Origin of the sequence: Kitasatospora sp. NPDC056651, from assembly GCF_042792155.1 — a bacterium.
GTDB lineage: Bacteria > Actinomycetota > Actinomycetes > Streptomycetales > Streptomycetaceae > Kitasatospora.
Window position 1 is genome coordinate 1 of sequence record NZ_JBHTWX010000030.1, and the last position, 56,771, is coordinate 56,771.

General features: G+C 73.0%; 50 protein-coding genes and 2 pseudogenes (1 of these 52 running past the window's edge). 33 read left to right on the forward strand and 19 right to left on the reverse strand.

Annotation, left to right across the window (positions count from 1 at the left end; translation table 11 throughout):
• Positions 1-64: 64 nt before the first annotated feature.
• Complete coding sequence (locus ACFRAR_RS14490; RefSeq protein ID WP_380698339.1) at positions 65-1,348, reverse strand: serine hydrolase domain-containing protein; 1,284 nt, start codon at positions 1,346-1,348, stop codon at positions 65-67.
• Positions 1,349-1,731: 383 nt separating this feature from the next.
• Here ACFRAR_RS14490 and ACFRAR_RS14495 point away from each other — a divergent pair, with 383 nt between their 5' ends.
• Positions 1,732-2,754 carry a hypothetical protein gene (locus ACFRAR_RS14495; RefSeq protein WP_380698341.1) on the forward strand — a complete coding sequence of 341 codons (1,023 nt, stop codon included), beginning with the start codon at positions 1,732-1,734 and terminating at the stop codon, positions 2,752-2,754.
• An 82-nt stretch (positions 2,755-2,836) separates the two neighbouring features.
• Positions 2,837-3,274: a hypothetical protein gene (locus ACFRAR_RS14500; protein WP_380698343.1), complete on the forward strand. Its 438-nt coding sequence runs from the start codon at positions 2,837-2,839 to the stop codon at positions 3,272-3,274.
• Between the two features lie 120 nt (positions 3,275-3,394).
• On the opposite strand, the gene ACFRAR_RS14505 is transcribed toward ACFRAR_RS14500, so the two are convergent.
• Entirely contained in the window at positions 3,395-4,114 is a 720-nt protein-coding gene (locus tag ACFRAR_RS14505) for a MarR family transcriptional regulator (protein WP_380698344.1), read from the reverse strand.
• A gap of 295 nt (positions 4,115-4,409) precedes the next feature.
• Between ACFRAR_RS14505 and ACFRAR_RS14510 the strand changes: the two genes are divergently transcribed.
• A complete protein-coding gene (locus tag ACFRAR_RS14510) occupies positions 4,410-5,642 on the forward strand; it encodes a serine hydrolase domain-containing protein (RefSeq protein ID WP_380698346.1) in 1,233 nt (410 codons plus the stop codon).
• A 59-nt stretch (positions 5,643-5,701) separates the two neighbouring features.
• Here ACFRAR_RS14510 and ACFRAR_RS14515 read toward each other — a convergent pair whose 3' ends face one another.
• The 4 genes from ACFRAR_RS14515 to ACFRAR_RS14530 all read right to left on the reverse strand — a co-directional run bounded on the left by ACFRAR_RS14515 (position 5,702) and on the right by ACFRAR_RS14530 (position 8,931).
• A complete protein-coding gene (locus tag ACFRAR_RS14515; protein WP_380698348.1) occupies positions 5,702-6,193 on the reverse strand; it encodes a YfbM family protein in 492 nt (163 codons plus the stop codon).
• A 92-nt stretch (positions 6,194-6,285) separates the two neighbouring features.
• Complete coding sequence (locus tag ACFRAR_RS14520; RefSeq protein WP_380698350.1) at positions 6,286-6,669, reverse strand: hypothetical protein; 384 nt, start codon at positions 6,667-6,669, stop codon at positions 6,286-6,288.
• A 205-nt stretch (positions 6,670-6,874) separates the two neighbouring features.
• Complete coding sequence (locus ACFRAR_RS14525; RefSeq protein ID WP_380698352.1) at positions 6,875-7,750, reverse strand: DUF3592 domain-containing protein; 876 nt, start codon at positions 7,748-7,750, stop codon at positions 6,875-6,877.
• Between the two features lie 86 nt (positions 7,751-7,836).
• Positions 7,837-8,931 carry a DUF3592 domain-containing protein gene (locus tag ACFRAR_RS14530; RefSeq protein WP_380698354.1) on the reverse strand — a complete coding sequence of 365 codons (1,095 nt, stop codon included), beginning with the start codon at positions 8,929-8,931 and terminating at the stop codon, positions 7,837-7,839.
• A gap of 460 nt (positions 8,932-9,391) precedes the next feature.
• Between ACFRAR_RS14530 and ACFRAR_RS14535 the strand changes: the two genes are divergently transcribed.
• From ACFRAR_RS14535 to ACFRAR_RS14545, 3 genes are all read left to right on the forward strand, one after another.
• Positions 9,392-10,354, forward strand: coding sequence for a helix-turn-helix domain-containing protein (locus ACFRAR_RS14535; RefSeq protein ID WP_380698356.1), 963 nt, complete (start codon positions 9,392-9,394; stop codon positions 10,352-10,354).
• A gap of 705 nt (positions 10,355-11,059) precedes the next feature.
• Positions 11,060-11,758 (forward strand): ATP-binding cassette domain-containing protein, encoded by a 699-nt coding sequence (locus tag ACFRAR_RS14540; protein ID WP_380698358.1) that lies wholly within the window; start codon positions 11,060-11,062, stop codon positions 11,756-11,758.
• 242 nt (positions 11,759-12,000) lie between these two features.
• On the forward strand, positions 12,001-13,458 hold the full coding sequence (locus ACFRAR_RS14545; RefSeq protein WP_380698360.1) for a hypothetical protein: 1,458 nt from the start codon (positions 12,001-12,003) through the stop codon (positions 13,456-13,458).
• A 54-nt stretch (positions 13,459-13,512) separates the two neighbouring features.
• Here the strand turns inward: ACFRAR_RS14545 and ACFRAR_RS14550 are convergent, their stop codons facing one another.
• The 4 genes from ACFRAR_RS14550 to ACFRAR_RS14565 form a co-directional block, all read right to left on the reverse strand.
• Positions 13,513-14,388, reverse strand: coding sequence for a PhzF family phenazine biosynthesis protein (locus ACFRAR_RS14550; RefSeq protein ID WP_380698362.1), 876 nt, complete (start codon positions 14,386-14,388; stop codon positions 13,513-13,515).
• A 140-nt stretch (positions 14,389-14,528) separates the two neighbouring features.
• The gene (locus ACFRAR_RS14555) at positions 14,529-15,479 is read right to left on the reverse strand and encodes an ornithine cyclodeaminase family protein (RefSeq protein ID WP_380698364.1); all 951 of its coding nucleotides are present in this window, start codon (positions 15,477-15,479) and stop codon (positions 14,529-14,531) included.
• Positions 15,476-15,814 carry a hypothetical protein gene (locus tag ACFRAR_RS14560; RefSeq protein ID WP_380698365.1) on the reverse strand — a complete coding sequence of 113 codons (339 nt, stop codon included), beginning with the start codon at positions 15,812-15,814 and terminating at the stop codon, positions 15,476-15,478. Before ACFRAR_RS14560 ends, ACFRAR_RS14555 begins: the two co-directional genes overlap by 4 nt.
• 197 nt (positions 15,815-16,011) lie before the next feature.
• The gene (locus ACFRAR_RS14565; RefSeq protein ID WP_380698367.1) at positions 16,012-17,613 is read right to left on the reverse strand and encodes an alpha/beta hydrolase; all 1,602 of its coding nucleotides are present in this window, start codon (positions 17,611-17,613) and stop codon (positions 16,012-16,014) included.
• A 441-nt stretch (positions 17,614-18,054) separates the two neighbouring features.
• On the opposite strand from ACFRAR_RS14565, the gene ACFRAR_RS14570 reads away from it, so the two are divergent.
• Positions 18,055-18,426 carry a hypothetical protein gene (locus ACFRAR_RS14570; RefSeq protein ID WP_380698369.1) on the forward strand — a complete coding sequence of 124 codons (372 nt, stop codon included), beginning with the start codon at positions 18,055-18,057 and terminating at the stop codon, positions 18,424-18,426.
• Positions 18,427-18,538: 112 nt separating this feature from the next.
• Entirely contained in the window at positions 18,539-19,081 is a 543-nt protein-coding gene (locus ACFRAR_RS14575; protein ID WP_380698370.1) for a GNAT family N-acetyltransferase, read from the forward strand.
• Between the two features lie 202 nt (positions 19,082-19,283).
• On the opposite strand, the gene ACFRAR_RS14580 is transcribed toward ACFRAR_RS14575, so the two are convergent.
• On the reverse strand, positions 19,284-19,634 hold the full coding sequence (locus tag ACFRAR_RS14580) for a hypothetical protein (protein ID WP_380698372.1): 351 nt from the start codon (positions 19,632-19,634) through the stop codon (positions 19,284-19,286).
• A 79-nt stretch (positions 19,635-19,713) separates the two neighbouring features.
• Positions 19,714-20,340: a hypothetical protein gene (locus ACFRAR_RS14585; RefSeq protein ID WP_380698373.1), complete on the reverse strand. Its 627-nt coding sequence runs from the start codon at positions 20,338-20,340 to the stop codon at positions 19,714-19,716.
• A 451-nt stretch (positions 20,341-20,791) separates the two neighbouring features.
• Between ACFRAR_RS14585 and ACFRAR_RS14590 the strand changes: the two genes are divergently transcribed.
• Positions 20,792-21,085 carry a hypothetical protein gene (locus ACFRAR_RS14590; protein ID WP_380698375.1) on the forward strand — a complete coding sequence of 98 codons (294 nt, stop codon included), beginning with the start codon at positions 20,792-20,794 and terminating at the stop codon, positions 21,083-21,085.
• Between the two features lie 124 nt (positions 21,086-21,209).
• Here ACFRAR_RS14590 and ACFRAR_RS14595 read toward each other — a convergent pair whose 3' ends face one another.
• The 3 genes and pseudogenes from ACFRAR_RS14595 to ACFRAR_RS14605 all read right to left on the reverse strand — a co-directional run bounded on the left by ACFRAR_RS14595 (position 21,210) and on the right by ACFRAR_RS14605 (position 22,984).
• On the reverse strand, positions 21,210-21,731 hold the full coding sequence (locus ACFRAR_RS14595; protein ID WP_380698376.1) for a hypothetical protein: 522 nt from the start codon (positions 21,729-21,731) through the stop codon (positions 21,210-21,212).
• 68 nt (positions 21,732-21,799) lie between these two features.
• Positions 21,800-22,150: pseudogene (locus ACFRAR_RS14600) on the reverse strand (zinc ribbon domain-containing protein); the annotation flags it as partial.
• Between the two features lie 633 nt (positions 22,151-22,783).
• A complete protein-coding gene (locus ACFRAR_RS14605; RefSeq protein WP_380698378.1) occupies positions 22,784-22,984 on the reverse strand; it encodes a hypothetical protein in 201 nt (66 codons plus the stop codon).
• 257 nt (positions 22,985-23,241) lie between these two features.
• On the opposite strand from ACFRAR_RS14605, the gene ACFRAR_RS14610 reads away from it, so the two are divergent.
• The 9 genes from ACFRAR_RS14610 to ACFRAR_RS14650 all read left to right on the forward strand — a co-directional run bounded on the left by ACFRAR_RS14610 (position 23,242) and on the right by ACFRAR_RS14650 (position 37,790).
• On the forward strand, positions 23,242-25,503 hold the full coding sequence (locus ACFRAR_RS14610) for a tetratricopeptide repeat protein (RefSeq protein WP_380698380.1): 2,262 nt from the start codon (positions 23,242-23,244) through the stop codon (positions 25,501-25,503).
• Between the two features lie 699 nt (positions 25,504-26,202).
• Entirely contained in the window at positions 26,203-26,745 is a 543-nt protein-coding gene (locus tag ACFRAR_RS14615) for a hypothetical protein (protein WP_380698382.1), read from the forward strand.
• Between the two features lie 336 nt (positions 26,746-27,081).
• Entirely contained in the window at positions 27,082-30,282 is a 3,201-nt protein-coding gene (locus ACFRAR_RS14620) for an amidohydrolase family protein (protein ID WP_380698384.1), read from the forward strand.
• A gap of 841 nt (positions 30,283-31,123) precedes the next feature.
• Entirely contained in the window at positions 31,124-32,557 is a 1,434-nt protein-coding gene (gene amrS / locus ACFRAR_RS14625; protein WP_380698386.1) for an AmmeMemoRadiSam system radical SAM enzyme, read from the forward strand.
• A 35-nt stretch (positions 32,558-32,592) separates the two neighbouring features.
• Positions 32,593-34,098: a radical SAM protein gene (locus ACFRAR_RS14630; RefSeq protein WP_380698388.1), complete on the forward strand. Its 1,506-nt coding sequence runs from the start codon at positions 32,593-32,595 to the stop codon at positions 34,096-34,098.
• A 65-nt stretch (positions 34,099-34,163) separates the two neighbouring features.
• The gene (locus tag ACFRAR_RS14635) at positions 34,164-35,462 is read left to right on the forward strand and encodes a coproporphyrinogen-III oxidase family protein (RefSeq protein WP_380698390.1); all 1,299 of its coding nucleotides are present in this window, start codon (positions 34,164-34,166) and stop codon (positions 35,460-35,462) included.
• Between the two features lie 109 nt (positions 35,463-35,571).
• Positions 35,572-36,204, forward strand: coding sequence for a LysE family translocator (locus tag ACFRAR_RS14640; protein ID WP_380698392.1), 633 nt, complete (start codon positions 35,572-35,574; stop codon positions 36,202-36,204).
• A 59-nt stretch (positions 36,205-36,263) separates the two neighbouring features.
• Positions 36,264-36,944, forward strand: a complete 681-nt coding sequence (locus tag ACFRAR_RS14645) for a YitT family protein (RefSeq protein WP_380698394.1) — start codon at positions 36,264-36,266, stop codon at positions 36,942-36,944.
• A 102-nt stretch (positions 36,945-37,046) separates the two neighbouring features.
• Entirely contained in the window at positions 37,047-37,790 is a 744-nt protein-coding gene (locus ACFRAR_RS14650) for a hypothetical protein (protein WP_380698395.1), read from the forward strand.
• Positions 37,791-37,947: 157 nt separating this feature from the next.
• Here the strand turns inward: ACFRAR_RS14650 and ACFRAR_RS14655 are convergent, their stop codons facing one another.
• The gene (locus ACFRAR_RS14655) at positions 37,948-38,985 is read right to left on the reverse strand and encodes a helix-turn-helix transcriptional regulator (RefSeq protein WP_380698397.1); all 1,038 of its coding nucleotides are present in this window, start codon (positions 38,983-38,985) and stop codon (positions 37,948-37,950) included.
• Between the two features lie 227 nt (positions 38,986-39,212).
• On the opposite strand from ACFRAR_RS14655, the pseudogene ACFRAR_RS14660 reads away from it, so the two are divergent.
• Positions 39,213-39,338 (forward strand): annotated as a pseudogene (locus ACFRAR_RS14660) (AraC family transcriptional regulator); the annotation flags it as partial.
• A gap of 106 nt (positions 39,339-39,444) precedes the next feature.
• Positions 39,445-40,173 (forward strand): carbon-nitrogen hydrolase family protein, encoded by a 729-nt coding sequence (locus ACFRAR_RS14665; protein WP_380698443.1) that lies wholly within the window; start codon positions 39,445-39,447, stop codon positions 40,171-40,173.
• Between the two features lie 388 nt (positions 40,174-40,561).
• Here the strand turns inward: ACFRAR_RS14665 and ACFRAR_RS14670 are convergent, their stop codons facing one another.
• Positions 40,562-40,891 (reverse strand): hypothetical protein, encoded by a 330-nt coding sequence (locus ACFRAR_RS14670; protein ID WP_380698399.1) that lies wholly within the window; start codon positions 40,889-40,891, stop codon positions 40,562-40,564.
• 207 nt (positions 40,892-41,098) lie between these two features.
• Between ACFRAR_RS14670 and ACFRAR_RS14675 the strand changes: the two genes are divergently transcribed.
• Genes ACFRAR_RS14675 through ACFRAR_RS14685 form a run of 3 tightly spaced genes read left to right on the forward strand, consistent with a single transcriptional unit; the run spans position 41,099 to position 44,392 of the window.
• Positions 41,099-41,479 (forward strand): hypothetical protein, encoded by a 381-nt coding sequence (locus tag ACFRAR_RS14675; protein ID WP_380698401.1) that lies wholly within the window; start codon positions 41,099-41,101, stop codon positions 41,477-41,479.
• On the forward strand, positions 41,476-43,221 hold the full coding sequence (locus ACFRAR_RS14680; RefSeq protein ID WP_380698403.1) for a relaxase/mobilization nuclease domain-containing protein: 1,746 nt from the start codon (positions 41,476-41,478) through the stop codon (positions 43,219-43,221). Before ACFRAR_RS14675 ends, ACFRAR_RS14680 begins: the two co-directional genes overlap by 4 nt.
• 16 nt (positions 43,222-43,237) lie before the next feature.
• Complete coding sequence (locus ACFRAR_RS14685) at positions 43,238-44,392, forward strand: hypothetical protein (protein ID WP_380698405.1); 1,155 nt, start codon at positions 43,238-43,240, stop codon at positions 44,390-44,392.
• 93 nt (positions 44,393-44,485) lie between these two features.
• On the opposite strand, the gene ACFRAR_RS14690 is transcribed toward ACFRAR_RS14685, so the two are convergent.
• A complete protein-coding gene (locus ACFRAR_RS14690; RefSeq protein WP_380698407.1) occupies positions 44,486-45,532 on the reverse strand; it encodes an NlpC/P60 family protein in 1,047 nt (348 codons plus the stop codon).
• Between the two features lie 276 nt (positions 45,533-45,808).
• Here ACFRAR_RS14690 and ACFRAR_RS14695 point away from each other — a divergent pair, with 276 nt between their 5' ends.
• The 8 genes from ACFRAR_RS14695 to ACFRAR_RS14730 all read left to right on the forward strand — a co-directional run bounded on the left by ACFRAR_RS14695 (position 45,809) and on the right by ACFRAR_RS14730 (position 54,114).
• The gene (locus ACFRAR_RS14695) at positions 45,809-46,225 is read left to right on the forward strand and encodes a hypothetical protein (RefSeq protein ID WP_380698409.1); all 417 of its coding nucleotides are present in this window, start codon (positions 45,809-45,811) and stop codon (positions 46,223-46,225) included.
• 3 nt (positions 46,226-46,228) lie between these two features.
• Complete coding sequence (locus tag ACFRAR_RS14700; RefSeq protein WP_380698411.1) at positions 46,229-46,513, forward strand: hypothetical protein; 285 nt, start codon at positions 46,229-46,231, stop codon at positions 46,511-46,513.
• A 29-nt stretch (positions 46,514-46,542) separates the two neighbouring features.
• Entirely contained in the window at positions 46,543-47,316 is a 774-nt protein-coding gene (locus ACFRAR_RS14705; RefSeq protein ID WP_380698413.1) for a hypothetical protein, read from the forward strand.
• A complete protein-coding gene (locus tag ACFRAR_RS14710) occupies positions 47,313-48,761 on the forward strand; it encodes a hypothetical protein (RefSeq protein WP_380698415.1) in 1,449 nt (482 codons plus the stop codon). The genes ACFRAR_RS14705 and ACFRAR_RS14710 overlap by 4 nt, the downstream gene beginning before the upstream one ends.
• Positions 48,758-50,206, forward strand: a complete 1,449-nt coding sequence (locus ACFRAR_RS14715) for an SCO6880 family protein (RefSeq protein WP_380698416.1) — start codon at positions 48,758-48,760, stop codon at positions 50,204-50,206. Before ACFRAR_RS14710 ends, ACFRAR_RS14715 begins: the two co-directional genes overlap by 4 nt.
• 152 nt (positions 50,207-50,358) lie before the next feature.
• On the forward strand, positions 50,359-51,732 hold the full coding sequence (locus ACFRAR_RS14720; protein WP_380698418.1) for an ATP-binding protein: 1,374 nt from the start codon (positions 50,359-50,361) through the stop codon (positions 51,730-51,732).
• On the forward strand, positions 51,729-53,465 hold the full coding sequence (locus ACFRAR_RS14725) for a type IV secretory system conjugative DNA transfer family protein (protein ID WP_380698420.1): 1,737 nt from the start codon (positions 51,729-51,731) through the stop codon (positions 53,463-53,465). Before ACFRAR_RS14720 ends, ACFRAR_RS14725 begins: the two co-directional genes overlap by 4 nt.
• A complete protein-coding gene (locus tag ACFRAR_RS14730) occupies positions 53,458-54,114 on the forward strand; it encodes a DUF4913 domain-containing protein (protein WP_380698422.1) in 657 nt (218 codons plus the stop codon). The genes ACFRAR_RS14725 and ACFRAR_RS14730 overlap by 8 nt, the downstream gene beginning before the upstream one ends.
• A gap of 263 nt (positions 54,115-54,377) precedes the next feature.
• Here ACFRAR_RS14730 and ACFRAR_RS14735 read toward each other — a convergent pair whose 3' ends face one another.
• Complete coding sequence (locus ACFRAR_RS14735) at positions 54,378-55,571, reverse strand: hypothetical protein (protein ID WP_380698423.1); 1,194 nt, start codon at positions 55,569-55,571, stop codon at positions 54,378-54,380.
• A gap of 200 nt (positions 55,572-55,771) precedes the next feature.
• Between ACFRAR_RS14735 and ACFRAR_RS14740 the strand changes: the two genes are divergently transcribed.
• Both ACFRAR_RS14740 and ACFRAR_RS14745 read left to right on the forward strand, forming a co-directional pair.
• Positions 55,772-56,311: an NUDIX hydrolase gene (locus ACFRAR_RS14740; protein WP_380698424.1), complete on the forward strand. Its 540-nt coding sequence runs from the start codon at positions 55,772-55,774 to the stop codon at positions 56,309-56,311.
• Positions 56,312-56,376: 65 nt separating this feature from the next.
• On the forward strand, positions 56,377-56,771 hold the 5' portion of the coding sequence (locus ACFRAR_RS14745; RefSeq protein WP_380698425.1) for an NDP-sugar synthase. It continues 475 nt past the right edge of the window; 395 of the gene's 870 nt are visible here — the first part of the coding sequence; it begins with the start codon at positions 56,377-56,379; its stop codon lies off the right edge, out of view.

Here is a 56,771-nt window from a genome sequence, read left to right on the forward strand (position 1 = left end):
CCCCCGGTTCCGGGGGCACTCCGGGGTGGACCTCGGCTCCGGGACCGGTACCGGCCGAGCGGGGTCAGCCGGTGCAGGTCGCCGCGTCGAGCAGCTTCTCGAAGGCCTTCCGGGTGGGCAGCGGGGTCGAGATGCCGTTGCCGTTCATCGAGACGGAGAGCTGACGGCGCAGGTCGGAGCTGCCGTACAGGAAGGTGCTGAAGCCCGGGATGCCGCCCGTGTGGCCCCAGAGCTCACCGCAGTCGGTAGTGGCCCGCTCCAGGCCCAGACCGTACCTGCCCTGGCTCTGCGGGGTGACCGTCATCATCTCGGCGAGCTGCGGCCGCGGCAGCAGCCGTCCGCCGAGCAGGGCGGTGATGAAGGTGTCGAGGTCGGCGGTGGTGGAGATCCCGGCGCCGGACGCGCCCGCCATGCTCGGGTCCAGGTCGGTGACGTCCACGCGGCCGGTGGGCAGGTCGAAGTAGCCGTGCGCGTGCGGGCCGGGAACGGCTGTCTCGTGGTCGGGCATGGAGGTACCGCTCAGGCCCAGCGGGCGGATGATCCGGCGCTCCACCTCCTGCTGCCAGGTGCGGCCGGTGGTCCGCTCGATGATCTGTCCGGCCAGGATGTAGTCGGTGTTGGAGTAGCGGTAGCCCTGGCCCGGCGGGAAGTACACCGGGTGGTTGTTGGCCAGGGCGATCAGCTGCCACGGTGTCCAGCGGGTGTAGCGGCCGGACTCCAGCCATCGTTCGAGGGAGCCGGGCGCCGAGGGGTCGAAGGCCTGGTCCCCGGTGAAGTCGAACAGCCCGCTGGTGTGGTTGAGCAGCTGGCGCAGGGTGATGTTCGCGCCGTTCGGCACCGCGCCCGGCAGCAGCCGCTCCACCGGGTCGTCCAGGCCCAGCCGCCCCTCGGCGACCAGCTGGAGGACGACGGTGGAGACGAAGGACTTGGTCACGCTGCCGATCCGGAACCGGCCGGTGGCCGAGGCGGGGGCGCCGGTCGCGTAGTCGGCGCTACCGGCGGCGCCCTTCCAGAGGGTACGGCCGTACCCGCCGACCCGGGCGAGTGAGGCCGAGGCGCCACCGGAGTCGACGATGGCCTGCACCGCGGCGTCCAGGGCCCCGGGATCGACGCCCTTGCGCGGCCCCCGGCCGGCGGTGTCCTGCACCTGGTCCCGGGCCACGGTCACCGCGACCGGGCCCGCCGCGACCGGCCCCGCGGCACCGAGCGCACCGGCCGCCGGGGCGCTCACCCCCACCAGGCCCGCGCCCGCCAGCACGAGCGCCACCAGGCGCGCGGCCGGGCGGCCGCGCCGGCGCCCCGCGCGCCCACGACCGCCCGGACCCGCTGCGCCCCTGTGTTCCGCCATGTCCGTCCACCTTTCCCTGTCCGCGCCGAGCGATGAATTCAACACTCCTGTGAATTCCGGCAATTGACACACTGACAGGCGACGGCGGACCCGGTCGTCAGCCCACGGTCCACACCGGCTCCGACCCTGGACCTACTTTCGCGCGGTGGACCGCTCCCCCTCAGGGATGGGCCACCCCTGAGGCCGGTCAGGGGTGGCCTGTCCGCGGCCAACCGGGATTGTCCGCCGCTCCCCTGGGCGTTCCGGATTTCTTGTTGATGGACAATCAAAAAAGCCCGCACGGTGGAGTCGCCACCGGATCTCCGGACGGCCCGGCAGCAGCGCGACGGCACGAGCGGGCACGACCCGCTGTCCCCCGCCGAGCGAACGAAGGAGGAAAGACCATGCCCGAAGCGCAGGACGCCGACCGACCGGCAGGGGCGAAGCGTCGCAGCAGCCCGCACCACGGGCGGCGCCGTCGGGTCCTGACCGCCGTCACCCTGCTCACCGCGGTGGTGGGCGCCACCACAGCGGTGGCCTGCGGAGTCCTCCGACCGGCCGGAGGCCCGGACGACCCGGACGACCCGGCCGGCCCGGCACCACTGACCGCACCGGCCACCCCGGGCGACTCCGACCCGCGCGACCTGACCCCCGCCGAGGAGGACCTGCTCCACTCCGCCGAACAGCTCCTGCTACGCGACTGCATGCGGGCCAAGGGCTTCGTCTACCAGCCGGTCGCACGTCAACCGGTACCGGAGGCCAGGGAGTTCCCGTACGTCATCGACGACGTCGAATGGGCCCGCCGGCACGGCTACGGCCGGGACATCGAGCGCAGGCTGGAGGAGGTCCGGACGAACGACCCCAACCAGCGCTATTTCGAAGGCCTCCCCGCCGACCGGAAGGCCCCCGCGATCGCCGCCGCCAACGGCCCGCGGGCCGAGGGACTCACCGCGCGCACCCCGGAGGGGATGCCGGTCACCCGCAGTCCCGAAGGATGCACCTCACAGGGCCAGCGCACGCTGTACCTGGACCTGGCGGCCTGGTTCCAGGCCCGGGTGACGATGGACTCCCTGCCGTCGCTGCGCGGCGAGAAGGTGACCGCCGACCAGGAACTCGTCGGCCCCACCCACGCCTGGGCGGCCTGCATGCGCTCGGCGGGCCACGACTACGCGGACCCGGCCGCGCTGCGCGCGGCGCAGCCGCCCCGGGACCGGACCTGGCCGCGCGAGCAGGAGAGCGCCCTGGCGGTCGCCGAGGCCCAGTGCGCGCAGGACTCCGGCTTCGCCGCGACCGCCCGGCGCCTGGACCGGAAGTACGACGCGGAGCTGCGGCAGCAGTACCGGTCGGACGCCCTGGCGTGGCAGCGCCTGCGGCTCGCGGCACTGCCCCGGGCCCGCTCGGTCGTCGCGGCCGACCCGGGTCACTGACCCGCCCACAAGACCGGTCGGCCACCGTCGATGTTCGGAGGCCGGCCACCACCCGCACCACACCATCAGAGAGGAAACCGTCATGAAGTCCCTGCGGACCCTGCTCGCCGGCGCGGCCGTCGCCGCGGCCCTGGCCGTGACCGCCGCTCCGCACACCGCCCAGGCCGTCGAGGCCGCACCGCACGGAGCGTCCGGCTCGGCCCCCGCCCTGGCGGCGGACGGCAGGCTGCACGCCTACTACAGCACCTGGTACCAGAACGAGTGCCAGTCCTGGTCGACCGACGCCAACTGGGGCGAGTGCAAGAACAACGCGGAATCCCTGTGGAACATGCGCTACCCCGGGAACCTGGACGACGTCTGGGTGTACTACAACAGCAACTTCAGCGGGGCCGGCCGGGGCGTCTACAACGGGGCGGGCCTGCCGGACCTGAGCCAGTGGCAGTTCGGGTCCGGTGGGGCCGGCGCGGGTAAAGCGCTCTGGCACAACATCGCCTCCCACCGGTTCGTCAACCTGCCCTGATCACGGCGGCACCTTCGGCGGTACGGGGCGTGCGTCCGGCCACGGTCGGGTGCACGCCCCTCCGCCCTGGAACCGGGCCTGGCCGCCCGGCAACCAGGAGGGGCCCGGGTCGCCGGGCGATCAGGACGGGACCGGGCCGCGCTCCTCGGACCACTGCCGGACGGACCGCACGATGTCCTGGCCGATCCGCTCCAGCAGCGCGGACGCGTCGTCCATCCGGGCGCCCGCGGGGGTGGCGGGTCCGAGCAGCTCGGCGCCGTGGCGGGTGATCCCGGCGAGCATCGCGTTGCGTTCGGCGCTGGCCAGCAGCGCGCGGTACCAGATGTCGCCGTCGATGACGTAGCGCTCTCGGCGCTGCCGGTCGTCGCGTTCACGGCGGACCAGCGCCTGCCCCTCCAGGTAGCCGATCGCTTTGGAGACGGCGGCCGGGCTGACCCGCAGCCGCCGCACCAGGTCACCGGAGGTGAGACTGCCCTCGTCGGTGACGTAGAGACAGCCGAGCACCCGGGCCGCCATCCGGGGCATGCCGATGTGCACCAACAACTCGGCCAGCCGGTCGGCGAATTCGCCGACGGCGGCCGGGTCCCGGTCGACGCCGCCGGGGGCCGGGGCGGTCGGGCGCGGGGCAGGCACGGTACGGCTGCGGCGCGAGCGCTGGACGGTCGCACGCTGGGCGCGCTCGGCCTGGTAGCCGGACGGGCCGCCGTTGCGGGCGATCTCGCGGGTGACGGTCGAGGTCGGCCGGCCGAGGCCGCGGGCGATCTCGCCGTAGCCGAGCCCCTCGGCCAGGCCGGTGGCGATCCGGCGGCGGTCCTGCTGGGTCAGTCGGCCTCCGGGCATCCGTCCCCGTCTCCTCGTTCTCTCGGGTTCCCCGCGCGGGGTTCCTCGCTCAGGGGTCCTCGCGCGGGCTCCTCGCGCGGGCTCCTCGCGATGTCAGGAGAGTATCCGCCCGATACTCACGTTGTTGCAATGGGTACGCAGGGGTGTTGCATTCACAGGCAGTCCCATTGCAAGGAAATCCGTCAACTGAGCTGTGGTGATGCGAAAGCGGCCGAGGATTTGATGTTGACGACCTCGTGAATTCACGGGAGCGTTCTCTCCGCCGACGGGAAACACCACCGAGGGGGAACACATCATGAGGACCACCACCCGCGCCGCTGTCACCGCCCTGCTCGCCGGGGCCGTGCTCGCGGCCACCGTCGCCACCGCCGCGCCGGTGTTCGCCGACCAGACCGCGGGGCAGGCCGGACAGGCCGGGCAGGCCGGGCAGGCCTGGCAGCGGGAGCGCCACCCGGGTGTGCAGGCCGTGCTCGACCAGGGCGTGACGACCGGTGGGCTCCCCGGCGCCGTCGCCGAGGTGCGGGACGGGCGCCACCGCTGGTTCGGCGGCGCGGGCGTCGCCGACCTCACCACCGGGCGGCCCCGCCAGGAACAGGACCGGTTCCGGATCGGCAGCACCACCAAGACCTTCGTCTCCACCGTCGTGCTCCAGCTCGCCGCCGAGGGCCGGCTGAGCCTGGACGACAGCGTGGAGCACTGGCTGCCCGGCGTCCTCGACGCCCCCGGCTACCAGCCCGACCGGATCACCGTCCGGCAGCTGCTCAACCACACCAGCGGGGTCCCCAACTTCGCCATGGACGACGAGATCGGGAAGGAGTTCTGGCACGAGCCCTTCCTGCAGCACCGCTTCGACGACTTCACCCCCGAGCGGCTCGTCGGCATCGCCCGCGCCCACCGGCCCGACTTCGCCCCCGGCACCGGCTGGACGTACTCCGACACCAACTACGTCCTCGCCGGGATGATCGTCGAACGGGCCTCCGGCAGCGCCCTGGCCCAGCAGATCCGCCGGCGCATCACGACCCCGCTCGGCCTCACCGACACCTACGAGCCCGCCTCCGACGACATCACCATCCACGGGCCCCACGGGCGGGAATACTCCCACCTCGGATACACCGACCCGAACACCGCGGACTACGACGTGACCGAGCTGAGCCCGTCCTGGGGCTGGGCTTCCGGCGACATGATCTCCACCACCCGCGACCTCGACACCTTCTTCGCCGCCCTGCTGGGCGGACGCCTGCTGCCGCCGGCCCAGCAACGGGAGATGTTCACGATGGTCCGGACACCGGCGGACAAGTGGATCAAGGACACCGCCTACGGCCTGGGCGTCAGCTCCGTCGACCTGCCCTGCACCACCGTCTGGGGCATGGGCGGCGCCATCAACGGCTCGTGGACCTACACCTACGGCAGCCGGGACGGCCGCCACCTGCTCTCCACCAACGTCAACGGGGACTGGCTGAACGGCGGCAGCGGGCCGATCGACCTGTTCACCGCCGAGCTGAAGGCGGAGTTCTGCCCGGGCTCCTGATCCATCGGCCGGCTGGAAGACCACCGAAAGCCTTCTCGGGTTCCGGCACGCCCCGACCGCTACTGGTCGACGGTGAAGACCACCGCCAGGCCCTCCGCCGCCGCCATCCGGTAGAACTCCCGCAGGTCGGGGAAGAACGCCTGGGTGTAGTCGAGGTCCTGCTCGCCGCGCTCGCCGTCGTAGTCCTCGAACTCCAGCTCCGCGTACCGCCGCCGCAGCCACGCCCCGTCCAGCGGGGCGAGCGCCTCGGCCACCGCCCGGACCTGTCCCGGGTCCAGGTAGCAGACCACGTAGTCCTCGCCCTCGTGCAGCGGCTGTCCGCCGAGGATCGCGTGCGACAGCGGGACGTGCCCGTTGTCGTCGTGCAGCCGGCCGTCCGTCAGGCACCGGTGCAGCGCGTCCCACGCCTTGTCCAGCTCACACACCCACGGCAGGTCCCAGGCCTCCTCGATCTCCCCCACCACCTCCCGCACCCGCTCGTCTCCCCCGCCCGCCAGCAACCGCGCCGACTGCTCCGGCGTCAACGCGAACAGCACTCCCAGACACGCCATCACGGCACCTCCTCTCCGCCTCACATCCAACCGCACGCCACTGACAACCGCCCTCCGGACGTCGCGTGGGCGGGCCTGGTGGTCGTCGTCGGTCAGTGCGTGGAGGCCGAGGCGTCCCAGGGCGGTGCGGAGTGGCCGGGTGGTGAGGTGGCCGGCGAGGCCTGCCCGAGCAGGCAGGCTCGGGCGTCGTCCAGAGCCGAAGCGGCATGGCGCAGGTGGTGGTTGACCACCGGAAGGAGGGTGCCGCGCAGGCCGTCGGCGGCGTGCAGGGCGCCGGCGGCCAGGTCCAGGAAGTCACCGGCGCGGTGTACCGCCGGGCCCAGGTCACTGGCGCGGTACTCCCCGGCCAAATCCCCGGCCACACGGGAGAGTTCGCCGACACCGGGGTCCTCCACCGGTTCGGCGCCGAAGAACTCCAACCCGTACGCCAGTCCCGCCAACCTGACCGTACGGCGCGCTTCCCACCATGTACTCACACCGCGATCATCCACCACAACACGGCCCGACAGGTCCGAAACGAACCAACTCCCCTACTCCGACGGAAGTCCGGGCCCGCCCGAAGGGGGAAGAGCAGCAGGCCGAACGGTGCGGAAGGGCGGCGGATCCGCGGACGCGGGCGCGGGCGCGGCGCGCCTCGGAGCGGACCACCGCGGCCGGCGCCGGTCGGGGCGTCCGCCGTCCTCAGACCGGGAGCCAGAGCAGGGCCGCGCCCGTGAGCGCCGCCGCCGCGGTGAGGACGAGGACCGCGACCGTGCAGCCCGTGTTCTCCCGCCAGGACTTCCGTGTGGCGTCCAGGTCCGGCGTGAACACGGCGGGATCCTCGGGCGAGTAGTGGACCGTGAGCTCCTGTCCGCGCCCGACGGCGGAGTCGGCGAGCCCCGGCGGGTAGTAGGCGGTGACGTCCACGCCCTGATGGGTGGTGAAGGCGACGACGGGCGTCCGGCTGGTTTGGAGGTCGCCGTCCGCGTCGCGCGAGACGGTCGTCAGGACGGCGACGACCCGGCCCGCCACGGGCTGCACGGCGGTGAGCCCGGCGAGCCGCTCCCGGCCGCGGTCCCGTTCCCCGGGCAGGGCGAACGCGGCGGCGACGGCGACCGGCCCGCCCACCGCGACCAGGGCCCACGGCCAGCCCCAGTGGACCGAGGCGAGGGCCACCAGGCCGGCGTAGACCATGAACAGCGCGCTGTTCGGCAGAGTGAGCCCCCGCCGACCCGCCTGGAGGTCGCCGGTGAACCGGAACGCATGTGCCCGCCCGGGCGGGTAGCGCACCCCGACCTCCCGGCCCACCCAGGCCGCGGTGATCCGGTCACCGCAGTCACCGTCGTTGGTGACGGTGAACTCCTCGCCGGTGGACGGGTCCCGGAAGCCGACGACCACATCTATCCCGTCCGCCGCGGAACCGCCGTCCCGGGGTCGGCGAACCCGTTCGATCCGCCCCGTCGTCCGGACCGTCCGCTGCGCCGTGGTCACTCCGGCCAGCGACCGGCCGTACCCGGCCAGCGCGAGGAAGCCGAACACCCCGCACCACAGCGCCAGGACCCCGTCCCAAACACCCATCTGCCGTCCGCTCCTGTCCGTCGCCCGTGGTCCGTTGCCCATGGTCCGTCGCCCGTGCTCCGTTGCCCGCGCGCCGTCGCCCGTGGTCAGTGCGGCGAGGTGCGCCGCAGTTCCCTGCCGTGGTCGTCCGTCTCCAGCACGGCGGTGCCCTCGGGACCGGTGACGCTGACCGCGATGGTGACGGTCCCGGTGAGCCGGGTGACGGTGACGCCCCAGGTCTGCGGGGTGTGCACGCCGAGGGTCGTCCTGGCCTCCTCGACCAGGGCGGGGAACCGTTCGAAGGGCAGCGCCGTCGCGTCGAACCCGTGGTCCGCCGTGCCGGCGGTGGCGTACGCCACCGTCAGCATCCCCTCCCGCACGTGCAGGACCATCACCGGCCCGGCCTCACCGTCCTTCGTCAACGAGGCGACGGAGCGCCGCAGTTCGTCGCCCTGGAGGAAGGACCTGCCGGGGCCGAGCAGGATGGTGCCGGACCCGTTGGCCACCACCGTGGTCGACCCCGAGGAGGTCGACCAGGAGGTGGGCGACGGCACCGGGCCCTGCGGGCGGGCAGCCTGCGGCCCGAACAGGTCCGCGCGGAACGCGAGGACGACGGCCGCGGCGGCGAGCAGCAGACCGAGGAACCCGAGGAACCCGGCGCCGGCGCCCTTGGGGGGCTCGGTCACGTCGGCGGCGCCGGGCACGGAGTCGATCCGCGCGCCCCGGGCCCGTTCCTCCCACACCGGGGTGGGCCGCTTCACGATCCGCGCCCGCCACGGCCGGCCCGGCGGGTACCGGACGACCAGGACGCCGCCCGGGCGGTAGTCGGGGAGGTCGACGACGTTGATCTCCTGGGTGAACGCGACCCGGAACGCGGGCTGTCCGTCCGGTACGACGGTGAGCTCGAACCGCACCGGCACATCACTCGTCGGAACCTGCGCGGGATCCAGGGCCTCCACCAGCGCCAGTGCCGTCCACGGGGCGTCGGCCCCCTCCCGCTCCCGTCGCCACCGGGCGGCGAGGAGGAGCAGCAGGCCGTAGGCGGGGAGCGCGATCAGAGCGGCGGCGATCAGCGGCCGGTCGGCGACAATGCCGACGACCAGTGCGGCAAGCGATCCTCCCGACACGACGCCCGTCAGGAAACCGCGGGCGAGGGCGACCGGCGGGTTGCGCCTGGGCGGCACACCGGGGGTGATCGTCATACCGGTGATTGTGCCGGGTCGAGGTGGCGGCCGACAGACCGAACGCCGACTTGTCACCGGTGACCCCTTGTCCGTCGCGGCCATGACCGCGCGGGCGGCGGGAACCTCCGCCGGCCTCCCCCGCGCACCGACCGGTCGGCGCTCCTCGCCCCGGCCGCGCCGCCCCGGCCTCGCCCGGGCCTCGGCAATCACGACTCCGGAGCGCCGGCGAAACGCCCACCGCGCCTTCCCTGCACGGGATTTGGTTTCTCGCACGGCCCGCCGCAACCGGCTGGGCAGGGGCTCCGCAGCCCGTTGCGCACCGCGGCGCACCCCTGCCATCCTGAGGAAGGAACCGGCCTTCGGGAGGGCAGAGCACAGCGATGGGCGACCAGCGCGCAGACGACCGACCCGGGCCGCGGCGCCCCTGCCCCGCGGCCCGGGGCCCCGAGGTGGCCCGGCCGTCTCACGGACGTGTCCGGTGAGCGCGATCCTGGACACGGCGGACTTCCCGTCCACCGCCCGCCAGGAGGCGGTCCGGCACGCGATCTGGGAGTCCGTCGTACGGATCGAGATCGACCACCGCCCGCCGCCGCAGGACATCTCGGTCAGGGTCAGGCTCGACACGGCCGGCTGCATCACCGTCTGCTCGGGACGGGCGACCGGCATGACGATCCGGCGCACCCGGCGGCTGGCGAGGGAGGACGGCGAGCCGCACGTCTTCCTGGGCCTCCAGCTGACGGGCACCAGCACGGTGGCGCAGAACGGCCGCCAAGCCGTCCTGAAACGGGGGGAGTTCGCGCTCTACGACACCTCCCTCCCGTACACCCTCGGCTTCGACGCCGGCGTCGACCACCACTTCCTGCGCTTCCCCCGGGCCGCGCTCGCGCTGCCCGAGCGGTCGCTGCGGGAGCTGACAGCCGTCACGTTCGGCGCCGAGAGCCCCGTCTCGGCGCTCGCCTTCGCCTACTTCTCCCAACTGGCCGTCACCGACGGACTCCACCAGGACCGCTACGCCCTGGCCGTGGCGGGGCCCAGCCTCGACCTGCTGCGCGCCGCCGTCGCCTCCCGGCTCGGCGACGCGCCCTGGGCGAGGGAGTCACTGGAGGCGACACTCGGCCTGCGGATCCTGCGGTACATGCGCTCACACCTGCGCGACCACGACCTGTCAGCCGCGCGGATCGCCGCCGAGCACGGCATCTCGGTGCGCCATCTCTACGCCGTGCTCGCCCGCTCGGGAATCACCCCGGGCAGCTGGATCCGCTCGAACCGCCTGGAGGAATGCCGACGGGAACTGGCCGACCCGGGCACGCGGCACCGGACGGTCGCCGCGATCGGACGCGGCTGGGGCTTCGTGGACGCCACCCACTTCAGCAAAGCCTTCAAACGGGCGTACGGCCTCTCCCCACGCGCCTGGCGCGACCTCCACCGCGAGCGGGGGTAGGACGCTGCCCCCGGAGCGGGTGGCGACGGCCACCCGAGAGGGGCGCGGGGGCGGCCACCCGGCGCGAGGAAGGGCGGGAGCGGCCACGGGTGCGTCCGGAGACCGGAACCGCACCACCGGCCCCGGCCGGGGGGGTGCGAGGCGCTGTCGTCGAGGGTGACCCGGCCCGCGTCGACGAGGTCCACGAGCGCTGCCGGCTGCGCAACGTCGTTGCGGGCCGCCATGGTGACGTCGACGTAGACCCGGGCGCCGTCGGGGCCGACGGCGAGCCCGTACGGGGCGGTGCCGGCCCCCGGACCGAGCCCAGGTCGACGGCGGGGCCGGTACGGGACGGGTCGACGAAGGCCCACCTCCACATCACCACGACCGGGGCGTGGATCGAACGTGCCGGTCTCCGGTGTGACACTGCCGACGGGCGACCCGAAATCGCATGCGGTCCCCGCCCGATCGTGCTGGGATCGACCACCATGAGCGATCACCTTCCCGATGAAGCCGACCTGATGGACAGGATGGAAAGGAACCTGGCGGAGCACGCCTGTCACCTGCACCGGAGCATGACCGGTGCGACTGTTCGACAGGACTGTGGGAGACCCGGGACCTCTCACGACTGACACGTCACGACAACAGGTCACGTCGACGGCCCTTCGCCGGGCCGCCGAAACGCCCCACGGGGTTCCTGACCGCTCACAGAGAACGGCTCGTCGAATGAAGAAGGACACCAGCACGCCGGCGGACGGCCCTCTGCTGCAACTCGCCGATGTCACACAGGTGTACGGCGATCGCACCGTGCTCGACCGGGTGTCACTCCGGATCCACCGGGGCGAGTGCGTCTCCCTGGTCGGAGAGAACGGATCCGGCAAGAGCACCCTGCTCCGCATAGCCGTCGGCCGGGAGAGGCCCTCCCGGGGATCGGTGTCCTTCGACGGACACCGCATCCACGAGGATTCCATGGCCGTGCGCAGGGGTGTGGCGTCGGTGATGGATCCGGGCGCCTTCTATCCGGACCTCACGGTGCGGGAACACCTGCGCCTCGTGGCGCTGTCGCACGGCATGGGCGCCGGCGCGGACGCCGCGGTCGACCGGGTTCTGGAAACGCTCCGGCTGACGGCGCAGTCCGAGCAGTTCCCCTCCGCGCTGTCCTCCGGCCAGACGCAGGCGCTGCTCCTGGCCACCGCGTTCATCAGGCCGCACGACCTCCTCGTCCTCGACGAGCCCGAACAGCGGCTCGACGCCCACGCGCGAACCGCCCTCGCCCGGATGATCGCGGACCATCGCGACAGCGGGGTGGCAGTCCTCATGGCGACCCATCACCGGGCGCTGAACGAGGTCGCCGACCAGGTCGTCGACCTCGACTCGCGAGCGGCGCGCCCGGACCTTCCCGGCCCGGCGCGGGGGGAGCGATGAGCAGGTCGGGTGGCGACTTGACGTCCATGACGGGAACGAGGGGAACCAGGGGCACGAGGGGACGACAGCCGGCCGACGTGTCCGGGGACAGCACCGCGGACACGCTGGCGTTCCTGCGTGCAGCCCGAAGGGGATCGCGGGAGAAGCGGCGCACGAGCGCGTGGTTCATCGGCTACACGGTCCTCCTGCTGGGCGGATGCTGGGGCATACCCGCTCTGATCACCTGGTCGCGTTCGACCGGGATGAACCAGCCCTCCGTACGGATCGGGGCGCAGACGTCCGCGACGCTCCTGGCGCTGCTACCGGCGTTGGCGATCCTCGCCCTGCTGCTCACCGCCCGGGGGGCCATGTGGCGGGGACCGGTCCTCCTGGACCGGGCCACCGCGAACCTCCTGCTGCCGTCGGCCGTCGATCGGCGAGCCCTGCTCATGCCCAGGCTGCGGTCCTCGGCGGCTCTGACCGCCGTGGTGAGCGGCCTCGCGGGCATCGTCGCGGGCTTCCTGCTGCAGGACCTCACCCCACGGCCATGGGGGCTGCCGGCCGTGGCCGGCGCGTGGACGGCCGTCTCGGTGGCTCTGACATCGAGCGCGATCGGCGTGCTGGTCGAGCGTCATGACCGGTGGCTGTCCCGGTACGGCCGCAGGGTCTTCTCCGCGGGATGGCTCCTCGCCGCGGTCGCGGCCGTCGGCGTCTGGACGGCGTACACGCAGGGCAGGACGGGCCGGCTGCAAGACCTCCTCCTCTGGTCGGGCCCGTGGGGGTGGGCGTCCCAGCCGCTCCTGTGGGCGCTGGGCGTCATGGGCCCGGCGGGCTCCGTCGGCACGGCGCTCTCGGTGGGCACACCGGTGGTCGCCCTCGCCCTCGCGCGGCGGGAGCTGCCGATGATCCCGCAGTCCGCGCTCCGGCTCCGCGCGACCGTGGCGGCGCGGATCAACGACTCCGTCCTCATGCTCGACCTGCGCCGGGCCCGTTCCGGAGTGCCGCGGCTGGGGGAACGACGGGCCACGCCCCTGCTCCGCCTCCCCACCCCGCGCCACAGGCTGCTGATGGTGCCGTGGCGGGACCTCACCTGTCTGCTACGCGATCCTCGCCGCCTGGGATGGGCAGTGGTCTGGAGCGCGCTCGCGGTGCTGCTGACCGCGGCGGCCCCCACCCTCACCTCGACCGAGCAGCAGGTCGCCATCGTGCTCTCCATGGCCGCCGAGTACCTGGCGGCCGCCCAACTCACCGAGTCCGCACGGCTGGAGAGCGACGACCCGGGTCGCTCGACGAACCTGCCCTGGACGTTCACGTCGCTGGCCGTCCAGCACTCGATCGTGGCAGGGGGCCTCCTGCTCGCGATCACCGGGGGCGGCGCGGCGGTGTGCGCGCTCGTCGGCGGCGAGACGGCGGGCCTCCTGCCGCTCCTGGCGTCCGTGCCGGCACTCGTCGCGGCCGCCCTGGTCAGCTCCTACCGCGGCGTCATGCCCATGCACCTGACGATCGGCGTCAACACCCCCATGGGGAACACCGGGCCCTGGCAGGCGGCGGTCTGGTACCTGCGCGGCCCACTGGCGGCCGTCGCCCTCCTGTTCCCCGTCGCGCTGTCGGCGGCCCGGGGCCACGCGTACGGGCCGGCACAGCTCGCCTGGGCCCTGGCGGTCGCTGCGGCGGGCCTGTGGTGGGTCCGCCACACGGCTCGCCGGCTCCACGGTGCGTAGCGGCACACCCGCGTCGGACGACTGCCACCGGGCGACTCGCCCGGGCGGCAGGACTCAGGCCTGGTCATCCGCCTCGTCCAGGGTGAGCCGCCCCCGGAGCAAGGTGCGCACCCCGCCGCCGACGCTCGCGAGCAGACCTCGACCAGCGTGCCCGCGGACTTTCACCCGCATGCGGGACAAGCCGAGCTCGGCCGTGCCCTGGACGATGTCGAACGCCAGGGACTCCGCGGGCCGCCCCTGGTCCGCAAGCCATCCCGCCACGGCCAGCGCGGCCGATCCGGTGGCCGGGTCCTCCGCGCACACCGGCTCGGGAACGAAGACCCGCGAACGGACTTCAGGCAGTCGCGGGACGAACACCGCCACCCCGAAGACGTCGGCCAGTCCGGGGACCCGCTCGGCGAGCGCCGCGACCTCGAGCGGCAGGGCTCGGGCAGATCGAAGATCGGCGTCACTCACCGGGAGGCAGACGAACCCGAGTCCGGCCGATGCCGATCGCACCGGCCCCACGGCCGCATCCGAAGCGAGCCCGACTGCTTCGCACACGAGGTCCGGCACGACGGGCGGACCGACCTGGCAGGGCCGTTCCTCCAGAACCGCGCTGTCCGCTCCCGGTCCCACCCGCGCGCGGACGATCCCGCCGCGCGTGCGCATCGCCACCCAGCCAGGGGCGGCCAGACCCCGCCGCACCGCCACGGCGGCCGCTCCCACCAGCGGATGACCCGCGAAGCCCAGCTCCACATAGGGAGTGAAGATCCGCACCTCCACCTCCCCGCCCTGACCGCCGCGCAGGAAGACGGTCTCCGGCATGGCCAGGCGGGCGGCAAGACGCTGCATCAGCGCATCGTCACACCCGCCATCACACATGACCACGCCGAGCGGCCCCCCGGTCAGGGGCCCGCTTCCGAACACCTCGACCAGCTCAAACTCCATGCCCACCCTCACCAGATCCGTTCCAAGCCTCGGCGACGTGGCTCGTCATGTGCGGTTTCCTTCCGAACAACTCGGTTGTCATCGGCCGGGCCCTTGCCCGTGCCTGTCTTGGCCCTCGTCGGCGCCGGCGGACATGCCGATCACCGGGCCGGCGGGGTCAGTTCGCGCAGGACGGCCGAGGCGAGTGCCGCGTCCACGGCGCCGACGCCCGTGAGGTCCGCGACCGTGATCGCCCCGTCCGGCCGGTCGACGGGCCCTTCGAGCAGAAGACCGACGGGTGTGTCGCCGGTCTCGGCGGTGGAGCCGGCGCGCACCGCGTGGCCGAAGTCGCCGTGGTCCAGACACTGCTGGTGGTCGTCCGTCGCGATCAGTGCCGCGCGGGCGAACAGCGCCGCCGGCAGTTCGTTCTTGTGCGGCATGTCCGTGCCGATGCCGGTGACGTGTGCGCCGGCGCGGACGTGACGGGCTTGCAGGACCGGGACCGTGGCGGGCGTGGTCGTGATGACCATGTCGGCTGCGGCCGCTTCGTACGCCGAGGCGGGCCGGGCGTGATGGCCGAGCGCGGTGAGCGTCTCGCACAGCGCCCGGGCCCTGTCCTTGCTGCGGCCGTGGACGAGCACCGTGTCGATCCGGCGGAGCCTGGCCAGCCACTCGACCTGGAGGCGGGCCTGTTCTCCGGTGCCGAAGACAGCCACGGTGGCCGCGCCGGGTCGGGCCAGGGCATGGGTGACCAGGGCGCCCGCAGCCGCGGTGCGCCAGGCGGTGAGCAGGCCCCGGTCGTCGAGGATCGCACGGATCTGGCCGGTGCTCGTGCTGATGACACAGACCAGGCCGTGGTTGGTGGGCAGCCCGGCAGCGCTGTTGCGGTAGAAGCCGGCGGCGATCTTGACCGTGAATTCGGGCGTGCCGGTGACCCAGCCGGCCTTGACGTGGCAGTCACCGTCGGCGTCGGGGAACCGCAGGTGCAGCGGTGTCGGTACGGCGGTGCGACCGTGGGCGTGGGCGATCAGCGCGTCGCGGACGGCGGTGAAGACCACGTCCGGAGTGACGGCACGCTCGATCTCGACGGCACCGAGGACGGGCGGGGTCATCGGCCCTCCCGCTGCCACGGGGCGACGGCGGACAGAGCGCCGGCCGGGCCACGAAAGACCGCGTTGACCGGTGACAGGCGCCGGCCGGCCGCGAGCAGCTTCTCGTGGGGACCGAACAGATCCTGCGCCGGCCGATCGAGCTCGTCCGGCTCGCCCGGGAACGACTGGTCACCCGGGCCGCGCGAAGTCATCGGACTCCGGATCGCCGAGATCCGGTCGGTGCCCGGGCCGTGCGGCACCACCTCGGCGTACGGACCGGGCAGCAGCGCGACAGCCTGACCCGCCGGCGCCCACGTTCGCGCCCGCGGATCCGTGCCTTCATCGACGAATCCCATGATCTGGACTATATATCCAATCTGGACTAAGCATCCAAGTCGGAGCCTCAACCGCTCCTCGGCCGCCGCCGCGCGCTGGGCCTCGGTGGGCGACGGGGCCGACAGCCCGGCGCGTGCCGACGCACAGACCCGACCCGCCCCGGGACGACGGTGGCTGCCCGTCTCGGGCGCGGCCCCGGAGCGGAGTCGGTGCGGGCCTACGCCGCGCAGGTGCGGTCGCGGGCGGGGAGGCGGCCGTCGGCGAGGTAGGCGTTGACGGCGGTGTCGATGCAGGAGTTGCCGTGGACGCCGTAGTTGGCGTGCTGGTTGGCGCCCGCGAGGGTGAGCAGGCGGGAGCTGGGCAGGCGGCCGTGCAGGGCGACGCTTCCGGTGTAGGGGACGCGGGGATCGCCGGTGGAGGCGACGATCAGGGCCGGGGTGTCGCGGCGGACCCGGACGGGGGCCTCGCGGGGGCCGTCCCAGAAGGCGCAGGGGGTGATGCTCTCGGCCAGCGGGGCGAACAACGGGTGGGCGGCGCGGGTGCGTTCGATGTCGCGCCAGTACGTCTCGAAGTCGCGCGGGGCGGGTACGTCACCGCACAGGATCGCGGTCTGGGCGCTGGCGGTGGCGGAGCCGGCGGGGGTGAACACCGAGCGCAGGAGGCCGGTGAAGGCGGGCGGCAGGGAGGTGGGACGGCCCTGGGCGGCCTGGGCGAGCAGGGACATCTGCTCGGCCAGGGAGGCGCGCGCCGGGTCGGTGTCGTCGGCCATCCCCGTGAAGAGCAGGGCGGGGACCTGGCTGTCGTCGAGGCGGAACGTGTCGGGGGCGGTGCCGACGGTGAGCGGTTCGCGGGAGGAGGCGGCGATGACGCCGTCGAGGGTGGCGCGCACCTGCTCGCGGGTGCGGCCGAGCCCGTAGGTGCTGTCGCGGGTGGCCGTCCAGTCGGCCCAGTCGTCGTACGCCTTCTCGTTCTCCGCCTCGGTGCCCTTCATGAGGCGGGGGCTGTAGCGGTCGGGGTCCAGGGCGCTGTCGAGGACCACCCGGTCGTAGCGGGTGGGGAACATCTGGGTGTAGGCCGTGCCCAGGTAGGTGCCGTAGGAGTAGCCCAGGTAGGAGATCCGCCGTTCGCCGAGCACGCTCCGCACGACGTCGATGTCGCGGGCGGTGTTGCGCGTCGTGACGTGCGGCAGGACCTCGGCGTTGGTGGCCCGGCAGCGGTCCGCGACGTCCCGGGCCCGGGCCACCTGGCGCTCGAAGCCGGCCCGGTCGGGGCCGGCCGACAGCAGGCCCGGCCCGGAGGACAGGCCGCAGTCCAGGGGCGTGCTGCGGCCGGTGAAACGCGGGTCCATCCCGATCACGTCGTAGCGGGCACCGGTCTCCTTCATCACGGGGCGCACGGTGAGCCCGATACCGAGGCCGGGACCGCCCGGGCCTCCGGGGTTGACCAGGAGGGAGCCGATGCGCCGGCGGGTGTCGGTGGCCTTCAGCCGGGATATGGCGACGGTGATGGTCCTGCCGCCGGGGTCGCCGTAGTCGAGCGGCACGGTCACGTCCGCGCACCGCGCGCCCGCGGCGTCGAGGGCTCCGCCAGCCGTGTCGTCCGCGCCCTGGGCGCAGCCGTGCCAGTGCGGGCGCTGCTGGTAGTAGCGGCCGAGCCCGGCGGCGGGGGCCGCGTCGGCGAGGGCCGCGTCGGCGAGGGCGGCGTCGGCGGGCGCCGCGGCGAGGGCGGCGGGTGCGGCGGCCAGGCAGGTGGTGAGGCCGGCGGCGAGGACGAGTGCCGCGGCCGCGGCGCGCCGGACGGCGGTGCCGGTGGTGGTCATGCTGTCTTCTCCCGAGGGGTGACGGACACGTCCGGCCCGGAGGACGCCCGGGCCGTGCCGGTCGAGCCTCTCAACGGGCGCCACTCGAAGACATCGCTGTACAGCACGAACTGGCGGTACGTCAGGCGCAGCAGGGCCAGCCGTCGACCTACGCCCGGCGCACCACGCGCCCGTGTCCGGTCTCGGTGCGGACGCAGTACCGGGCCGGGTAGGGCCGCGCTCCGGCCCGTCCGGAGCCTCGAAGGACGCGAACGCCCGGACGAACGATCAGGTGACGACGGACTCCGGCGACTTGGCGCGCCGTAGCCGGCGCGATCGTGCCGCGGCAGCCACGTGGTCCGCCCAGTCCTTGTGCGGTCGTCGATGGTCGGCAGGTTCACCGCCCGGCCGCATTTCCGGCCGACCTGTCGCGACGGACGGGCCATGCGGAATGATCGGCGCATGGAACGAGTGATCGATCTTGACCAAGCCGTCCTTGAGGTAGGACGACGGAGGGGTCGCTGGGAGGATGCCGGGCTGACGGTCGCACCCGTCACATGGCGCGACGGAGAGCAGACGTGGCCGCAGCAGCTCTACCTGGAACGGAGCGTCGTGGTGGACCCGGACTCCTTCGGCGTCGTCCTCACCGGCATGGGGGGCGGACTGTACGTCGTGCTGTACCGCGGCGGTTGGACCGATGTGGACTACTTTGTGGGCATAGACGATGCCGGCGCCCTCCCGACGACCGGTATCGACTCGGCGGCGGCGTTCGGCGACCAGCTCGACACCTGCGTGTCCAGGGTCTTCGGCCCCCTCCCCGGTGTCGCCGAGTGAACCCGTCGTTCAGCGGCTGACTTCCGGCGAACCAGCCGCTGGGGGCCTCGCCGTGCGACGGATCGGGGCCCGGGCCGCAGGTACCGGCGGGGCGGCTGCGACAATTCGGATCATGACAGCCGACTGGAACAGAGACGGCGTGGCCTTCCGGCGCGCCGCCGGTGAGCACACGCACGAGGTGCTGGGCGTACTCGACGAGGCTGCGGCCTGGCTCGGCACGAAGGGCGTCCGCCAGTGGCCGGCGCGTTTCGGCGCGGACTGGATCGAGGGCGCGATCGCCCGCGGCGAGACCTGGCTGGTGGACGTCGACGGCGAGCCCGCGGGCACGTTCACCCTGGACTGGGCCGACCCGATGTGGGCGGAGCTCGGCGACACCGCCGGGTACGTCCACCGGCTCGCGGTGCGGCGCCGGGTGCCGGGGCTCGGCGCGGTGATCCTGGACCGGGCCCGTGAGGCGGCCCGGGAGCGGGGCGTCGAGGCACTGCGCCTGGACTGCGTCCGGCACAACGAGCGGCTGCGGGCGTACTACGAGGGCCGGGGGTTCGTGCACCGGGGGGACGTGCCGGTGGAGGGCCCGCCCGGGGATCGGCCGGAGGACGTCCGCCCGGCGGTCTGGCTCAGCCGCTACGAACTGGCCCTGCCGCCCAGGACGTGACTCCGGCGCCGTCGGCATTCGAGGCAGTCCTCGCCCTCATCCTGAACGGCCTGGCGCAGCGTGTCGGGGTGCGGTGAGTCGGCTGGTTCCCCTGGGCGGGCGCCGGACAGCCGGGAGATCCACTGGGCGGGTGCGGGGCCACCCCGAGGAGGGGCGTCCGAGGCGCGGTGAGGCCGGGGCGGGGCTGCCGGGTGTGGGCGGGTCAGTCCCCCTGGGACCAGGCGGCGATCGGCAGTGACAGGTAGACGCCGAAGTCGGCGAGTCCGGTCGCGGCGTGGATGTTCGCGTGAAGCGTGTCCACGCGCTCCTGGCGGTTGGCCGCCCTGCTGGCGAACCACTTCGACTTGATCTCGATCACCACGGGCAGCCCGCTGCGGTCCAGCGGGCCCAGCGGCCGGAAGCGGAGCTCGACGTCCCCGGGCTGCAAGTCGCCGTCATACGGCTCCTCGGGGCACTCCACGGCCAGGGACACCAGATGCGGCAGTACCGAACCCAGTGCCCGCAGGGAGGGCTCGGGCACAGTGGGCGCATAGGTCACGTCGACGAGCGGCATACCCGAAACCCTAGACGAAGGCCCGGGGGTGGCGGGGCGGCCGGGCGGACTCGCCCAGCCGGCGGCCCGGTCCGGGAGGTCACCGGCCGCCGTCGCGCAGCAGGAGCAGGTCGCGTCCGCGGGCGAGGGCGCCGTCGGCCCACGGCGGCAGACACTCCTCCAGCAGCCGGACGGCCTCCTCCAGGTCGTCCCCGTGCCAGTCGCCCCCGCCCGGCCAGTCCTCCGCCCGGTCGGCGTCGAAGAGCAGCAACTCCTCGCAGACCGTGTCGAGTTCACCTTTCGTGACGAGTACCGGGAAGGGCCATGGCCGCGACCGGCCGGACGCCTCACGCCACGGGAACGTCCAGCCGAGCTGCCACCGGCCGGCCAGAGCGGGCAGGCCCCAGGCCCGCAGCGGCCCGTCGAGACCGTCCCAGCCGCGACCCGGCAGCACCGCCGCCCCCAGCCGCTCGCCCACGAGCGGGGCGACCAGCTCCAGCAACTCCGTGTAACGCGAGGGCCTGAAGAGGTCCGCACGCCCGTCGACGAGCTCGCGCAGCACGGGCTCCACCGCCGCCGCATCGGCGCACCGCAGCAACTCCTCCCGCCGGCCCGGCTCCCCGATCCGCGCCAGCGCCCGCCGCACGAACTCCTCGTCCCCGCAGCCCGCCAGTGCGAGCAGGGCGTCGCCGTCGACCGCGAACGCCGAAAGATACTGTTCCGCCACAACTTCCAGTGTGGCAGCCGCCCCTGACATCCCCTCCGGCGGCCTCCGCGACCATCCCGCACCTCCCCGACGGCCGGTCCGGGCGCCGCCCGCGCCCCACACCCGATCGGCCGACCCGTACCCGGCCCGACGCTGTGCCCCGGGGAACGACCCTCCGCACCGACCCATCGGACTCCTCCTCGGCCCCTCCACCGGCCAGGCCGTCATCGAACGGACGCGGGCAAGGGGCGGCACCGCCTCGCCGCCGACCCCGGCAGCCGGCCCGGCCCTCGCACCGGGCCCGCCGGTCGCCCGCCCGGCCCGGGGCACGACACCGGCTTCGGCCGTGGGCCATCCGGCACTCGGCATCCCGCGCCCGACATCCGGCATTCGGCCCATCGGACCAATCCTCCAGGGGCGACCTGTGCCCGTCCCTGCCACGGCACCGGCTCGGAATGGCTATGCGCATGGCATGAGAATCACCTGCCGCGCCGCTCTCGGCGTCCCACTGATGACCGCTGCCGCCCTGCTCCTGCCCGTCGGCCCGGCCGCCGCGGCCACCGGCAACCTCTACGTCAACAACGAAGAGGTCTACACGGACCCCTCCGGCTGCTACCCCCTGAAGGACTCCAGCATCGTCGACAACAACACCGACACGGCCACGACCCTCTATTCGGGTCCGGACTGCGACGGAGAGGAGCTCGGCCGCATCATCGCCGGTGACGACGAGATCACCACCGGCGCCCAGAGCCTCTACGTTCCCTGAGTCCCCCACCCGGCCGACTCCCTGCCACCCACACCTGCTCCGGGCTCATCCACGGCCTCGCCGACCTGCGATGCGCCCGGCGCCGGTCGTGAAAGGGCGCCGGCCGTGAGCCGGCCTCGGGTCCCTACAGCTGGCTCAGGATCGTCGGGTCCGTGATCCTGGAGTCGTCGGCCAGCAGCACGGCCTTGCTGAGGATCACCGCCGTCATGCGGTCGCCCTCGAAGGGCAGGTACCCGACCTGCGGGGCGGCCGGGTCGGCCTTGGGGACGATGCACAGGTACTGGTCGTTCGGCGTCATCAGGATGTTCCCCGAGCCGAGGTGGATCCTGTACGTGCGGCGCGATCCCGCCACGTGGAGGAAGCGGCCCTCGATGGTGCAGCGGTCGGCGATCGCCAGCCGGGGGACCAGCCGCTCCAGCAGCGCCCGGCGGGTCTGGGCGTTCTGGCTCAGCTCGCCGAAGCCGTACGAGGTCCAGTACTCGCGGTGGCGGCCCTCGGGCCCGCCGTCCTGCCAGGTCGGGTCGTTGCCGACGCTGGCCACGCCCACGAACAGGTCGACGTCGCGCAGGACCTCGGACAGGACGAGCGGCGGAACGTCGGCGATCGGCAGGGGCTCCACCGGCGCGGCGCCGCCGGACGGCCGCATCCGGTAGTCGCCGCCGTAACAGGCCGCCCGGTTCTGCGGGGTGTCGATCGGTTGACATCCTCTCCGCCCTAAAGGACGGAGATTCCCGCCTGCCTGCCGGTGGTCACCGGGCGGGGCTTCGAGTGGGTTCCTGTTTCTTCGCGCTGTGCCGGGACGAGTCCCGGTCTTACCCGCGCTCCGCAGGCTGACACCGCCAGTCCGGCGGCCTTGGCGACGTTGACCGCCGCGTTGATGTCCCGGTCCAGAACGGTCCCGCAGGCTCTACATGTCCACTCGCGGACGTTGAGGGGCTTGGGGCCGTCCTGGACGCCGCAGGCCGAGCAGACCTGAGACGTGGGCTCGAACCGTCCGACGCGGTGGAACACGCGCCCGTACAGGACAGCCTTGTACTCCAGCGCCCAGCTGCTCGACCAGCGTGCCGGCCCGCCGCTCCCACGCCCGGGTGGGCCTGGCCGCCGTCGCGGTGGTCGCGTGCCGCAGCAGGGCCTTCAGCCCGGGCACGTCCTCGGCCTCCCGCATCGCCCGCTCGGCCCACTCCTCGCCGACGTTGAGGACGGGCTCGGTGAGCCGCTTCGCGAGCGCGCGGACCCGGTCGTCACCGTAGGCGTCCATCGCCGAGCGCCGGAGGACGGCGACGACCTCGGGCGCGAAGGGGCGGCCGTCCTCCAGCTCGGCCTCGGCGAGGGTGATGTAGCGCCGGCCGAACCACAGACTGTGCTGCCGGCCGAGCTCGTCGAGCACCTTCCCGCGCTCCGCCGACCGTCTGCCGGGCCGGTCCGGCAGGGTCCGTTCGATGACGGCGACCAGGCCCAGCACGTTGCCGCGGGCCGCGCCCTCCGTGGGGAGCCGCGCGTCCAGCGCGTCGGCGAGCGCTCCCCTGGCCTCCGCCGGCATCCTGCGCGCCTCGACGAGCACGGCGTCCCACACGCCGGACCACGTCTCGTCGTCACCGGCCGCCAGCCGCACCAGTCCGTCGGCGATCCCCTCCGTCTCCGCCGGGGTGACCGCGCGCCGCCGGAGCAGGTCCATGACGTCGTGGAACTCCACCGTCCTCAGCCCCCCACCAGCGGCACGAGCTTCAGGAACGTGACCTCGGTGCCGAGCACCAGCTCGACCTCCTCCTCCGGGTCGGTGACCTGCCGGTCCCCCACCAGCACGAGGAAGCCGTTGCCCGCGAACGCCGCGGGCGCCAGCCCCCACCCGTCGCTCCGGTGCCCCGCCGTCGTCTCGTCGACGAACATCACGATTCCCATGCCGTGGACAGTACGGGCCCCCTGTGACACCGCCGCCGGAGCTCCCGGGGCCGGACCGTCCACGGTCGGGATCCACCGGGTCACGGATCCGTCCGATCGGCCGCCGGCGCGCGGGCCCGGCGTTCGACGAGGGCCCAACTGGCCTCCCGTGACCGCACCGTGGCCGCCTCGGCCGGGCGGGGCTCGTATCATGCTCCCCAGGGGACGACAGGGCGCGGGGCCGACAGCCGGTCCCGTCCAGCACGAGGGGGCTGACGGTGAACCTGATCGAGAACGGGATCTTCTTCGGCGCTGTCGTCCAGGGCCGCGAGGTCACCGTCCGGTTGCCGCCGCGGATCACGCCGGCCCTGTCCGGACTCCCCTCACCGACATCGACCTTCACCGGGCGCGACGACGTGGTGGAGGACCTCCTGCGGGACCTCGCCCCGGAGCAGCCGCACTCCCCCGTCCTGGTCACCGCGATCGCCGGCCTCGCCGGCGTCGGCAAGACGGAACTCGTCCTCCAGGTCGCCACCCGGGCGCTGCGCCGACCGGACTGGTTCCCCGGCGGCGCCCTGTTCGTCGACCTGCTCGGCTACGACGACGACCGCCGGGTCGCTCCCGCACAGGCCCTCGAAGGGCTCCTCCGCGCCCTCGGAATCCCGCCCGAGCACATCCCGCCCGACCTCCAGGACCGGGAGCGCCTCTACCGGTCCGTGGTGAGCTGCTACGCGGAGCACGGACAGCGGCTGCTCATCGTCCTCGACAACGCCTGCGCCCCGTGGCAGGTCACCCCGCTGCTCCCGGCGGACGGGACCGCCGACACGCTGGTGACGTCCCGCCACACGCTCGCCATCGACGCCCGGCTGCACGACCTGGACGTGCTCGACGTCGACGCGTCGACCGAACTGGTCCGCCGCTGCCTGCGACGGGCCCGGGGCGAGGGTGACACCCGGGTGGACGACGACCCCGGGTCCGCCGCGCGGATCGCCGAGTTGTGCGGACGCCTCCCGCTGGCGCTGCAGATCTGCGCCGCCATCCTCGCCGACACGCCCCGGCAGCCGCTGCGCGCCTTCGCCGACTCCCTCGAAGCGACCCGCAACCGGCTCGACCGGATCAGCCGCGAGAACCTCGCCGTTCGCGCGGCCTTCGACCTGTCCTACCGCCAGCTGTCGCCGCAACAGGCCGCGCTGTTCCGACTGCTGTCCGCCAACCCCGGCCCCGACCTCTCCACCGAGGCCGCCGGGTACCTCCTGTCCGTCGACACGGACGAGGCCGAGGCACTCCTCCAGGACCTCGCCCGCGCCCACCTGGTGGAACCCGGCCAGGCCTGGGGCCGCTGGCGCCTGCACGACCTGGTTCGGATCTACTCCGACCAGCTGGGACGGGAGACCGCTGACGCGGACGACCGCGCGAAGGCCCGGGACCGCCTGTTCTGGCACTATCTGCACTGCGTGTCCGCCGCGGCGACCCACCTCCGGCCGGGGCCCGACACCGAGCTCTCGCCGCACTTCGAGCACCGGAGCGAGGCCACCACCTGGCTGGAGAGCGAGCGCCGGAACCTGATCGCGATGGTCGAGGCCAGCGAGGACTCCGGGATCGCCTTCCGCGTGTCCTTCACCATCCCGGACTACTTCGAGAAGCACCGGCTCTTCGAGGAGTGGCTGATGCTCTGCGAGGCGGGCGTGCGCAGCTTCCGAAGGTCCGGCGACCGGCACAGCGAAGCGATGGCGCTGGACAACTCCGGTCTCGCGCTGGCCAGGTTGAGGCGTTACGGCGAAGCCCTCACCCGGCACCGCCGGGCGGCGGCCGTCTTCGCGGAACTCGACGACCGCCGCTGCGGCGGGATCGCGCACACCAATCTCAGCAGCTCGCTCAACGACAACGGGCAGTTCGACGAAGCCGTCACCGCCGGCAGGCAAGCGCTGGCCACCGCCCGGGAGTTCTCGGACCGCGATCTCGAATCCAAGGCGCTGCTGAACATCGGCCACGGTCTCCAGGGTGGAGGCCGCCCCGAGGAGGCGGTGCGGCTCTTCACCGAGGCCGAGAACGTCGCCCGCGCGGCCGGGGACCGCCACAACGAGGCCTCCGCACTCGCCGACAAGGCGCCCGCCCTGGAGGAACTCGGCCGTGCCAAGGAGGCCCTGAGGGCGCTCACTCGGGCCGCACAGCTGTTCGCCGAGGTCGGCGACCACTACAGGAAGGCCGGCACGCTGATCAACCGGGGCGTCGTGATCACGCGCTCCGGCGGCACCGCCAAGAAGGCCGTCGCCCTGTTCGCCCAGGCCGTGGAGATCCTCGTGGCCGAGGAGGCCACCCACGACCTCGCGACCGCCCGCGCGAACCTCTCGCTGGCCCTGGCCTCGGCCGGCCGCTTCGAGGGCGCGACCGCCGAGGCGGCGAAGGCCGTGGAGGTGTTCCGGGCCCTCGGCGACGATGTCACCGCCGCCGCCCTGGAGGCGGACCTCCGATCCCTGCTCCAGGAGACGAGAACGTCCGGCCCGCCCGCGCCACGCCGATCGTCACCGACCCGCCGCTGAATCCGGACGGCCGACGGCCGCTCAGGCCACCCTCCGACGGCGCCGCGCGGCGCCGGGGTGACAGGAGCCGCTGCCCGGGGCGGCCTGCGGCGACGGGCAGCGAGCCGAGGGCGAGCAGGCGGTCGCGGGTGGAAGGGCGCGGGCTTGCGGTGCGGGTGGTCGGCATGCGGAAAAGGCCAGCGAATTCCGGGAGTTGGCGGAACACCAACAGCCGGGCGCAGTCGGGTGGCGGTGGGCGGGTCAGGGGCGCGCCGGGGAAGGTCACCCGAACGTGTCCCTGCCGGCGGAACCGCGTCCGGTGGGCGGGGCCGGGGCGAACGAACCCACCGGCACCCGGAGGGGCAACCCACCACCCGCCGATGAGGCTCCCCCGTCGGCCGGGCGGCACACCACGCACACCACGCACACCACCCGACTACAGCGGGTTTCCGGCATTCGCGCAGGTCGCGGGTGCCCTGCGCGGCCTGCCCGGGTCCTACGCCTCGGGCGTGTCACGCCCCCGTGTCACGCCCTTGCCGGTCAGGAGCGGCGTCACCGGAAGCGGTGACGCTTCGTGCCGGCGGCCGTTCCCCGGACGCCGCGGGCCGCTCCCGAGGGCAGGCGCGCACGGGGCCCGGCCGTCGGAGCGGTCAACCTGCTGCCGCAGGCACCGGGCAGAAATCGCCCTCCCGCGGCCGTTCGCCTTCTCGGAGCGGTAAGTTGACGCCTGCCACCTACGAGAAGGACGCCGACGTGACCATCGACAAGGCCGCCCTCGGCAACGCCGTGAAGGCCGTCGCCGCCGCCGCGCACGCCGATGACGCGGCCGCCCTGTACCAGGCCGTGATGCCCCCGGCCGGCACGAAGACGCCCCCGGCCGAGGCCGCCGCCTGGTTCGGCACGCTCCTCATCCACCTGGCCCTCACCGCCGCCACCGATTCGAGGCTGGCACGCGGCACCTCCCGGGAAGCCGTCTCGGGGTGGATCGGGGAACAGCTGGGCCCGCCGCCCACTCCCGCGCGGCTGCGCGCCGAGGACCCCGGCCGCATCGACCACCTCCAGGCGGTCAGCCTCGCCGAGAGCTACTCCCAGTGCCGCGAGTACGCCACCGACCTGATCGGGATCGGTCTGGCCGATCCGGACGAGGCACCGGCCGAGCGAGCCATCAACGCCCACTGCACGGTGACGAACGACAAGGACACCCGGATCACCGTCATGGCGATGCTCGGCCGCCTCGCCGCCGACCCGCGCGGGCGCGACTGACGGCACCCCCGCCCCGTCGCCGTGGGGCTGCCGGCTCCCCGGGCCGGGCCCGGGGACGGAGGGCACGACTCGGGGGCCCGGTGTCCGCCGCGGCCCGGACCGCGAGACGGAGCGGCGCACGAACGGCAGCCGCCCGTGCCGACCGGGCCGACACGCCCGGCCCTGGGTGGCCGTCGACACCGACTCCCCGTTCGCGGCGGCGAGTTGACCGAGCCGCGACATCGGCGGATCGAGGGGCGCGGTCACGCTCCGGCCCGAACCGATAATGGACATGCCGAATGCGGCCCACCACAACCGGTCCCGGTTCCCGCACGGCGGGCCGGGGTCCCGGGTGGCATGAAGGGAGCGGGTGTGTCGTTTCTCAGGGACGGTCGTCGACAGGAGTTCAGCCGACGGGGGTTCGTCGGGGCCGCGGCCCTCGCGGGCGCCGGTGCCGCGTTCGGCCCGGTCGCGGCGTCCGCCGGCCCCGAGGGGGCGAGGGCCCAGGCCGGCCCGCGGTCGAGGACGCTGGAGTTCACCGAGGGCACCAACGCCGGCATCGCGCTCTCACCCGACGGCGAGCGGCTGATCGTCGAGGTCCAGGGCGTGCTGTGGGGGCTGCCCCGGGCCGGCGGGACGGCGACCGCCCTGACCGCCCCCGAGCTGGAGCCGACCCGGCCGGTGTGGTCGCCGGACGGATCGACCGTCGCCTTCTGCGCGTACCGGGGCGGGGGCTTCCACCTGTGGGCCATGGCGCCGGACGGGTCGGACCTGCGGCAGCTGACCTCGGGGCCGTGGGACGACCGGGGCGTGTCCTGGTCCCCGGACGGGCGGCACCTCGCGTTCTCCTCCGAACGCGCGGGCGACGCGGTGGCCGGCAGCTCGTACGACGTGTGGACGGTGGAGGTCGCCACCGGCCGGCTGACCCGGCTGACCGACCGGGCGGGGGCCGAGGACCACGACCCCTCGTGGCACCCGGCCGGCGACCGGGTCCTCTTCGTCCGGTCCGACGCCGCCGGCGGGCGGACCATCGCCTCCGTACCGGCCACCGGCGGTCCGGTGTCCTTCGAACGCACCGTCACCACCGGCACGGTGGTCTGCCCCGTGGCGTCCCGGGACGGCCGCCTGGCCTACGTGTGGGTCGCCGACTCGTCCGCCGAGACCTCCTACCGGTCGGCGTCCTCCTCGCTGGCCGTCGACGGCGAGGTGGTCTCGGGCGACGAGGACGTCTCACCCATGCCGCCGTGCTGGACCCCCGACGGCGGGATCCTCTACTTCGCCGACGGCCGGATCACCGACCGCTCCCCCGCGCCGGGCACCGCGCGGCAGATCCCGTTCACCGCGCGCACCCCGGTGCCGAGACCCGAATACCGGCGCAAGGCACGGGACTTCGACTCCACCTCCGAGCGGGACGTCCTCGGCGTCCACCTGCCCGCGCTCTCGCCGGACGGGCGGTCCGTCGCCTTCTGCGCGCTCAACGCGCTGTGGCTGATGCCGATCGGAGGGCGGCCGCGCAAGCTCTTCCAGGCGGCCCCCGCCCACTACGTGCAGATGCCCTCCTGGAGCCGGGACGGGCGCGACATCCTGTACGTGTACGACGGGGACGCGGACGGTGACGGCCTGGGCGCCGTGCACCGCCTGACACTCCGGGACCAGGCCGACACGGTCCTCGCCCGCGGCGGCCGGTTCAACCCGGCGCTCTCCCCCGACGGCACCCGGCTGGCCTGCCAGGACGTCCTGGGCAACCTCCTCCTCGTCGACCCCGCCACCGGGACCGAGCGCCTCCTCGCGACCCCTGTCGGAGCCAACGGCCTGCCCGGGAGGCCGAGTTGGTCCCCCGACGGCCGCCACATCGCGCTGTGCGACCGCAACCGTCTCAACCACCGCTTCCGCGAGGGCTACAACGTCATCCGGGTGATCGACACCCGCGACGGCTCCGCGCGCTCCTTCCTGCCCCTGCCGGACACCTCGGTGGCCGACCGCTGCGACAGCGGCCCGGTCTGGTCGCCCGACGGCGCGTGGCTGGCGCTCGTCGTGGAATCCGCGCTGTGGGTCCTGCCCGTCACCGCGGACGGCACGCCCGGCGGCGAGGCGCGGCGGATCACCGACGAGCCGGCCGACCACCCGTCCTGGTCCGGCGACTCCGCCCGGCTGCTCCACCTCACCAACGGGCGGCTGCGACTGATCGGCCGCGACGGCTCCGACCCGCGCACCGTCCCCGTCCCGCTGCGCACGGCCCGCGCCCGGCCGCCGCGCTCCGACGTCACCCGCATCCACGCCGCCCGCCTGTGGGACGGCACCGGCGAGAACCTCCGCGAGGACGTCGACGTCGTCGTCTGCGGCAACCGCGTCACCGCCGTCGAACCGCACCGCCCGGGTGCCCGCCGCGCGGGCGAGCGGCTGATCGACGCCACCGGCTGCACGGTCCTGCCCGGCCTGTGGGACGCCCACACCCACCCCTACCTGAACACCTACGGCGGCCGCGAGCCCCGACTGCTGCTCGCCTACGGGATCACCGGCACCGCCTCGATGGGCGGCTTCGCCTACGAGCAGGCGCGCCTGCGCGAGTCCGCCGACGCCCGGCTGGTGGACGGGCCCCGGTTCCTGACGACCGGCGAGCTGCTCGACGGCAGCCGCGTCGCGTACAGCATGGGCCGCGCCCACCGCACCGACGACGGGATGCGGCGCAGCCTGGAGCGCGCGGTGGCACTGGACCAGGACTTCGTCAAGACCTACGTGAGGGCGCCCGCCCGGTTCATGGCGCAGGCCGCGCGGACGGCCCACGAGCGCCTCGGGGTGCCCTCCGGCAGCCACCTGCTGACACCCGGGATCCAGGTGGGGCAGGACCTGACGGCCCACCTGTCGGCGACGCAGCGCCAGGAGTACGGCCGGGTGGTCTCCCCCACGGGGCACAGCTACCAGGACGTCCGGGAGATCTACCGCGGCGGGGACTTCGCGATCATCGTCACCCCCTTCTCCGCCTACCACCTGCTCGGCGACTACCCGGAGCTGGCCCGGGACCCCAGGGTGACCGCGCTGATGCCGCCCTGGGACGCTGCCGGCGTGCGGCGGCGGGCGGCGACGCCGGTCACGGAGGCCCAGCGGCAGGCCGTCCGGATCGAGATGGACGTCTACCGGAGGATCCTCGCCGACGGCGGGGCGCTCGCCCTGGGCACCGACTCCCCGCTCACCCCCGTCGGCCTCCACCTGCACCTCGGCCTGCGCGCCCTGCACCGCTACGCGGGCCTGACCCCGGCCCAGGCGCTGCGCACGGCCACGGCGGCCCCGGCCCGGCTGTTCGGCCTGGCGGACGACCTGGGCACGGTGGAGCCCGGCAAGCTGGCGGACCTGACCGTGGTCGAGGGCGACCCGTTCCACGACTTCTCCGACCTGACGCGCACCTCCTGGGTGATGCGCGACGGGGTGGTCCACCGGAGCGCCGATCTGACGGACGAGCGCGGGCGGGATCCGGCGGCGGAGCGGTCGCCGGGCCGGGACGAGGACTGGGACGCGATCGGCCGGGCGCTGCGCCGCGACGGCTGCTGCGCCCCGCACTGAGCCCCCGCCGAAGTGGCCGGATCTTCGTCCATCTCGGGACCCGCCACCCGGGCGTCGGCCGCCCCGACGACGGCCGGCCCTGGTCCGGTTCCTCCGACGCGCCCGCTCGCCCGAGCCGGCGGCGCTTCGTGGCCACCCAGCGTAGGGCCGGCGGAACTCCTCTGTACATGGGCGGGAGTTGACGATCTGTCAGCGTTCGACCGGCCCCACTGGGGCCGGTGCGGGACGAGCGGTGGCCGCGACGGGCGAACCGTTCTGTGGCGGCTGGTTATTCCCCTGGAGAGCGGCGGCTTTCGGCCACCTTGGGCGACGTACGGTCCGGACCGCGCCGCCGCCCGGACGGGCCCACGTCGGCGCTCGGCCGGGAAATCCACTGGCCACGCGTCAGATCACCGGAAGTGAGGCTGCCCTAACCCGCGCCCCGACCGGATCGAAGGACCCTGTCCACTTCGGGGTACCGGCCGGATCCGGTGCTCCGCACGCTCCTTGACAGGCACTCGCGGATCCGGTGAAGCTCATCGCGGCAACCGGCACGACTCCCCGTGTTCTCCCGCTCCACTCCGGCCCTTTCCGCGAGGCGATCCCCCCGGCGGTGCCCTCGTCCGGGAGAGAGCGGGAGACGAGGGCGGACGCGGCCTCCCCATCGGTCGGGACCCATCGATCCGCCCCTCGATCCGCCCCTCGACCTGCCCTTCGCATCCGGAGCCGCATCCGGAGCCGCATTCCGTACCACGGCGCCGGAATCCCCCCTTCCCCCCGACGGCGTCGCACCGGTCGGCCCGCCCCCGAGGACCCGTGCGCCGACCCGTCGCCTCCGTACCACCGCACGGAAGGAACAGTCATGTCGCAGAGAACCTGGGACGACCAACCGCGCCCGGCCCGGCTGGAGGAGCGTCTGGACGACGACGTCGTCCGATGTCATCTCAGTCCCCGGAACTGCCGGATACGCCCCGGCCAGCACGGATTCTGCATGGTCCGGGCCAATCGGGACGGCCGTCTGGTGACCCTGAACTACGGGCGCTCCGTCCACGCCACCGAGGAGACCATCGAGACCGAGGCGGTGTTCCACTACGCGCCCGGCGCCCGGATCCTCTCCATGGGCAACGTCGGCTGCATGCTGAACTGCGACTACTGCCACAACTGGAAGACCTCGCAGGCGCGCCACGTGGAGGACAAGGACGTCTACCGCTACACGCCCGAGGAAGTCGTGGACATCGCCGTCCGGCACGGCATCAAGGTCATCTCCTGGACCTACAACGACCCGGTGGTGTGGCACGAGTTCGTGGTCGAGACGGCGGCCCTCGCCAAGGCGGCCGGAATCGTCAACCTCTACAAGTCCGCGTTCTTCATCAGCGGCGAGGCGATCGAGGAACTGATCCCGGTCATCGACATCTTCTCGGTGTCGATCAAGTCCCTGGACCCGAAGTACTACCGGAAGATCACCAAGGGCTGGCTGGAACCGGTCCTGGAGGGCACCGAGCAGGTGTTCCGGGCCGGCAAGCACGTCGAGGTCTCCACGCTGATGGTCACCGACCTCAGCGACGACGAGAAGACCGCCCGGGAGATGGCGGCCTTCGTCGGCGAGCGGCTCAGTCCCGACGTGCCCACGCACTTCGTGCGCTTCCACCCGGACTACAAGATGACCGACACCATCCGCACCCCGGTCGACCGCCTGGAACGGGCCCGCAAGACCGCCCTGGACATGGGGCTGAACCACGTCTACCTGGGGAACGTGTACGACACCGAGTCGACCAACACCTGGTGCCACCGGTGCGGCCTGCTCCAGATCACCCGGTACGGCCTCAACGCCGACCTGGTCGGCCTGGACCGGGACGGCGCCTGCGCCGGGTGCGGTGCCCGCGCCTCGATCGTCCTGCTGCCCGACGCCCGGTCGCGGACGCGGGTGCCGGACCTGCCCGCCGAGGGCCTGGACCTGGCCCGCTTCGACTGGCACGGCGACGTCCGCGCCCTGCACGTCCAGGTGCGCAACACCTCCGACGCGCCGGTTCGGGCCTACCACCGCCGCTACGGCGACCCGGACGCGGAGCAGTCGTGGCAGGTCATCGACCTGGCCCCGCGGGAGAGCTTCCGGTACATCGCCGCCAAGAGCACGGCGGGCGAGGTCGGCGTCCAGGTGGCCGTCCCCTCCCAATGCACGTCCAGCCTGCACCAGGTCTTCGACCGCGCCCACTTCCCGACCGTGGACGCCTCCGCCGGGACGCTGAACGAGGACGTCTCGCCGCTGCCCCTCTTCCAGCCCCGCACCAGGTCATGACCGGCCCCGCGCACGCGACCGAGCAGGGAGCGGCGATGCGGCACGGGACCGACTACCGCGTCCTGCCGTTCAGCGACGACACCTCGGCCGTCCTGATCACCGGGAGCCACCGGCTGCTGCTCGCCCCGGCGGACACCGCCGAGCGGCTGGCGGCCGGCGTGGAGAACCTGCTGCCCGACGAGCGACGGGCGTGGGAGAGGCTGCTGGCGGGCGCCGAGTCCGGCCGCGAGGCCAACCGCGTCCGCCTGCGGGAGGGCGCGCTGTCGGACGGCGCCGACTTCGCGGTCAACGTCAACCTGACGAACGTGTGCAACCTCGCCTGCACCTACTGCTTCGCCGAGGGCGGCGACTACGGCCGCATCACCGCGGCCATGGGCGAGCACTCGATCGCCTGGATCTTCGACTTCGTCGACCGCTACGCCGCGTCCGGGCAGCGGGTCCGCTTCGAGTTCTTCGGCGGGGAGCCGCTGGCCAACTTCGAGGTGATCCGCAGGATCTGCGAGCGCGCCAGCGACCTCACCGCACGCACGGGCACCGAGTTCGTCCACCGGATCTCGACCAACCTCACCCTGATGCCCCAGGGCGTCGAGGAGCTGTTCCGGGACCACGGCTTCATCGTCTCGGTCTCGATCGACGGCGGCCGCGAGGTCCAGGACGCCAACCGCCCGTCCAAGAACGGGAAGGGCTCCTACGACCGGATCGTCCGCAACCTGATCCGGCTTCGCGAGGCCTGCGGCGACGACGTCACCCTGGTCGCGCGGATGACCATCGCGACCGCGCGGCCCAGCCTCACCGACAGCGTGCTCGACCTCTGGAACCTCGACCTCTTCGACTACTTCCAGATCTATCCGGGCGTCTACCCCGTGGAGCAGGGCACCACGGTGCCCATCGCCCTCACCCTCGGGGAGCGCAAGCTCTCCGAGCCCAGGGGCATCCGGTACATCAACCACTTCCTCCAGCCCGGCATCGTGGAGCAGTTCAAGGACTTCCTGGTGCACTACCCGCGGCTGTTCGCCGCCGGCAACCGGTTCAAGGGCGTGCTGGAGTACGAGCGCACGGTACAGATGATCACCGAGGGGTCGGCGGCGCTGGCGTTCTGCTCGGGCGGCCGGACGTACTACACCCACTCCCCCGACGGCAGCATCAGCCCGTGCCACCGCCTGGTCGGCGACCAGGGCTTCGACGTGGGCACCGGGGCCGAGGGCCTCACCCGGGACCACCCCGAGTGGCGGCGCACCGTCGACGAGCACCGGGTGTGCGGGTCCTGCTGGGCCCGCTACCTGTGCGGCGGTGGCTGCCGGCAGGAGAACCACGTGGCGTCCGGCGACGTGAACGAGCTCAACACCGAGTCCTGCCAGTACCAGCTGATGCTCGCCGAAGAGGTCGTCACGATGCTGGCGAGGTCCGCCGCCGACTACCGCGAGCGGTCGCGCACGCGCTACGACGACCTCTTCGTCTCCTGCGGACGCCCGGTGGTCCCCAACGACCGGCCGGCCCTCGACGAGGCCGCCGACGTCCGACCGTTCCAGGTCCTCTGCTGACGGGCCCCGGCCCCGGACCCCTCACCCACCACCCCAGGCCGGCCCCGACGAAGGAGCGACCGCAGATGGCCGAGAAGATCATCCGGCGGAACATCCACACCTATCCGTTCAAGTACCGCCACCACGAGTACGACGAGTACTTCCGCCCCGAGAACGCGGTGCTGTACCTGCACGTCCCGTTCTGCCTCACCAAGTGCGGGTTCTGCGACTACACGGTCTACGTCAACCGGAACGAGCAGCACTTCGCCCAGTACGTCGACGCGCTGGAGCGCGAGGTCCGCGCGTTCGCCGCCAACCGCGCCTTCCCCGCGTTCCGGGTCGACGCGGTGTACTTCGGCGGCGGCACCCCGGGCATCCTCACCGGCGACCAGACAGCACGGCTGCTGGACGCCTGCCGGGAGTCGTTCGCATTCAACGAAGGCGCGGAGATCGGCCTGGAGTTCGACCCCTCGACGGTCGACGAGGCCAAGATCGCACGCATGCGGGAGGCCGGGTTCACCCGGCTCAGCGTCGGCGTCCAGGCCTTCGACGACCGGCTGCTGGCGATCTGCAACCGCTCGCACGACCGCGCCACCGCGGAACGGGCGTTCCGCACCGTCGTCGACGGCGGGTTCACCCACACCAACATCGACCTGATCTTCCCCCTCCCGGACCAGTCCGTGGACGACTGGAAGCGCAGCGTGGACCGCGCCATCGAACTCGAACCGGCCTGCGTCACCGCCTACGGCCTGGAGATCTGGCCGAAGACGGCGTTCCACTCGCTCATCACGTCCGGCCGGATGGCGCTCCCCACGGCCCAGGACGAGCGGCGCATGTACGAGTACGCCATCGACGCCCTGGAGGCGGCGGGGTTCGTCCGGCGCAGCTCGACCGGCTACTTCCACCCGGACCGCTGCGCCGACTACTCGCGCTTCCTGGAGTACTACTGGCGGACCTGGCCCATGATCGGATTCGGCGTCTCGTCGAAGAGCGTGATCCACGACCGGCTGTTCGTCAACGTCAAGCCGCTGAAAAAGTACTACGAGATGGTGGAAGGCGGTCAGATCCCGCTGGATTTCGCCACCTACCTCACCAAGGAACAGGAGATGCGCCGCGTCATGATCCGCGGCCTCAAGATGTGCGAGGTCAACCGGCCGGATTTCCGGCAGCGGTTCGGCGTCACCATGGAGACGGTCTTCGGACCGGAAATCGAACAGCTCGTCGACAAGGGCTGGCTGGAGCCGCGCGGTACGGACGTGTACGCCCTGACCAGGCTCGGCCAGCTGTTGTCGACCAATGTGTACGAGCTGTTCTACGCGCCCGAAGACCTGAGCCCGGCCGAAGGCGATGAGGTACGGTTCGGCATATCGGAACTCGTCGAATGACCTGACCGGCGGGTGTTGTGACGAGAGGGCAGAGCGAATTGTCACGCACGTACCCGCACCGGGAATCAGGTCGGAACGGAATGACCCCGGTGACCCGCGGAGGCGGACGGTGAACATCCTCCCCGCGTGGTTCGCCGGGCTCAGCCTCGGCTTCCTGGTCGCCCTGCCCCTCGGCCCCATCGGCCTGCTGTGCGTGCGCAGCGTCCTGCGCGACGGCTTCCCCACCGGATGGGCGATCGGCCTGGGCGCGGCCCTGGTGGACGTCACCTACGCCGGCCTGGGCCTGGCCGGCGTCGGCAAGCTGCTGGACGTCCCGGCGCTGCGGACGGGTCTGGGCCTGGCCGGGGCGGCGGTGCTGGTGTACATCGGCACGCGCTCGCTGCGCGCCGCTTTCCAGGTCAAGACGGCCCCCGAGGACGAGCGGGACCCGGAGCCGGTCCGCCCGCCGGCGGCGTTCCGCACCGCGCTGGCGGCCACCGCCTCCAACCCGGCGACGATCGGCTACTGGGCCGCCGCCTTCGCCGCGGCCACGGCGGCGGACGTCACAGGGACGCTGCCCGCCTCGGTCTCCATGCTCGTCGGTGTCGGCTGCGGCACGCTGCTGTGGTTCACCGTGCTGAGCACCGGCGTGCTCGTGTTCCGCCGGCGGTTCAGCGCCCGGCTGCTGAAGGGGGTCGACCTGGTCGCCGGGGTCGGCGTCATCCTCTTCGGCGGTTTCCTCGCCTACCAGTCGCTCGCCTGACCCCTCTCCCCGCCTCCGGGGCGATCGCGGGCCGGGCGCCCGCTCCCCTGGAGGACCCCATGACCACCCGTCACCCCCTCGGCACCGCACCGGCCGGGAACCCGCGCCGGCCGGGCGCGTTACTGCCCCGGGCCCTGGTGTACCTGGCCGGCTGCCTGGTCTTCTCGCTGGGCGCCCACTGCTTCATCCAGTCGGACCTGGGCACCGATCCGCTCGACGTCTTCTCCCTCGGCGTGCTCAGACACCTGCCGCTCACCATCGGGATCTGCCAGGCGGCCGTCGCGGTGGTGTGCATCGGGGCGTGGGCGGTGTGGAACCGCAAGCGCCCGGTGGTCTCGCCCTTCGTGACCTTCTTCCTGTGCGGCAGCCTGATCGACCTCCTCCAATGGCTGCGGCCCATGGCCTGGTTGGGGCTGCGGAGCTACCCGCTGATGCTCCTCGGCGCGCTGCTGTGCGCGTACGCGTCGGCGCTGATCATCATGAGCGGCTTCGGGATCCGCGCCATCGACCTGCTCGCGATCACCATCCGGCACCGCCGGACCTGGCCCTTCTGGTGCGCGAAGGGACTGATCGAGGGCGTGCTGCTGCTCGCCGGATGGCTGCTGGGCGGGCCGGTGGGCGTGGGCACGGTGGCCTTCCTGGTCTTCGTGGACCTGCTCATCGAACCCTTCGTACGGTTCAACCGGCGCTTCCTCGACATCCCGGACCACGGCTTCGCCGTCGCCCTGGCGGCACCCTGAGCCCGCCGGCACCACCAACGGACCGGCCCCCACGGGCAAGGGCTCCTCCGCAGGTGCCGACCCGTTCCGCGCGATGTCGGAGCCGGGTGAGAGCATGCGCCCGTGCTGATCCCTGGATACGAGAACGAGCCTCTTGCCACCGGCGAGGAACTGGTCCACCTGCCGGGCTTCTGGGCCGCCTACCTGCTGTGGCTCGCCGAGGGGGAGGATCTGGATCCCGAGCCCGCGCTGTTCGGCGCGGACCCCGCGGACGTGGACGCCGCGTACGAGCGGCTCTCCGACCCGGCCACCTGGCCCGTCGTCCGGCTGCCCCTGCGACACGGCCACAGCATCCTGGTCGTCCACCGCAACGCCGCCGAGGACGAAGGGGTCGACTACTACCTGGCCCACCCCGACTGGGACCGGCCACGCTCACTGGCCAGCACCGAGGGCCACTTCACCGGCCCCGGGCTCGCCTGGCGCGAACTGGTCCACATCGCCCGGCACCCCGGCGACGGGCCGGGGATCACCGACCCGGACGCCCGCCTGCTCCTCCTGCTGCCCGTCCTCGGCGACGCCGACCTGCCCGCCGACGCCGCCGCGACCGTCACCGGTGCCCTCACCGCGACCGGCACCCCGCCCGAGGCCGCGGCCACCCTCGCCGAGGCCCTGCTCGACCACCCCTTCTGGGACGGCGAGACGTGGTACTTCGCAGGAGCCGCCGCTCCACTCGGCGGCGCCGGCACCACCGCCCACACCAGCCGCGTGCTGCTCTGCGGCGGCGCCCACAGCCCCCGCGGCAGCCGTCTCGGCCTCTCACCCGACCAGGAGGCCCGCCTCGCCGAGGCCCTCGGCACCGCCGGCTGAGGACGGCCCGCCCCACGGAGCACAGCCCGTCTGGCGGCGGCTGCCGTTCCAGGAGCGCTCCGTGTCCGCCGTACAGGTCCATGGCCTGGGCGGGCCGGGGGTTCCCCGTGCACGCCTCAGTTGGATCGGCGCTCCGGCGGTGGAACCCGCGCCGCGTCTACGGCTCCGTGCCCCGCGCCTCCTCGCCCGCCGGACCGGGCTGAGCCCGGCAACGGTGTTCGCGTGGGGAGAGGCCGTAGGCGGTTCTGAACGCGCGGCTGAAGACGGAGGGGCTGGGGATGCCGCAGCGGGCGCCGATGACGTGGACCGGCAGGGCCAGCAGGAGCGGGTCGGCGAGTTGGCGGTGGGCTTTCCTCAGCCGCTGGCCGCGGATGAACCCCGCCACGCTCTCCCCCTCGAAGTAGCGCGCGAAGAGGCGGTGCAGATGACTGACGGAGATGTGGTGGGCGGCGGCGACCACGGACGGGGTCAGCCCCGGGTCGTGCAGGTTGCCCCGGACGAACGCCCGGATGCCCTCCACCAGGGCCCGCCTCCGGGCCTCCTCGGGCAGCATGCGCTCGGCGTCGAGCTCCCGGGCGATCCACGCCGACACCAGGTCGACCGCGACCGCGCCCAGGCGCGCCGCCTCGACGGGGTGCAGACCGGCGGCCTGGCGGTCCAGGCCGAGCACGAAGTCCGCCAGCAGCGCACCCGTTCCCTCCCCGATGGAGAGCCTGCGCCCGAGCAGGTCGCGCAGCCGGTGCGGCGGCACCGGCAACAGCGACACGGGCAGGTCGATGCCCACGCCGGCGACTTCCGGACCTCCCCGACCCGGGGCCCGCTCCCCGACCATCCGCACGTCGTGCGCGGTGGAGCTGTCGATGAAGGAGATGTCCCCGACACCGAAGGTCTCTGCCTGGTCCCGCCCGCGCCTGAGCCCGTGGAACCCGGAGGTCAGCACCGTCAGGTAGTACAGCTCCTGGTCCGAACGCCGGATCATCCGCTCGGTGCGCCGGAACCGCGCCGACGGGAACGACGACCCCAACAGCACCACCGGCCCCAGGCCGAAGCACCGCACCTGCCCCGTGAACTCGTCCGCGTGCGCACTCGTCGCCTCGCACTCCCGTGTCTTCCCCAGCACGTCCCGCCAGTACTCAAAACGGTCCTTCTCGGACAAACCGTCAACCTGGAGCGCGCTCTTCTCCTGTGCGGACATCCCGCCCCCTTCGGACACATCGTCCTCGCCCGCGGACAAGGCCATCCCCGGTGCCATTGTCACGCCCGCGCTACGAGGTCCGCAGGCCCGGATGCGCGCCGAACCCGGTTCCGGCCAGATGCCCGCCGGCCGACGGTCGCTTCCACGGGGTCGCGATGGAGACGACCCACCCGCCCGGCCGCACCGCGGCTGCCAGGGCAGCGGCATCCTGCGGGTCCAGCGGAACGAGGTTGACGGACGCTCCCCTGAGATCCGTCGCCGCCCAGGTGGGATACACCTCCGAGTTCGCCTTCGCCAACGCGTTCAAGCGTGCTCACGGGCCGGCCCCCGGCGCGTACCGGCGGAGGAGCTGAACCGGCCCGGCACGCCCGGGTCCGGGTCCGGGTCCGGCAGGCAGGAGGGCGGCGGGTTCCGCCCGGGTGCCACCCGGGGTTCCGTCCTTGGTGAGCAGGCGGGATGATGGCCGGTGTGATCATCGCAGCTGCGCAGTTCGCCCCGGTCGCCGGGGATGTCGAGGCCAACGTCCGGACGGTGTCCGGCCTGATACGCCGGGCCGGTGCCGAGGGCGCGCGCGTCGTCGTCTTCCCCGAGCTGGCCCTCACCGGCTACGAGCCGTCCCTCGTCCGCGCCACCCCGGCCCTCTGCCTCACCGAGACGGACGCCCGGCTCGATCCCGTGCGGCAGGCCTGCCGCACGGCGGGGGCGGCGGCCGTCGTCAACGCACCGGTGCTCACGGCCGGAGCCCAGGGCCGGCCGAGCGTCACCTCGCTGGTCGTCGGCCCGGACGGCGAACTCCTCACCCGCTACGACAAGAGGCACCTGTACGGCGTCGAGGCCGAGGTCTTCGTCCCGGGCGCCACCGACGGGCGTTTCACCCTCGACGGCGTCCGGTTCGCGCTCGCCACCTGCTACGACAACCGCTTCCCCGATATCGCCGAGCGGGCCGCCGCGGACGGCTGCACCGTCTATCTGGCGAGCTCGGCGCTGGACGCCGACAACGACTCGTTCGAGGAGGTGTACCCGGTACGGGCCAGGGACTTCGGGCTGCACGTGGTCCTGGCGAACCTCGTCGGCCCGAGCGAGGCGGGCCCGTGCGTGGGGCGCAGCGGCGCGTGGGGCCCGGACGGCGAGCGGATCGCCGACGCGGGCCCCGACCGGGAGGGGTTCGCCCTCGCCGAGGTGCGCTGACGGACCGAGGCCCGGGCCCTGCGCCGACGCCGTGCCCGGGCAGGAGCCTTCGCGGGATCCGGCTCGCCGTCCGGACCTGCCTTCGCACCACCCTCGGCACGGCCCGCCGCGGCGGCAGCGAAACCCCCTGTCCCTCGGTCAGGGCCTGCTCGAACGCGTACAGGGGCTCCCCGGCGACCGCCGGCCAGAACGACTCCGACCGTCCGGGGGACGCGAGGTGGCGGCGGACCGGGCGGCCCCTGGGCGACTCGCGGCACGTCTTCGTCGCGTCAGGGCCCGAAGGGTGTGCTCCAGCGTCGATGGAACACTGACCACTAACTCGCTGTGGGCAGCGCTGTGGCTGTGGGCAGCGGCGCTGTGGGCAGCGGCGACGAAGTCGCGCCGGCGCTCAGCCGGCTTGTGCGCCGACGCTGTCGAGGCTTTCCCCGTCACCGGGTGAGGGGGAGGGGAGGGTGGTCCTGGTGGTCGGGGTGTGCTTGCGGGGCCGTCCTTTGGGTCGGCGCGCGGGCGTCTCCGCGCCCAGCCGGGCGAGCTCCTCCGCGCTCCAGCCGGCTGCCTCGGCGGCTGCGTAGGCGCTTCCGTACGGGGCCTCGGTATCGGCCAGCTGGTCCTTGAGGCGCTGTCGCTCCGCCATGACGGCTGCGAGCGAGACAATGGCCTTCTCGCGGTCGTCCTGGATCTCGCGCATTCGCCTCAGGAACTCGTCTTCTCTCGTCATGCTGCGGATCGTAGGGCCATCACTTCGAGTGGTTTCGAAGCTGCCCGCAGAGATCACCCGTGTCGGTGATTTTCAGCTGCCACTCCGGCGTATCGGCTGGCGGTCAGTTCGATCGCGAAGCAGTGTGGCGCAGCGGGAAATCGCGGCGATGGCCGCCTTCGTTCCGGTCTGCGGAACGCCGGTCCGCGGAGCCGAGGAGGATCGACGGTGAGTGGTACGGAGGGCGCGCGGCGGCGGGAGCGGCAGATGCGGTCGCCGCGGTCGAACCGGGTGAATCTGGCGTACAACGATGCCGAGCTGGCGATCGTGCGCGAGGCGGCGAAACGTGACGGCATGGTGGTGTCCGCGTGGGTGGCTCGAAAGGCGTTGGCGGTCGCCAAGGATCAGCTCGTACCGGTGTCCGCGGACGCCCGGGAGGTGCTGGCGGAAGTCATCAGATCGCGTGGGGAACTGGTGCGGATCGGCGAGTGGCTGGGGTCGGTCGGCCCGTTGGACGCGCGGCCCGCCACCGGTCTCGTCCAGGAGGCCGTGCGGCGGGTCGACCGGGCGACGATGCAGTTGATGCGGGAGCGGGCGTCGCGCTGGTGATCCCCAAGAGGGCGAAGGGCGGAAGTGACACCGCCGGGCTGCTGTCCTACCTGTACGGTCCCGGAAAGCGGGACGAGCACGAGGACCCGCGTCTGGTCGCCGCCTGGGGGCCGTGGGTGCCCGACCCCGCGCGGTCGCCGGACACGACGGTCGGGGATCTCGCGCTGCTCCTGGACGCTCCGGTGCACGCGTCCCGTGGCAGCGCGCCGGCCGAACACGTCTACCACGTCGCGGTACGCGTGGCGCCGGAGGATCCGCTTCTGACGGACGAGCAGTGGGCCGAGGTCGCCCGGGCGATGATGAGCGCCGCCGGCGTCGCTCCGCAGGGCGAGAGGTGGGGCTGCCGCTGGGTGGCGGTCCGGCACGCGGACGACCACATCCACATCGTCGCGACGAAGATCCGCCAGGACGGGATCCAGCCGGATCTGCGGCAGGACATCGTGCGGATGCAGCGGCTCGCCCGACAGTTGGAGGTGCGGTGGGGACTGCGCCGGCTGATGTCAGGGGATCGGACGGCGAAGCGGTGGCCGACGACCGGCGAGACCCGGAAGGCCTCACGCCGTCACCTGCCTGTGAGCGCGCGCGAGCAGCTCCAGTGGACCGTCCGTACGGCTGCGGCGGCCGCGGCGAGCGAGGAGGATTTCTTCGCCCGTCTCCGCTCTTGCGGCCTGCGGGTGGCGCAGCGCTGCGGCTCGGGCAACGGCGCCCCGACGGGGTACACGGTCGCGCTGCCCGGCGACCGGGATCGGGCCGACCGGGCGGTGTGGTTCGCGGGTTCGAGCCTGGCCTACGACCTGTCGCTCCCCCGGGTCCGCGAGCGCTGGCAGGTCCCGGTCCCGGAGCCGGAGGTGTCGCGTCACGCGTTCTGGCAGGCTCTCGAGCACAACCTCCGCACGGTGTCGGGTTCGCTCGGCCGTGGCGGACGGCAGGCAGGGGCCGGCGATGTGGCCGCGCTCGGCGACCTTCTCGTGGTGGCGTCGGGTGCCGTGCCTCCGCTGGTCGAACCGAGTCTGCGTGCTTCGGCGGCGGAGTTCGAGCGGGCAGCCAGGGCTCCGGGCAGGCGTGACCTGGACGGTGAGGCGCGGATGCTGCTGCGTTCCTCGGCCCGGATCCTCGTGTCGTCGGCCAGGTCGTCCGGCCGCAACGACGCGGCCGCCTTTCTGGGGTTCCTCCTGGCGCTGGTCACGGCCGTCGCGGCCGCGCGGCTCTGGCACGAGGAACAGGGCCATCACCCCCAGGCCGAGGCGGCCGGTAGAGCCGGCCGGTCGTTGCGGGAAGCCGTGGAGATGAGCACCGGGGCAGCCGCGGGTACCGGAGTCCGGTCGCGCACGAGGCGGGCGGGATCGGCTGACGCCAGGCCCAGCCGGTCGTCACGGCTGACCGGCGTGGTGACGGAGGCTCTTCCCGGCCACGCGTCGGCGGTACTGGTGGATTCCGTCTGGCCGGTCCTGCGCGGACGCCTGACGGCCTTGGAGCGGCAGGGCTTCGACCCCGCCGCGGTACTCGCGGCGGTCGCGGCGCGGCGTGAGCTCCACTCCGCGGCGTCCGTCGCGCAGGTTCTCGTCTGGAGGTTGGACGGGTGGGCCCGTGCTCACGGGGCGGCGCCGGACAGGCGGGCGGCGACGGCTCCGCCGCGGTTCGCCTCCGCGCCACCATCGGGCGCCGGGAAGACCTCCGGCCCTGCGGCCGAGACGAAGCGCTTCCCCGGCAACGAACCGGAAGGGCCCAAACGGGGCCTGTGACCGACAGGAGTTCATGATGACCATGCCCTACCCGGGCGAACCGTTCGCCGACGCGGCCGGCGAGGCGGTGCAGACGGCGACGGCCGCGGTGCGCCTGGTGCTGGCCGTCGCGGACGCGGTGCGCCGCGCGGCGCAGCGCGGGTCGGGACGGGAGCACCCGCTGCCGCCGACCGACCTGGCCCTTTCCGAGGCGGCCGGGGATCTCAAGGCCCTGCTCGCCCCTGACCTGGCCGGGATGCTGATGTCCGGTCCGGACTGGCCGTTCATGGCCCGGCAGTTGGTCGCCTTGCGGCGGTCCGGGGTGAACCTGGAGGAGTTCCTGCCCCGGGTGGGGGACATCGCGGTGTCGGTGCGGGATGCCGTCCTGGCCGACTCGGCGCGGGTCGCGGCCGAGCGGAATCAGGAGTGGGCGGGGCTGCTCCGGGCGAGCATGCCGGCGGGTCCGGTGCGCGAGGCGATCCTCGCCTCTCCCTTGTGGCCGGAGATCGCCGCGACGATGCGGGAACTCCGGGAACGGGGTGTCGACGTCCGGCGGCTGCTGGCGGCCGCGTACGCCGAGGGGGTCGGTGTCGATCGGGTGGTCGACCGGGGGTCTGACGCCGACCGGAGGTCTGGCGCCGCCCGGCGGTCGGCGGGCGTGCCGAGCCGGGATTCCCTTCGCTCCTACGGTCCGTTGACAGTGGGGCTGGACCTACCGGGGGATCTCGACCTGGGAGACCGCCCAAGGGCGTTGGCGCAGCTGGGCGTGAGCCGGACGGAGAACGACCGTTACGTTCGCTGGGTCCAGGAGGCGTTGCCCGGGCGGGAGCGTGAGGCGGCGCTGCTGGTGAACTCCCGCCAGTGGCCGCTGCTGGCCGCTCGGATGGCGCGGATGCAGGACGACGGCAGGCCGGTCCGGGATCACCTGGTGCGGCTGATGCGTGATCGCGGGTGGGAGTCCGGCCCTGTCTCCTACCTCGTGCCCCGTCTGGTCCGGGCCGCCAGCGAGGCGCTGCGCAGGCCGGCGTGCGACTCCGTCACGTCGGCCGCGGTGGTGACCGAGGCGGCACGAGCCACGTCGGCGGCCGCGGGGCCGCCCCCGCCATGGACGCGCGGCGCGGGGCCCGGCGGTCCCCGGCCCGCTGCTCACCGAGCCCCCGTCCCGAATGCCGGCGCAGGACGGTCACGGTAGCGGCACCACTCCCATCGGCCGGGCAGATCGGCCCGGCAGGTCGGGCAGGCAGATCGGGCAGGCAGGCTGGCGGAACACCCGACACGGCCCTTCCTACGGTCGCGTGGCGCCCGCGAAGTCGGAGGCGGGCATGTCCGCAACGGGGGTCTTCTTGACGACGTCGCCGGTCTTCGGCGCGGAGATCATCAGTCCGTCGCCGATGTAGAGAGCCACGTGGTAGACGTGGCCGCTGCCGTCGTGGCGCCAGAACAGCAGGTCGCCGGCTCGGAGGTCGGCGTGGGCGACGGGGCGGTCGGCCGTCGCGGAGTACTGCTCGGCGGCGGTGCGGGGAAGCCGGCGAGCGGGCCAGTAGGCGTACTGGACGAGAGCCGAGCAGTCCCAGCCGACCGTCTCCTCGGCCAGGCACCGCCCGTCCCGGTACCCGCCGTCCGCGTCGCAGTGGCCACGGCTCGGACCGGCCGGGCTGCCGCCGCCGTAGCTGTAGGGCACACCCAGCTGGGTGGCGGCCCGGCGGGCGGTGTCCGGGCCGACGCCGTACCCCGTGATCTCCGAGAACGGGCCGGTGCCGTGGAAGCGGCCCACGTTGCCCATGATGTCCGCCACATAGCGTCGGGTCTCGGCGTACGGCGGCACGCCGCGGCCGGCCTCCACCGCGGCCCACCCCGCGTTGTAGCCGGCCAGCGCCAGGCGGCGGGGGTCGTCGGCGATGCCGGACGCCGCCGCCTGCCCGAGCAGACTGCACATCAGCCGCCCCTGCGCCATCACGGCGTCTCCGATGTCGAAGGGCGACGCCGTGCCGCTGAGATCGTCGTCCCTCCCCCAGGTCGCCCAGGTGCCCGGCATGAACTGCGCCGGACCCTCCGCGCCGACCGGGCTGCGCGCGTCGGCGCGGAATCCGCTCTCCTCGAACAGCTGGGCCGCGAGCAACTCCGGTGTCAGAGCCGGGTCATGGCAGTCGCCTGCGGCCCGGAGCACCCATGGCCGGTACTCCTCGGGCACCCCGCCGACCGCCACGTCGCCGACCGGCACGTCGCCCTTCTCGGTGGCGGCTCCCGCCGACACCACCAGAGCGAACGCCGCGACGACCGCGACGAGCGGCAGCACGAGGGCCACCGCGCACCCGACCAGAACCTTCTTCACGGAGACCCCCCTTTGTGAGATGCGCCGATAGGCCCGAATGGGCGGATGGCCGTGCCTTCCGCACCACCAGCGGCGTTACGCCACGTGGCCGAATATGACGGCCCCGCTCGTGGCCGAAAGGCCGCCTCGTGGCCGAAAGGCCGCCTCGTGGCCGAAAGGCCGCCTCGTGGCCGAAAGGCCGCTCTGACAACGCGAGTTACTGGGGGAGGTTGCGGCGTGACGCCCAATCCGGTGGTACCGGCACAGCAGGCACCCGCCATCCCGAGGTACGGGCTCATGCCGGTTCACGGCTACGACATCGCCTCCGCCGTGGTGCTTCGGATGCTCGACGGGGACGACGGCCGGGGCCTGCGGGCCCGCGGACTCGGACCGGGAGAACCGATGCCGTATGGCGTCCAGCCGGTGATCGTCACCCCCGGCACCGTCTACGGCACCGTGCAGGTGGAGGCCATCCTCCGAAGGTGGCCCAGCGCTCTGGCGAGACCCTGGCTCGTCGTGGTGGCCGACGTCCCAGCCCGCCCCGCGGCGGCTGCCCGCTACCGGCTCCGCGCCCTGGGCGGACGCCTCGCCGGAACGGTGCACCTGCCGTACCTGCCGGCGCTCCGCTCGGTCGAACGCGCCGAAGACGCCCTGGCCGACGCCGCCGTGGCGCGCGCGGCCCTCCGGCTACGTGCCCAGCTCGAAGGGAAGTGACTGATGTTCATCGCCGAAGACCCCAAGAACTCGGGGCTGATCCCCGCCGCCAAGCCGACCAAGATCCCGGGGATGGAGGGCATGGTCTCGACCATGTTCGGCTACGGCCTCTGGCTCCTGGTCCTCGCCGGTGTCTGCGCCACCGGCTACGGCGTCTGGAAGCTGGCCATCACGGAGAAGAGCCGTCACGGTGGCGGGAGCGAGCCGTTCAAGTGGATGGGGGCAGGAGTCTTCGCGATCTTGTTGTCCGGCTCGCTGATCTCCATCCTCAACGGCATCGTGGGCTGATGGCGCGGCTCCGGAGGAGGAACGGCCTCGTGTCCCGTGTCGTGCTGTGGGGCGCCGGGGCGATGCTCGCCGCCGTCGTCGGCTTGACCGGCTACACGATCCTGTCCCACGACGACCGGCCCACGACCCCCCAACCCGCCGCTGCGCCCCCGTCACCGTCGGCGGTGTCGGCCACGACCGTCCCGGTACCGGTGTCCACCTACAGCCTCCCGGCCACCTGGACGGAGCCCGACCACTGGCTCGCGGTTCCCCGAGGGGCGGGCGCCCTCAGCGGCCTGGAGGTCGCCTTCCCTCACACCACCGCCGGAGCGATCGGCATGCTGGTGGCCTGCTCCGGGTTCGACGTCGAAGGCTCGAGGACCCTGGTGGACGAGGAGCTCACCTTCTACCGCACCTACACCGCGGCTGCCGACCGGAGCGCGGACCGGGAGCAGCGGATCCGCCAGGGAGCGGCGAAGACCGACGCGCGTGCCCGCGCAGCCATGAGCCTGCCGGAGACCGGTCCGCTTCCGGCCGGTGCGTGGATGCGCAGCAGCATGGTCGGCTTCAAGCTCGTCCAGGCCGAACCCGACGCCGTCACCGCCCATCTGCTGCTGCGCAACGCGCGGAAGTCGGGCGGGAGCAGTCCGGAGTCGGTCGTCTACGTGGTGGGGACCGTCGGGGTGGTGTGGCGGGAGGGCGATTGGAGGCTCGACCCTTCCGGTGGCGCCTCCCCTGCCCCCGCGACCGTGCCAGAGATCGCTGCGCCCGGCGACGCGGCGTTCAACGCGCAGGGCTGGACCGCGATCAGGCAGGCGTCGTGAGGCGTCGTCTGTCCGTTCTGCTCCTCGTCCTCATGACACTGGTCGGCGGCGTCATGGTCGGCCGACCGGCCATGGCCGACGACAAGGACGGCATCATCGGCTCGATCATCGAGGCGGGTTGCGACTTCGGGGTGGTCGGCATGTTCGACCACGTCACCGACGGCCATCACTGCAAGAGTCTCGGTGAGAACGTCAACGAGACGATCTCCACCGAGTGGAGGGACCTCTGGAACTCCGCCTTCGGGGAACTGCTCAAGGCCGGAATCGAGTTCGTCAAGGGACTCGTGAGGTTCACGCTGACGGTCGCCCTGCAAGGGCCGTCACTGAGGCTTGAGGACACCGGGCTGTTCGGTGAACGAGCCACACTGGCGGGGATGTTGGTGTGGCTGGGGCTGGTCGTCTCGGCGGCCGGCCTGGCGTGGCAGATCGGCCGCATGGCCGTCACCGGCCAGATGCGTCACCTCGGCCTGGCCCTCGGCGGGTGGTTGCAGAACTGTCTGCTGTGCGCGGGCGGGGTCTTTGGCGTCGCTCTTCTCCTCAGGACGGGGGACGTGCTGACCGACGGGCTGGTCGACCGGACCTTCGGTGACTCCGGAGCCGCCACCGGGCACATCGTCGACGTCCTGGTCCCGGACGTGGTCAACCCGTTCATCGTCATCTGCGGCCTGCTGGTGCTGGTGCCGGTCGGGTTCGTCCAGCTCGTGCTGATCTTTCTGCGCAATTCGGCGATCCCGGTCCAGTGCCTGCTGTTGCCGATCGCGGGCGCCGGGCGGGTCGGCGGCGAGACCACGCGCAAGTGGGCACCGCTTCTGATCCGGTCGATCCTCGTCGGCATCGTCTACAAGCCGATGGTCGCGGTGATCATCTGTTGCGGGTTCGCGGAGTTCGGACACGCCGGAACCGTGGTCGAGTGGCTGCGGGGCCTGACCACGCTGATGCTCGGGGCGCTCGCCCCGGCCGCGTTGGTACGGATCTTCGGTCCCGTCGCCGACGAGGTCGGCAGCGCCATGGGTTCGGGCGGGGCGGTAGCCGCCATGTCCGCGGCCGGCTCCTACGTCTCCCACAGGAGACGCAGCGGGAGCGAGACCGACGACTCCGGAGGCGCCGGTGCCGAGGGCGGTACCCGACCGGTCAGCGCGGTCGAACACGCGCGCCGTGTCGAGCAGGCGATGTCCGCGAACTCCGGCGCCGACGGGCAGGCGGAGACGGGCAGCGAGGCGCTCTCCCACGCGGCCCGGAACAGCGCGGCACAGGCCGGCCACATCCCCGCGCCGTCCACACCCCTCGACGGCGCGCCCGGAGCACCGGGCGCAGCGGGTTCCGGCGTCGCGGGCGCGGCGGCGGGTGGGGCCGGCCTGACCATCCAGGTGCTGGACGGGCTGAACGACGTCGTACAGCGCGGCGCGGGCGAGATCGGGAACGGACATGGAGGAGGTCGGCTGTGAGTACCCGGGAGGTACCTGACGGGCTGGTGGTGAGCGGCCTGCGCACCCGCCGCTCCTTCGGTATGGGAAACCTGTCCAAGGAGGCGACGATCGGCGCCGCGATGGCGATGGCGGCTGACGGGCTCATCGGCGTCCGCCACCCGGCCAGCCTGCTCGTCACCCTCCCGCTGACTGGTGCCGTCGTAGGGCTGGCGGCCGTACGACGGCACGGAATGTCGGCGTTGGCCTACTACCGGGCCCGGCTGGCGTGGTGGCGCGCGTACCACGCGGGTGCCACCTCCTACCGACGCGTCCTTCTCCCGCAGCCCTACTCACTCGACCTGCCCGGGGTGGGCGCGAGCTCGTCGCTGATCGCCGCCCACGACCCCACGACCGGCCGCAAGGTCGGGGTCGTCCACGACCGTTCCACCGGTCGCATGACGGTCTCGACTCTGCTCGCGCCCGGTGGGAGCCTCATGGCGCACACCGGTGCTGTGCGCTCCGGGCTGCGTACCTGGGGCGAGGTCCTCAACACCATGGCGACGGCGGAGCAGATCAAGGGCGCCTCGGTCACCATCCAGATCACTCCGGGCGCGGGCGAGGCCCTGGCCGACGACGTCCGGGCCCGCCGTCGGCCGGACGCTCCCCGACTCGCTCTGGACACCATCGACGAGCTGGTTCGCACCACGCCGCAGGCCACTGCCCAGGTTGCCTCCTGGATGAGCGTGACCGTCGACCCGTGCGCGACCGCCAATCCCCCGTCCGACCTCGCCGAGCAGGTCGGCGAGACCCTGCGGGTGGTGGACACCCTCGATCTGAGCGGAACCGGGACCGACATGGTGCGCAGGGCCACCCCGACCGATCTGCGCCGTATCGTCCGCTCCGCCTACGACCCCGGTGTGGCTCTTGCTCGGGACGAGCAGTTCGGCGAGTTGCAGTGGGGAGAGTGCGGCCCGGTCGCCGCCGACGACTGGGTGGAGTCCTACGCCCACGACGGCGCGGTGTCGGCCAGCTGGGTTCTGGAGGAGATGCCGCGTCGACCGATTCCGTACAGCGTGCTGCTGCCGCTGTTGGCCCCCGGTCGGTTCCAGCGGAGGATCACCCTGGGCTACCGCGTCCTGGAGCCGCACGAAGGTGAAGCGCTGCTGGAGCGGGAGATCTCCGCCGCCGAGCACCGCGCTCAGGCCACCGCGGAGGTCAAGGGCCGCGCCCGGTGGTCCCAGAAGGCGGACTACCAACGCGCGGAGCAGGCCGCTCGCCAGGTGGCCGGCGGTGCCCAGGTCGTCGACTGGACCTTGTCGGTCACCACCACTGCCCGGACGCCCACCGATCTGCCCGCGGCCCTTCAGGAGCTGAAGCTCGCCGTCGCCGGAACCCGGGGAATCCGGATGCGACCGGCCTTCGGTGCCCAGGCAGCCGTCTTCGCCGCCGGACTGCCCATCGGCTACAACCCCCTCGTGAAGTAGGAAGGCCCGTGAAGTCGGGAAAGACGAAACTGCTGACTCCTCGTTGGGTCCCTGACGCCGCGCCCGGGGCCAGGCCACGACGGGCACGGACCGGTGGCAGGATCCACGCCCCGCGATTGGGCTGGGGAGGCCCTTTCGGCGGCCGCGCCGCCGTGGAGGACACCGGCACCGTCTACACCGGACCGACCAGCCAGATCGGGCTGATCGGCCCGTTCCTTCTCGGTGCGGGCCTGCCCGCACGCGGGGTTCCGGTCGGCCCCGACGTGCTCACTGGCGAGCTGGTGTGCGCCGACCCGTCCGGCTGGACCGGAAAACTGACCACCAACCCGGGTGTCTGGGTGATGGCGCAGCCCGGTGTCGGCAAGAGCGCTCTGGTGAAGCGCTTCTGCCTCGTCTACGCCGCGTTCGGTCACATGATGTGTGTGCCGGCGGACGTCAAGGGCGAGTACACCACTCTGATCCGCGAACTCGGCGGCAGCGTACTGAGGATCGGCACCGGGTCCGACCGGATCAACCCGCTCGACTCCGGCCCGCTGCCGGGCCGGCTGGCCTCGCTGCCCGCCGCCGAGCGAGGGGCCTTGCTGGACGGCCTGAACGCCCGCCGTCTGGAGACCCTCGGCGCCCTGCTCGCCACCAGGTGTGGACTCGGCCGCCAGCCCGACGAGATCGAACGCTCGGCGCTGACCACCGCCGTACAGCTCGCCGCCGACGCCACACCAGGCACCGACCCGGTCATCCCCGATGTCATCGCCGTACTGCGCCAAGCCCCCGAGGCCCTGCGGGCCAAGCTCGCCGCCGAGGGCGACACCTACCTCGACCTGACCCGCTCGGTCGTGGCCGGCCTGGACAACCTGGTCGACGGGCCGCTGAAGGGCATGTTCGACGGGCCGACCACAACACCGATCGACCTGAACGCCCCGGCGGTGTCCGTGGACATCGACGCCCTACGCGCCAGGGGCCGTGACGTCGTCTCCGCCGGCATGATCGCCAGCTGGGCCTACACCTACAGCACGATCGACAGCGCACGCAGCCTCGGCGTGATCCGTCGCCGGCTGGTACTGCCCATGGACGAGATGTGGCGGGCCCTGCGATCGGGCCCCGGCCTGGTCGATGCCATGGACTCCATCAGCCGTCTCAATCGCACCACCGACGACGTCACCATCTACGTGACGCACTCGCTCCAGGACATGGAGGCCCTGCCCACCGAGGAGGACCGGGCCAAGGCGAGGGGGCTGATGGACCGGTGCGACACCTGGGTGATCGGCGGCTCGACCGACGAGGAACTGAGCCGCGTCTCCGGCAAACGAGCCCTCACCGAGCAGGAACGGATGATGATCACGTCTTGGGCTTCGGCGACCAGCACCGGTCTCGACACCACCGACCAGATCCACCCCGGGCGCGGCAAGTACCTGATCAAACTCGGAAGTCGGCCGGGCATCGCCGCGTCGATGACGCTCACCACGACCGAACAGAGGCTCTACCACACCGACGCGGCCGGGAACGAGACTGAGGAGACTCGTCGATGATGACCGAGAACGACCGGGCGTGGCTCTCCGGTGGCGTCCTCGTCGGCGGCTCGGTGGCCTTGTCCGCGTCCACCTGGGCCGGGGCCGCCGCAGGCGCCGCCCTCAGCGGAGCCGGCATCCCGGCGCTCAGCCCGTACACCGTCCTCGAGATGGCGCGTGACTGGCACTCCGTCTGGCCGCACTCCCCCACCGCCAGCGGCATCGGCGCCGCGCTCCTCGACCTCGCCGTCGTCGCCGGCATCGTCCGGGGTCTGTGGGCGGGCCTGCGCTGGTTCCACAACGCCTCCCACCTCGCCACCCTCCACCAGGTGCGCGACCTCACCCCCGAGCGGGCCGCCCGCACCGCCGCCCGGCTCCGGGTGTCCCTGCGGGACGTCAGGCCACAGGATGTGGCCGCGCGCGATCGTGGCGTGCTGCTCGGGGACCACCTGCCCACCGGCGTGGAGCTGCGCGGCTCCGACGAGGACACCTACCTCGCCCTGATGGCGCCCCGGGCCGGCAAGTCCTCCGCGATCGCGATCCCGGTCGCCGAGGAGGCCCCGGCGGCCCTGCTGCTGACCAGCAACAAGCCGGACGTCTACGCCGCCACCCTGGCCTCCCGCCGGAGGGCGGGCGACGTCTGGGGTTTCGACACCCAGGGCGTCGCCCGGATCGAGCGCGCATGGTGGTGGGACATCGTCGCCGAGGCCGAGACGCTCGACCGTGCCGAGCGCCTGGCCTCGCACTTCGTCAACCAGGTGAAGTCGGACGGGGCCGACCCGTTCTGGGCCCAGGGCGCCAGCGATCTGCTGGTCGGGATGCTCCGTGCCGCCTGGTGGGACGGCGCCACCGTGCGGGACGTGCTCAGGTGGCTGGCCGACCCCAAGGAGCGGGCGCCGCTGCGGATCCTGTACCAGCACGAGGAGGTCCTCGCCGAACAGGTCGACAGCTCCATCAACATCGCCGAGGAGACCCAGTCCGGCATCTACCAGAACGCCCGTACCGCCGTCAGCGCGCTGCGCGACGAGAAGGTGCTCGCCTGGATGCTCCCCGACAAGCACCGGCCCCGGTTCCGGCCGGAGGAGTTCGCGCTCAGCCGGGACACCCTCTACCTGCTCAGCAGGAAGGGCGGCGCCGCCTCCGCCGTCGTCGCCGCCCTCGCCGACTCCGTGTTCACCGCGGCTTCCGAGGCCGGCGAGCGCCACGGCGGGCGTCTGCCCGAGCCGCTGCGCGCCGTCCTGGACGAGGCGGCCAACATCTGCCGGATCGAGGATCTGCCCGACCTCTACAGCCATCTCGGGTCACGGGGCATCACCCCGTACACGATCCTCCAGTCCTACCGGCAGGGCGTACGGGCCTGGGGGGAGGTCGGCATGGACGCGCTGTGGGGCGCGGCCACGAAGAAGGTGATCGGTGTCGGCCTGGACGACCCGCGTTTCGTCAGCGACATCGCCACCCTGGTCGGCAACCACGACATCACCCGCGAGTCCCGTTCCAGGAGCCGCGACGGTGGTTCGACGTCCTTCAGCGAGCACCGCGAGCAGATCCTCGAACCCGCCCAGGTCCGCGCCATGAAGCGCGGCACCGCCCTGCTGCTGTCCACCGGCATGCCCGTCGCCCGGATCGCCCTGCGCCCCTGGTACGAGGAAGCGGCCATGGCCCACCTCGGCCCGGCGATGACGTCCGAGGAGGCCGCCATCGCCAAGCGTGCCGCTGTCGCCTGGGAGCAGCGGAAGACGGCGCGCCGTGGCTGACGAAGCCGCGGACCGGGCGCTCACCGAGGACGTGGAGGATCTCAAGGCCGTGCTCCGGGCCGTTCAGGCCGAACTGCGGGACCTGCGGGAGGCCGGGTCGGGCAGAGTCGTCTCGGGCACAGTCGTCTCGGGACCAGCCGGGTCGGGACCAGCCGGGTCGGCGGGCGACGGGGGCAGGCCGCCTGGCGGGGGCGAGGCACCCGGCGACACCGGAGAGGAGCGGGAGGAGCAGGAGGAGCGGGAGGACGACACCGAGTGGCAGTACCCGCCCTTCCTCTTCCTCCTTGAAGGTGAGCAGCGGGACGCCGAGCTGAGGCTGCTCGCGGAGTGGGTCGAGGGCGTCCTCGTTCCCGGCTGCCTCGCCGAGGTGTCCGCCGACGCCCGGTGGTGCCACCGGTGGATCGAGCACTGGGACGCCGTCGGCGTGCTGCACGCGTTGTGGCTGGCCTGGCAGGAGCTCACCGATCCTGCCACCTGCGGGTTCACGGGGCCCAGTGTCTGGTACCGGGACCACTACCGCCCCCATGTCGCCGCCCTGCGCGGCCCGGGTGGCCCGTTCGGTGGTTGCACCAAGGGTGAGCACCGGACCGAGCACCGGTTGCCCGGACTGGTGCCCAGCGCCTGGTGCGGCACGGAGGACGAGGTCTGATCGGCCACTGTTACCGGGGCTTCCTGCGCGGATGGAGCGCGCCGACCTCTCGGGACAGTTCGGACGCCCGGTGCGCGGGCAGCCGCGTCGGTTCCGGCGGGCGGGCCGTCGTCGTACTGCGGGCACGGGCGGCGGCGGCCCGCGCGCGCCGGGTGTCGACCGAGGGGTACCTCGCCGACCTGATCGAACTCGCCTCCGGCTGAACGCCGAAGGGCGGCCCCGGTCTGGATGGTCGGGTCCGCCCTTCGGCGTGCTGGTGGTGCCTACCAGGCGGTCGGCGGCGCACCGGCAGCGTGGTGCATGTCGGTGAGGGCGGAGGTCAGGCGGGCGGAACCGACGGTGGCCGCGAGTGCGGCGGCCCGGGCGGCGTGGTGGTCGGCTTCGATGCGCTCGCCCTGCCGGTAGAGCACGGTGGCCAGGCGGGCGGTGGCCATCGCCCGCACCCGGGCCTGGGTGGTGTCGGCTTCGGCGGCCCGGCGCAGGTCGGCGACGACCTGGGGGTTGTGGTGGCCGGTGGTGGTGGACAGCAGGTAGAGGGCGAAGCCGGTGTCGCTGCCGACTTTGGCGGCGGTGATGGTCTGGGTCCAGGCCGGCCCCGCGGAGAGGTCGACGACGCGCTCGTAGGTGCGCTCCGCGGTCAGCAGGTGTCGGGCCGTCTGCCGCTCGTCACCAGTCAGGGCGTGGGCCTGGGCAGTGACAGCGGCGAGCATCGCCCGCGCGGCGGCGGGCAGGCGCCCGTTCACCCGCTCGGCCAGCAGGAGAGCTTGGTCGGGGCGGCGCAGGTGGATCTCCTGGCGGGCCGCGTTGGTGGCCAGGTGGCACAGCAGCCCGGGGTCGCCGTGCTCGCGGCCGGCGGTCAGGCCCAGCTGGAACAGCGGGCGGGCCTCGTCGTGGAGGCCGACGTCGAAGCTGGACCAGGCGGTCAGGTTGGCCAGGCGGGTGATCACACCGAGCAGCGCGGTACGCACGGCGGGGGTGGTCGATGCGGTGGTGAGGTCGATGGCGGCGTGCAGTTCGCGCAGTGCGAAGTCGCGCACGGCACGGCCGCCGGAGGCGCGGTCCCAGTGCTCCAGGACGCTGGTACGCTCGGCGATCGCGGTGACCTCGGCCCTGCGCAGGCGGGAGAGCGGCCGGTCGGGTGGCAGCAGGGCGGCCAGCGCGGCGGCGAGGACGTCTCGGCGGTTCGAGTCACTCACCTCATCGGGATGATCGTGGTGGATCTGCTTGGCGACCAGGCCCAGCTCGGCCGCCGTACCCACCCTCAACACCAGGCAGAGCGCCTTCCGGTAGTGCTCGTGCGGCCAGGTGATGAGGCCCCGTTCTATGCGCGAGACGTAGCCGGCGTCAAACGGCGATTCCCGCCCGGTCGCCTCCTCGACAACCTCCCGAACCCGGTCGGCGACCTGACGCTGCGTCAAATGCAGGGCGAGCCGTGCGTGCCTGAACAGCGCGTTCACCACAGCGCACCACCCCCAACTCTCGGTTCAGGGAGATGATTCAGCGTATCAAGCGGCCCGCGGACTGCCCACCGACCTGCCCTGCCGCCTTCACCCGATCAGGTGGTCTCCTGGATGTGCCCGACCCACCAGCAGGGACCGAACACTGGCAGGCCGCGCAACGGACGCTCGGGGCCGGCTCGGGGCCGTACAGTCCAGCCATGACCGACACCACCGCGTCGTGGCGCGAGATCGAACGCACCACCGTCTTCAGCAAGTTCGGCCGGTCCGTCGACCGCGTCGACTTCGAGCTGCCCGACGGACAGAAGGAGGAGTTCTACCTCAAGCGCGAGCGCCCGGGCGGAGCGGTGCTCGCCCTCACTCCCGACCGGCACGTCATCCTCGCCCGCCAGTACCGGCCCGGCCCCGCCCGGGTGCTGTACGAGCTCCCCGGTGGCTTGATCGAACCCGGGGAAGAGGCGATCGAGGCGATCGCCCGCGAGCTGCTGGAAGAAACCGGCTACCGGGGCGCAGTCCACGCCGCCGGACCGTACTGGCACGACGCCTACTCCAACGTCCTGCGCACCGCCTTCTTCGCCACCGACTGCGTCAAGGTCGCCGAGCCGACCCCGGAACGCACCGAGTTCATCGACGTCGTCACCCTCCCCCTGGACGAGTTCCGCACCACCGTGCTCCGCAAGGGCGAGATGACCGACACCGCCGCCGCCTACCTCGCCCTGGACGCGCTGAACCTCCTGTGACCGGGAGTCGGCGGGCGGGCCGGGCCGCGGCACCCATGCTCACCCGCCCACCCCGGGAGAACCACGTGACCGAACGGAGCACCACCGACACCCGCCCCGCCGACTGGTACACCAGCACCCTCGTCTCCCTGCCCACCCGGGCCGCCGCCCTGGTCCTGGCCGGCGGCAAGGGCTGCCGCCTGCGTGCGGGCGGCGACCCTGAATTGAACCGCACGCCGAAGGTGCTGGTGCCGATCGACACCCCCGCAGGCCGCACCCCGATGCTGGGCCACGCGCTCGCTCAACTGGCCGCCGTGGGGTTCCGCCGTATCGCGGTGCTCACCAGCACCGACCACGCCAGCGGCGCCGAGGCCGTCGAGACCTACGCCCTCACCCACTCTGCCCGGCAGGTGGAGCTGACCGTCCACCGCGAAGACCGCCCGCTCGGCACCGCCGGCGCCGCCTACGCGGCCCTGACCCA

Bases quoted from the DNA above. Each gene is read 5' to 3' on its own strand.
- ACFRAR_RS14490 (WP_380698339.1), bottom strand. From the start codon at position 1,348: ATGGCGGAACACAGGGGCGCAGCGGGTCCGGGCGGTCGTGGGCGCGCG.
- ACFRAR_RS14495 (WP_380698341.1), top strand. From the start codon at position 1,732: ATGCCCGAAGCGCAGGACGCCGACCGACCGGCAGGGGCGAAGCGTCGC.
- ACFRAR_RS14500 (WP_380698343.1), top strand. From the start codon at position 2,837: ATGAAGTCCCTGCGGACCCTGCTCGCCGGCGCGGCCGTCGCCGCGGCC.
- ACFRAR_RS14505 (WP_380698344.1), bottom strand. From the start codon at position 4,114: ATGCCCGGAGGCCGACTGACCCAGCAGGACCGCCGCCGGATCGCCACC.
- ACFRAR_RS14510 (WP_380698346.1), top strand. From the start codon at position 4,410: ATGAGGACCACCACCCGCGCCGCTGTCACCGCCCTGCTCGCCGGGGCC.
- ACFRAR_RS14515 (WP_380698348.1), bottom strand. From the start codon at position 6,193: ATGGCGTGTCTGGGAGTGCTGTTCGCGTTGACGCCGGAGCAGTCGGCG.
- ACFRAR_RS14525 (WP_380698352.1), bottom strand. From the start codon at position 7,750: ATGGGTGTTTGGGACGGGGTCCTGGCGCTGTGGTGCGGGGTGTTCGGC.
- ACFRAR_RS14530 (WP_380698354.1), bottom strand. From the start codon at position 8,931: ATGACGATCACCCCCGGTGTGCCGCCCAGGCGCAACCCGCCGGTCGCC.
- ACFRAR_RS14540 (WP_380698358.1), top strand. From the start codon at position 11,060: ATGAAGAAGGACACCAGCACGCCGGCGGACGGCCCTCTGCTGCAACTC.
- ACFRAR_RS14545 (WP_380698360.1), top strand. From the start codon at position 12,001: ATGAACCAGCCCTCCGTACGGATCGGGGCGCAGACGTCCGCGACGCTC.
- ACFRAR_RS14550 (WP_380698362.1), bottom strand. From the start codon at position 14,388: ATGGAGTTTGAGCTGGTCGAGGTGTTCGGAAGCGGGCCCCTGACCGGG.
- ACFRAR_RS14555 (WP_380698364.1), bottom strand. From the start codon at position 15,479: ATGACCCCGCCCGTCCTCGGTGCCGTCGAGATCGAGCGTGCCGTCACT.
- ACFRAR_RS14560 (WP_380698365.1), bottom strand. From the start codon at position 15,814: ATGGGATTCGTCGATGAAGGCACGGATCCGCGGGCGCGAACGTGGGCG.
- ACFRAR_RS14565 (WP_380698367.1), bottom strand. From the start codon at position 17,613: ATGACCACCACCGGCACCGCCGTCCGGCGCGCCGCGGCCGCGGCACTC.
- ACFRAR_RS14570 (WP_380698369.1), top strand. From the start codon at position 18,055: ATGGAACGAGTGATCGATCTTGACCAAGCCGTCCTTGAGGTAGGACGA.
- ACFRAR_RS14575 (WP_380698370.1), top strand. From the start codon at position 18,539: ATGACAGCCGACTGGAACAGAGACGGCGTGGCCTTCCGGCGCGCCGCC.
- ACFRAR_RS14580 (WP_380698372.1), bottom strand. From the start codon at position 19,634: ATGCCGCTCGTCGACGTGACCTATGCGCCCACTGTGCCCGAGCCCTCC.
- ACFRAR_RS14590 (WP_380698375.1), top strand. From the start codon at position 20,792: ATGAGAATCACCTGCCGCGCCGCTCTCGGCGTCCCACTGATGACCGCT.
- ACFRAR_RS14595 (WP_380698376.1), bottom strand. From the start codon at position 21,731: ATGCGGCCGTCCGGCGGCGCCGCGCCGGTGGAGCCCCTGCCGATCGCC.
- ACFRAR_RS14605 (WP_380698378.1), bottom strand. From the start codon at position 22,984: ATGGGAATCGTGATGTTCGTCGACGAGACGACGGCGGGGCACCGGAGC.
- ACFRAR_RS14620 (WP_380698384.1), top strand. From the start codon at position 27,082: ATGAAGGGAGCGGGTGTGTCGTTTCTCAGGGACGGTCGTCGACAGGAG.
- amrS (WP_380698386.1), top strand. From the start codon at position 31,124: ATGTCGCAGAGAACCTGGGACGACCAACCGCGCCCGGCCCGGCTGGAG.
- ACFRAR_RS14630 (WP_380698388.1), top strand. From the start codon at position 32,593: ATGCGGCACGGGACCGACTACCGCGTCCTGCCGTTCAGCGACGACACC.
- ACFRAR_RS14635 (WP_380698390.1), top strand. From the start codon at position 34,164: ATGGCCGAGAAGATCATCCGGCGGAACATCCACACCTATCCGTTCAAG.
- ACFRAR_RS14645 (WP_380698394.1), top strand. From the start codon at position 36,264: ATGACCACCCGTCACCCCCTCGGCACCGCACCGGCCGGGAACCCGCGC.
- ACFRAR_RS14655 (WP_380698397.1), bottom strand. From the start codon at position 38,985: ATGTCCGCACAGGAGAAGAGCGCGCTCCAGGTTGACGGTTTGTCCGAG.
- ACFRAR_RS14665 (WP_380698443.1), top strand. From the start codon at position 39,445: ATGGCCGGTGTGATCATCGCAGCTGCGCAGTTCGCCCCGGTCGCCGGG.
- ACFRAR_RS14670 (WP_380698399.1), bottom strand. From the start codon at position 40,891: ATGACGAGAGAAGACGAGTTCCTGAGGCGAATGCGCGAGATCCAGGAC.
- ACFRAR_RS14685 (WP_380698405.1), top strand. From the start codon at position 43,238: ATGACCATGCCCTACCCGGGCGAACCGTTCGCCGACGCGGCCGGCGAG.
- ACFRAR_RS14695 (WP_380698409.1), top strand. From the start codon at position 45,809: ATGCCGGTTCACGGCTACGACATCGCCTCCGCCGTGGTGCTTCGGATG.
- ACFRAR_RS14700 (WP_380698411.1), top strand. From the start codon at position 46,229: ATGTTCATCGCCGAAGACCCCAAGAACTCGGGGCTGATCCCCGCCGCC.
- ACFRAR_RS14725 (WP_380698420.1), top strand. From the start codon at position 51,729: ATGATGACCGAGAACGACCGGGCGTGGCTCTCCGGTGGCGTCCTCGTC.
- ACFRAR_RS14740 (WP_380698424.1), top strand. From the start codon at position 55,772: ATGACCGACACCACCGCGTCGTGGCGCGAGATCGAACGCACCACCGTC.